Annotated in this window: 61 protein-coding genes, 3 tRNA genes and 1 pseudogene (1 of these 65 cut by a window edge); 7 read left to right on the top strand and 58 right to left on the bottom strand. The window is 68.3% G+C overall.

Annotation, left to right across the window (positions count from 1 at the left end; genetic code table 11):
• The 33 genes from CGL27_RS27900 to rpsJ form a co-directional block, all read right to left on the bottom strand.
• Positions 1-368: the 5' portion of an STAS domain-containing protein gene (locus CGL27_RS27900; RefSeq protein WP_119990734.1), read on the bottom strand. It extends 511 nt beyond the left edge of the window; only the first 368 of its 879 coding nucleotides appear in the window; it begins with the start codon at positions 366-368; the stop codon falls past the left edge of the window.
• 174 nt (positions 369-542) lie between these two features.
• A complete protein-coding gene (gene truA, locus CGL27_RS27895; RefSeq protein ID WP_119990732.1) occupies positions 543-1,409 on the bottom strand; it encodes a tRNA pseudouridine(38-40) synthase TruA in 867 nt (288 codons plus the stop codon).
• An 86-nt stretch (positions 1,410-1,495) separates the two neighbouring features.
• A complete protein-coding gene (gene rplQ, locus CGL27_RS27890; RefSeq protein WP_119990731.1) occupies positions 1,496-2,050 on the bottom strand; it encodes a 50S ribosomal protein L17 in 555 nt (184 codons plus the stop codon).
• A gap of 175 nt (positions 2,051-2,225) precedes the next feature.
• Entirely contained in the window at positions 2,226-3,248 is a 1,023-nt protein-coding gene (locus tag CGL27_RS27885; protein WP_009715858.1) for a DNA-directed RNA polymerase subunit alpha, read from the bottom strand.
• Between the two features lie 106 nt (positions 3,249-3,354).
• Positions 3,355-3,981, bottom strand: coding sequence for a 30S ribosomal protein S4 (rpsD, locus tag CGL27_RS27880; protein WP_059148963.1), 627 nt, complete (start codon positions 3,979-3,981; stop codon positions 3,355-3,357).
• A gap of 27 nt (positions 3,982-4,008) precedes the next feature.
• Complete coding sequence (gene rpsK / locus CGL27_RS27875; RefSeq protein ID WP_009715860.1) at positions 4,009-4,413, bottom strand: 30S ribosomal protein S11; 405 nt, start codon at positions 4,411-4,413, stop codon at positions 4,009-4,011.
• Between the two features lie 66 nt (positions 4,414-4,479).
• Positions 4,480-4,860 (bottom strand): 30S ribosomal protein S13, encoded by a 381-nt coding sequence (rpsM, locus tag CGL27_RS27870; protein WP_014054183.1) that lies wholly within the window; start codon positions 4,858-4,860, stop codon positions 4,480-4,482.
• A gap of 195 nt (positions 4,861-5,055) precedes the next feature.
• A complete protein-coding gene (gene rpmJ / locus CGL27_RS27865; protein WP_003956441.1) occupies positions 5,056-5,169 on the bottom strand; it encodes a 50S ribosomal protein L36 in 114 nt (37 codons plus the stop codon).
• 27 nt (positions 5,170-5,196) lie between these two features.
• Positions 5,197-5,418, bottom strand: coding sequence for a translation initiation factor IF-1 (infA, locus tag CGL27_RS27860; RefSeq protein ID WP_003956442.1), 222 nt, complete (start codon positions 5,416-5,418; stop codon positions 5,197-5,199).
• A gap of 150 nt (positions 5,419-5,568) precedes the next feature.
• Positions 5,569-6,405 (bottom strand): type I methionyl aminopeptidase, encoded by an 837-nt coding sequence (gene map / locus CGL27_RS27855; protein ID WP_119990729.1) that lies wholly within the window; start codon positions 6,403-6,405, stop codon positions 5,569-5,571.
• 209 nt (positions 6,406-6,614) lie between these two features.
• Complete coding sequence (locus CGL27_RS27850; RefSeq protein ID WP_078642920.1) at positions 6,615-7,271, bottom strand: adenylate kinase; 657 nt, start codon at positions 7,269-7,271, stop codon at positions 6,615-6,617.
• Positions 7,271-8,584, bottom strand: coding sequence for a preprotein translocase subunit SecY (gene secY / locus CGL27_RS27845; RefSeq protein WP_078642919.1), 1,314 nt, complete (start codon positions 8,582-8,584; stop codon positions 7,271-7,273). The genes CGL27_RS27850 and secY overlap by 1 nt, the downstream gene beginning before the upstream one ends.
• Before the next feature lie 204 nt (positions 8,585-8,788).
• Positions 8,789-9,244 carry a 50S ribosomal protein L15 gene (gene rplO, locus CGL27_RS27840; protein WP_055556103.1) on the bottom strand — a complete coding sequence of 152 codons (456 nt, stop codon included), beginning with the start codon at positions 9,242-9,244 and terminating at the stop codon, positions 8,789-8,791.
• Between the two features lies 1 nt (position 9,245).
• A complete protein-coding gene (gene rpmD, locus CGL27_RS27835) occupies positions 9,246-9,428 on the bottom strand; it encodes a 50S ribosomal protein L30 (protein WP_009715866.1) in 183 nt (60 codons plus the stop codon).
• A 2-nt stretch (positions 9,429-9,430) separates the two neighbouring features.
• The gene (rpsE, locus tag CGL27_RS27830) at positions 9,431-10,036 is read right to left on the bottom strand and encodes a 30S ribosomal protein S5 (protein WP_030835127.1); all 606 of its coding nucleotides are present in this window, start codon (positions 10,034-10,036) and stop codon (positions 9,431-9,433) included.
• A 43-nt stretch (positions 10,037-10,079) separates the two neighbouring features.
• Complete coding sequence (rplR, locus tag CGL27_RS27825; protein ID WP_078642918.1) at positions 10,080-10,463, bottom strand: 50S ribosomal protein L18; 384 nt, start codon at positions 10,461-10,463, stop codon at positions 10,080-10,082.
• Between the two features lie 3 nt (positions 10,464-10,466).
• Positions 10,467-11,006, bottom strand: a complete 540-nt coding sequence (gene rplF, locus CGL27_RS27820) for a 50S ribosomal protein L6 (protein WP_014054176.1) — start codon at positions 11,004-11,006, stop codon at positions 10,467-10,469.
• A 20-nt stretch (positions 11,007-11,026) separates the two neighbouring features.
• Positions 11,027-11,425, bottom strand: a complete 399-nt coding sequence (gene rpsH, locus CGL27_RS27815; RefSeq protein ID WP_078642917.1) for a 30S ribosomal protein S8 — start codon at positions 11,423-11,425, stop codon at positions 11,027-11,029.
• Between the two features lie 263 nt (positions 11,426-11,688).
• A complete protein-coding gene (locus tag CGL27_RS27805) occupies positions 11,689-11,874 on the bottom strand; it encodes a type Z 30S ribosomal protein S14 (RefSeq protein WP_003948630.1) in 186 nt (61 codons plus the stop codon).
• A 3-nt stretch (positions 11,875-11,877) separates the two neighbouring features.
• The gene (gene rplE / locus CGL27_RS27800) at positions 11,878-12,438 is read right to left on the bottom strand and encodes a 50S ribosomal protein L5 (RefSeq protein ID WP_014054174.1); all 561 of its coding nucleotides are present in this window, start codon (positions 12,436-12,438) and stop codon (positions 11,878-11,880) included.
• Positions 12,438-12,761 (bottom strand): 50S ribosomal protein L24, encoded by a 324-nt coding sequence (gene rplX, locus CGL27_RS27795; RefSeq protein WP_014054173.1) that lies wholly within the window; start codon positions 12,759-12,761, stop codon positions 12,438-12,440. Before rplX ends, rplE begins: the two co-directional genes overlap by 1 nt.
• Positions 12,762-12,764: 3 nt before the next feature.
• Positions 12,765-13,133: a 50S ribosomal protein L14 gene (gene rplN / locus CGL27_RS27790; protein WP_003998823.1), complete on the bottom strand. Its 369-nt coding sequence runs from the start codon at positions 13,131-13,133 to the stop codon at positions 12,765-12,767.
• Between the two features lie 131 nt (positions 13,134-13,264).
• Complete coding sequence (gene rpsQ / locus CGL27_RS27785) at positions 13,265-13,552, bottom strand: 30S ribosomal protein S17 (RefSeq protein ID WP_014054172.1); 288 nt, start codon at positions 13,550-13,552, stop codon at positions 13,265-13,267.
• Positions 13,552-13,776: a 50S ribosomal protein L29 gene (gene rpmC / locus CGL27_RS27780; protein ID WP_009715874.1), complete on the bottom strand. Its 225-nt coding sequence runs from the start codon at positions 13,774-13,776 to the stop codon at positions 13,552-13,554. Before rpmC ends, rpsQ begins: the two co-directional genes overlap by 1 nt.
• Complete coding sequence (gene rplP, locus CGL27_RS27775; RefSeq protein WP_014054170.1) at positions 13,776-14,195, bottom strand: 50S ribosomal protein L16; 420 nt, start codon at positions 14,193-14,195, stop codon at positions 13,776-13,778. Before rplP ends, rpmC begins: the two co-directional genes overlap by 1 nt.
• A 5-nt stretch (positions 14,196-14,200) precedes the next feature.
• Complete coding sequence (rpsC, locus tag CGL27_RS27770; protein ID WP_078642916.1) at positions 14,201-15,034, bottom strand: 30S ribosomal protein S3; 834 nt, start codon at positions 15,032-15,034, stop codon at positions 14,201-14,203.
• The gene (gene rplV / locus CGL27_RS27765) at positions 15,034-15,381 is read right to left on the bottom strand and encodes a 50S ribosomal protein L22 (RefSeq protein WP_014054168.1); all 348 of its coding nucleotides are present in this window, start codon (positions 15,379-15,381) and stop codon (positions 15,034-15,036) included. Before rplV ends, rpsC begins: the two co-directional genes overlap by 1 nt.
• 40 nt (positions 15,382-15,421) lie before the next feature.
• On the bottom strand, positions 15,422-15,703 hold the full coding sequence (rpsS, locus tag CGL27_RS27760) for a 30S ribosomal protein S19 (protein WP_014178772.1): 282 nt from the start codon (positions 15,701-15,703) through the stop codon (positions 15,422-15,424).
• 12 nt (positions 15,704-15,715) lie between these two features.
• A complete protein-coding gene (gene rplB / locus CGL27_RS27755; RefSeq protein WP_078642915.1) occupies positions 15,716-16,552 on the bottom strand; it encodes a 50S ribosomal protein L2 in 837 nt (278 codons plus the stop codon).
• Between the two features lie 47 nt (positions 16,553-16,599).
• Complete coding sequence (gene rplW / locus CGL27_RS27750; RefSeq protein ID WP_078642914.1) at positions 16,600-16,926, bottom strand: 50S ribosomal protein L23; 327 nt, start codon at positions 16,924-16,926, stop codon at positions 16,600-16,602.
• The gene (rplD, locus tag CGL27_RS27745; RefSeq protein WP_119990727.1) at positions 16,926-17,579 is read right to left on the bottom strand and encodes a 50S ribosomal protein L4; all 654 of its coding nucleotides are present in this window, start codon (positions 17,577-17,579) and stop codon (positions 16,926-16,928) included. The genes rplW and rplD overlap by 1 nt, the downstream gene beginning before the upstream one ends.
• 8 nt (positions 17,580-17,587) lie before the next feature.
• Positions 17,588-18,232: a 50S ribosomal protein L3 gene (gene rplC / locus CGL27_RS27740; RefSeq protein ID WP_078647580.1), complete on the bottom strand. Its 645-nt coding sequence runs from the start codon at positions 18,230-18,232 to the stop codon at positions 17,588-17,590.
• 13 nt (positions 18,233-18,245) lie between these two features.
• Positions 18,246-18,554, bottom strand: coding sequence for a 30S ribosomal protein S10 (rpsJ, locus tag CGL27_RS27735; RefSeq protein WP_003948644.1), 309 nt, complete (start codon positions 18,552-18,554; stop codon positions 18,246-18,248).
• Between the two features lie 594 nt (positions 18,555-19,148).
• Here rpsJ and CGL27_RS27730 point away from each other — a divergent pair.
• Positions 19,149-21,296: a PIG-L family deacetylase gene (locus CGL27_RS27730; protein ID WP_240450651.1), complete on the top strand. Its 2,148-nt coding sequence runs from the start codon at positions 19,149-19,151 to the stop codon at positions 21,294-21,296.
• A 777-nt stretch (positions 21,297-22,073) separates the two neighbouring features.
• Here the strand turns inward: CGL27_RS27730 and CGL27_RS27725 are convergent.
• The 16 genes from CGL27_RS27725 to CGL27_RS27645 form a co-directional block, all read right to left on the bottom strand.
• A complete protein-coding gene (locus tag CGL27_RS27725) occupies positions 22,074-23,240 on the bottom strand; it encodes an SRPBCC family protein (protein ID WP_119990723.1) in 1,167 nt (388 codons plus the stop codon).
• On the bottom strand, positions 23,233-23,778 hold the full coding sequence (locus CGL27_RS27720; protein ID WP_240450650.1) for a hypothetical protein: 546 nt from the start codon (positions 23,776-23,778) through the stop codon (positions 23,233-23,235). The genes CGL27_RS27725 and CGL27_RS27720 overlap by 8 nt, the downstream gene beginning before the upstream one ends.
• Positions 23,779-23,894: 116 nt before the next feature.
• The gene (gene tuf / locus CGL27_RS27715; RefSeq protein ID WP_078642909.1) at positions 23,895-25,088 is read right to left on the bottom strand and encodes an elongation factor Tu; all 1,194 of its coding nucleotides are present in this window, start codon (positions 25,086-25,088) and stop codon (positions 23,895-23,897) included.
• A gap of 226 nt (positions 25,089-25,314) precedes the next feature.
• Positions 25,315-27,435 (bottom strand): elongation factor G, encoded by a 2,121-nt coding sequence (gene fusA, locus CGL27_RS27710; protein ID WP_078642908.1) that lies wholly within the window; start codon positions 27,433-27,435, stop codon positions 25,315-25,317.
• Between the two features lie 38 nt (positions 27,436-27,473).
• A complete protein-coding gene (gene rpsG, locus CGL27_RS27705; RefSeq protein ID WP_078642907.1) occupies positions 27,474-27,944 on the bottom strand; it encodes a 30S ribosomal protein S7 in 471 nt (156 codons plus the stop codon).
• A gap of 2 nt (positions 27,945-27,946) precedes the next feature.
• On the bottom strand, positions 27,947-28,318 hold the full coding sequence (gene rpsL, locus CGL27_RS27700; protein WP_014054153.1) for a 30S ribosomal protein S12: 372 nt from the start codon (positions 28,316-28,318) through the stop codon (positions 27,947-27,949).
• Positions 28,319-28,695: 377 nt separating this feature from the next.
• The gene (locus CGL27_RS27695) at positions 28,696-32,610 is read right to left on the bottom strand and encodes a DNA-directed RNA polymerase subunit beta' (protein WP_078642906.1); all 3,915 of its coding nucleotides are present in this window, start codon (positions 32,608-32,610) and stop codon (positions 28,696-28,698) included.
• Positions 32,611-32,708: 98 nt separating this feature from the next.
• The gene (rpoB, locus tag CGL27_RS27690) at positions 32,709-36,191 is read right to left on the bottom strand and encodes a DNA-directed RNA polymerase subunit beta (RefSeq protein WP_078642905.1); all 3,483 of its coding nucleotides are present in this window, start codon (positions 36,189-36,191) and stop codon (positions 32,709-32,711) included.
• A gap of 588 nt (positions 36,192-36,779) precedes the next feature.
• Positions 36,780-37,169, bottom strand: coding sequence for a 50S ribosomal protein L7/L12 (rplL, locus tag CGL27_RS27680; protein ID WP_014054150.1), 390 nt, complete (start codon positions 37,167-37,169; stop codon positions 36,780-36,782).
• Between the two features lie 84 nt (positions 37,170-37,253).
• Positions 37,254-37,814, bottom strand: coding sequence for a 50S ribosomal protein L10 (gene rplJ / locus CGL27_RS27675; protein WP_014054149.1), 561 nt, complete (start codon positions 37,812-37,814; stop codon positions 37,254-37,256).
• 275 nt (positions 37,815-38,089) lie between these two features.
• The gene (locus tag CGL27_RS27670) at positions 38,090-38,920 is read right to left on the bottom strand and encodes a hypothetical protein (protein WP_119990719.1); all 831 of its coding nucleotides are present in this window, start codon (positions 38,918-38,920) and stop codon (positions 38,090-38,092) included.
• Between the two features lie 205 nt (positions 38,921-39,125).
• Positions 39,126-39,845 (bottom strand): 50S ribosomal protein L1, encoded by a 720-nt coding sequence (gene rplA / locus CGL27_RS27665; protein WP_014054147.1) that lies wholly within the window; start codon positions 39,843-39,845, stop codon positions 39,126-39,128.
• Between the two features lie 94 nt (positions 39,846-39,939).
• Positions 39,940-40,374, bottom strand: a complete 435-nt coding sequence (gene rplK, locus CGL27_RS27660; protein WP_044571693.1) for a 50S ribosomal protein L11 — start codon at positions 40,372-40,374, stop codon at positions 39,940-39,942.
• Positions 40,375-40,539: 165 nt separating this feature from the next.
• The gene (nusG, locus tag CGL27_RS27655; RefSeq protein ID WP_119990717.1) at positions 40,540-41,409 is read right to left on the bottom strand and encodes a transcription termination/antitermination protein NusG; all 870 of its coding nucleotides are present in this window, start codon (positions 41,407-41,409) and stop codon (positions 40,540-40,542) included.
• A gap of 83 nt (positions 41,410-41,492) precedes the next feature.
• Complete coding sequence (gene secE, locus CGL27_RS27650) at positions 41,493-41,786, bottom strand: preprotein translocase subunit SecE (protein ID WP_043235335.1); 294 nt, start codon at positions 41,784-41,786, stop codon at positions 41,493-41,495.
• A gap of 108 nt (positions 41,787-41,894) precedes the next feature.
• Positions 41,895-41,967: transfer RNA gene (locus tag CGL27_RS27645), tRNA-Trp, on the bottom strand.
• A gap of 181 nt (positions 41,968-42,148) precedes the next feature.
• On the opposite strand from CGL27_RS27645, the gene CGL27_RS27640 reads away from it, so the two are divergent.
• The gene (locus tag CGL27_RS27640; RefSeq protein ID WP_078642902.1) at positions 42,149-43,387 is read left to right on the top strand and encodes a pyridoxal phosphate-dependent aminotransferase; all 1,239 of its coding nucleotides are present in this window, start codon (positions 42,149-42,151) and stop codon (positions 43,385-43,387) included.
• Positions 43,388-43,528: 141 nt separating this feature from the next.
• Positions 43,529-44,542 (top strand): adenosine deaminase, encoded by a 1,014-nt coding sequence (locus tag CGL27_RS27635; RefSeq protein ID WP_119990715.1) that lies wholly within the window; start codon positions 43,529-43,531, stop codon positions 44,540-44,542.
• A 33-nt stretch (positions 44,543-44,575) separates the two neighbouring features.
• Here the strand turns inward: CGL27_RS27635 and CGL27_RS27630 are convergent, their stop codons facing one another.
• From CGL27_RS27630 to CGL27_RS27605, 6 genes are all read right to left on the bottom strand, one after another.
• A complete protein-coding gene (locus tag CGL27_RS27630; protein ID WP_119990713.1) occupies positions 44,576-45,631 on the bottom strand; it encodes a UDP-N-acetylmuramate dehydrogenase in 1,056 nt (351 codons plus the stop codon).
• 166 nt (positions 45,632-45,797) lie between these two features.
• Complete coding sequence (locus tag CGL27_RS27625) at positions 45,798-46,235, bottom strand: MaoC family dehydratase (RefSeq protein ID WP_119990711.1); 438 nt, start codon at positions 46,233-46,235, stop codon at positions 45,798-45,800.
• Positions 46,232-46,702 carry a MaoC family dehydratase N-terminal domain-containing protein gene (locus CGL27_RS27620; protein WP_078642898.1) on the bottom strand — a complete coding sequence of 157 codons (471 nt, stop codon included), beginning with the start codon at positions 46,700-46,702 and terminating at the stop codon, positions 46,232-46,234. Before CGL27_RS27620 ends, CGL27_RS27625 begins: the two co-directional genes overlap by 4 nt.
• An 84-nt stretch (positions 46,703-46,786) precedes the next feature.
• Entirely contained in the window at positions 46,787-46,951 is a 165-nt protein-coding gene (gene rpmG, locus CGL27_RS27615; protein WP_009715907.1) for a 50S ribosomal protein L33, read from the bottom strand.
• 86 nt (positions 46,952-47,037) lie between these two features.
• Positions 47,038-47,110: transfer RNA gene (locus tag CGL27_RS27610), tRNA-Met, on the bottom strand.
• A 60-nt stretch (positions 47,111-47,170) separates the two neighbouring features.
• Positions 47,171-47,243 (bottom strand) — tRNA-Thr (locus CGL27_RS27605).
• Positions 47,244-47,566: 323 nt separating this feature from the next.
• Between CGL27_RS27605 and CGL27_RS27600 the strand changes: the two genes are divergently transcribed.
• Together CGL27_RS27600 and CGL27_RS27595 are read left to right on the top strand one after the other, a co-directional pair.
• Complete coding sequence (locus tag CGL27_RS27600) at positions 47,567-48,853, top strand: hydrolase (RefSeq protein ID WP_119990709.1); 1,287 nt, start codon at positions 47,567-47,569, stop codon at positions 48,851-48,853.
• Between the two features lie 24 nt (positions 48,854-48,877).
• On the top strand, positions 48,878-49,546 hold the full coding sequence (locus tag CGL27_RS27595) for an NAD(P)H-binding protein (protein WP_119990707.1): 669 nt from the start codon (positions 48,878-48,880) through the stop codon (positions 49,544-49,546).
• Between the two features lie 59 nt (positions 49,547-49,605).
• On the opposite strand, the gene CGL27_RS27590 is transcribed toward CGL27_RS27595, so the two are convergent.
• The gene (locus CGL27_RS27590) at positions 49,606-50,109 is read right to left on the bottom strand and encodes a DUF3574 domain-containing protein (protein ID WP_119990705.1); all 504 of its coding nucleotides are present in this window, start codon (positions 50,107-50,109) and stop codon (positions 49,606-49,608) included.
• A gap of 243 nt (positions 50,110-50,352) precedes the next feature.
• A pseudogene (locus CGL27_RS27585) lies at positions 50,353-51,223 on the bottom strand (DUF1206 domain-containing protein).
• Positions 51,224-51,366: 143 nt separating this feature from the next.
• On the opposite strand from CGL27_RS27585, the gene CGL27_RS27580 reads away from it, so the two are divergent.
• Entirely contained in the window at positions 51,367-52,587 is a 1,221-nt protein-coding gene (locus CGL27_RS27580; protein WP_078642893.1) for an amidohydrolase family protein, read from the top strand.
• Between the two features lie 37 nt (positions 52,588-52,624).
• Here the strand turns inward: CGL27_RS27580 and CGL27_RS27575 are convergent, their stop codons facing one another.
• Complete coding sequence (locus CGL27_RS27575) at positions 52,625-53,053, bottom strand: MscL family protein (RefSeq protein ID WP_119990703.1); 429 nt, start codon at positions 53,051-53,053, stop codon at positions 52,625-52,627.
• A gap of 332 nt (positions 53,054-53,385) precedes the next feature.
• On the opposite strand from CGL27_RS27575, the gene CGL27_RS27570 reads away from it, so the two are divergent.
• The gene (locus CGL27_RS27570; protein ID WP_119990701.1) at positions 53,386-54,897 is read left to right on the top strand and encodes a glycoside hydrolase family 30 beta sandwich domain-containing protein; all 1,512 of its coding nucleotides are present in this window, start codon (positions 53,386-53,388) and stop codon (positions 54,895-54,897) included.
• Positions 54,898-54,920: the final 23 nt, after the last annotated feature.

Here is a 54,920-nt window from a genome sequence, read left to right as displayed (position 1 = left end):
AGCTCCTCGGCGTCCCGGGTGTCCCGCTGCACCGCCTTGAGCAGCGCCTCCTTGAGCGCGAGCACCGCGAGCGAGGTCGCCGTCGGCGTGGCCCCCGCCCGCGCCCGGCGCATCGACAGCCCCACCACGGCCTCGTGCAGCCCCGGGGTGGAGGTCACCACCCGGTCCACCGGCACCCCGCTCTGCAGGCCGGGAACCAGCGCCTCGATCAAGGCGTCGGCCTCCTCGCGCAGTTCGGCCTCGCCGATGTCGGTGTCAAGCAGGGCCTGCTCCATCTGCAGCTCGACCCAGCGATCGGCGATTTCCTCGTCGCGCTCCTGAAGAGCCCTGGTCAGGCGCTCTCGCACAGCGGCCTCGCTGGTACTCACGCGGATCCCTTCGCGGTCGACGACCGTTGTCGGTTGGCAAATTTTATCGATCTTCCGGGGGCCCCGGAAGTCGCATCATGCCGATCGCCCCGCCGCCTTGACTCACTCGCCCAGTCGTCGGCACACGAGCCGCGTAGCGAGTACCCAATGATCGGCCGCCCACACCCGCCGTTTTCAGCAGCAGCCGGAACCGATCGCCGTCGCGCCCGGCAGGGAGCGCTTGTTGCGGGACTCCCGGTTACGGGCGGCGAGTTGGTCATCGGCCGGATAGCCGACCTCTTCCAGGGTCAGGCCATGAGGACGGACGACATGCACGGCGGAGTCGCGCACCCCCGCGGCGAGCACCTTGGCCGGCCAGTCCGGGGGACGGTGGCCGTCGCCGACGAAGAGCAGGGCGCCCACCAGCGAGCGCACCATGTTGTGGCAGAAGGCGTCCGCCCGCACGGTCGCCGTGATGACCCCGTCCGCACCGCGCACCCAGTCCAGCCGCTGGAGGGTGCGGATGGTGGTGGCGCCGTCGCGCTTCTTGCAGTACGCGGCGAAGTCGTGCTCGCCCAGGAGCCGTTCGGAAGCCGCGTTCATGGCGGCCACGTCCAGCGGCCAGTCATGCCACAGCACATGACCGCGCAGCAGCGGATCGACCCCGCCGGGGTGGTCGGTGACCCGGTAGGCGTAGCGCCGCCAGATCGCGGAGAAGCGTGCGTTGAACCCGGACGGGGCCCGCTCGACCTTCCAGACCCGTACGTCATGGGGCAACCGGCCGGCGAGCCGCCGCAGCAGCCTGTCCCGGTGCTCGGCCCACAGCGCCTCCGGGAGATCCACATGCGCCACCTGGCCGCGGGCATGGACCCCCGCGTCGGTGCGGCCCGCGACGGTCAGCTCAAAGGTCTCCGAGGAGCGCGTCACCGTCCGCAGCGCGCTCTCCAGCTCGCCCTGCACGGTGCGCCGCTCGCGCTGCTTGGCCCAGCCCGAGAAGTCCTTGCCGTCGTAAGCAAGATCCAGCCGGACCCGTACGAAACCGGGCGCCGCCTCGTCACTCACCCAACTGTTCCTCTCCATGCGGAACGGGCCCGCTCCCAGATTCTGGGGGCGGGCCCGTCCGTGACAACGAAAGCCGTAGCGACGCCTCAGGCGTCCTTCGCGGCCTCATCAGCCGCGTCCGCGGCGGGCTCAGCGGCCGGAGCCTCAGTCGCCTCGGCCTCAGCGGCCGGGGCCTCGGTGGCCTCGTCCTTCTTGAGGTTCGCGGCGGCCGTGTCACCGGCAGCGTCCTTGGCGGTGCGCTTGGTGGCGGCCTCGGCCTCGCCGACGGCCTCCTGCTGCACGGTCAGCGCCTCGACCAGCTCGATGACCGCCATCGGGGCGTTGTCGCCACGACGGTTACCGATCTTGGTGATGCGGGTGTAGCCACCCGGCCGGTTCTCGTAGCGCGGCCCGATCTCGGTGAAGAGGGTGTGCACGACGCTCTTGTCGCGGATGGTCTGCAGCACCAGACGGCGGTTGTGAAGGTCGCCCTTCTTCGCCTTGGTGACCAGCTTCTCCGCGACCGGGCGCAGGCGGCGGGCCTTCGCCTCGGTGGTGGTGATCCGGCCGTGCTCGAACAGCGCGGTGGCGAGGTTCGCCAGCAGGAGCCGCTCGTGCGCAGCGCTGCCGCCCAGACGGGCGCCCTTGGTGGGCTTCGGCATTGGTGTATCTCCTAGGTGTCTGCACCGGCCGTATCAGGTACCGGTGTCAGTTGCCGGCGAGCGGCCGCCCGCCGGAAATTTTCGTCGCCCGCCGCACGGACTCGATCAAGCTCAGCAAGATCAAGCCCGTCCGGCGATTGAGGACAGCGCCTCAGCCCCAGCGGCGGGGCAGCGATCAGTACTGCTCGGTCTCGACGAAACCCGCATCGGCGTCGTCATCGGCGCCGAAGGCGTCAGCGGCGGCGGTCGGGTCGAATCCGGGCGGGCTGTCCTTGAGCGCCAGGCCCATACCGGCCAGCTTCGCCTTGACCTCGTCGATCGACTTGGCGCCGAAGTTCCGGATGTCGAGCAGGTCCGCCTCGGACCGCGCCACGAGCTCACCCACGGAGTGGATGCCCTCGCGCTTGAGGCAGTTGTACGAGCGGACGGTGAGCTCGAGCTCCTCGATCGGCAGCGCCAGATCGGCGGCGAGGGCGGCGTCCGTCGGGGACGGGCCCATGTCGATGCCCTCGGCGTCCACGTTCAGCTCGCGGGCCAGGCCGAACAGCTCGACCAGGGTCTTACCGGCCGACGCCATGGCGTCACGCGGCCGCATGGCCTGCTTGGTCTCGACGTCGACGATCAGCTTGTCGAAGTCGGTGCGCTGCTCGACACGGGTCGCCTCGACCTTGTAGGTGACCTTGAGCACCGGCGAGTAGATGGAGTCGACCGGGATCCGGCCGATCTCCTGGCCGACCTGCTTGTTCTGCACGGCGGAGACGTAACCGCGGCCACGCTCGACCGTGAGCTCCATCTCCAGCTTGCCCTTGCCGTTCAGCGTGGCCAGGACCAGGTCGGGGTTGTGCACCTCGACACCGGCCGGCGGGGCGATGTCGGCGGCGGTGACCAGACCCGGGCCCTGCTTGCGCAGGTACATCACGACCGGCTCGTCGTGCTCCGAGGAGACGACGAGCTGCTTGATGTTGAGGATCAGGTCGGTGACGTCCTCCTTGACGCCCGGCACGGTGGTGAACTCGTGCAGGACCCCGTCGATCCGGATGCTGGTGACGGCCGCACCGGGGATCGAGGAGAGGAGCGTACGACGCAGGGAGTTTCCGAGGGTGTAGCCGAAGCCCGGCTCCAGCGGCTCGATCACGAACCGGGAGCGGAACTCGTCGACGACCTCTTCGGTCAACGAGGGACGCTGAGCGATCAGCATGGGGTTTGCCTCCAGTCTCCGGCGCCCGCTATTTGACGCCGAACCCTTCAATGGTACGGGCGGTACGCGCCAAACGGCTCCGTACCGCCCGTATCGCCTTTGTCTACTACTTGGAGTAGAGCTCGACGATCAGCTGCTCCTGCACCTGGGTGTCGATCACCTGGCGCTCGGGCATGGAGTGCACGAGGATCCGCAGCTGCGACGGAATGGCCTCCAGCCACGCCGGCACCGTGCGCTCGCCCGCCTCGGCCTGAGCCACCTGGAAGGGGGTCAGGGTCCGGGACTTCGTGCGGACCTCGATGATGTCGTTCACGGTGACGCGGGCCGACGGGATGTCGGTCTTGCGGCCGTTCACATTGATGTGGCCGTGGCGGACCAGCTGACGGGCGTGGTCGCGGGACTTGGCGAAGCCGGCCCGGTAGACCACGTTGTCGAGGCGAGTCTCGAGGATGCGAAGCAAGTTCTCACCGGTCTTGCCGGACTTCTTGTTCGCCTCCGCGTAGTAGCCACGGAACTGCTTCTCAAGGACGCCGTAGATGCGGGTCGCCTTCTGCTTCTCACGGAGCTGCAGCAGGTACTCGCTGTCCTTGGTGCGCCCGCGACCGTGCTCACCCGGGGGGTAAGGACGGATCTCGATCGGGCACTTCGCGCTCTCGCACTTGCTCCCCTTGAGGAAGAGCTTCTGCTTCTCCCGACGGCATCGCTTGCAGTCGGCCCCGGTGTAACGCGCCATGTTTCTGTTGTCTCCTACTTCAGCCGGTCAGACGCGCCGACGCTTGGGCGGGCGGCATCCGTTGTGCGGAGTCGGAGTGACGTCCTGGATCGAACCCACCTCCAGGCCGGTGGCCTGGAGCGAGCGGATCGCGGTCTCACGGCCGGAGCCCGGACCCTTGACGAACACGTCGACCTTGCGCATGCCGTGCTCCTGCGCGCGGCGGGCGGCCGACTCGGCGGCCATCTGCGCGGCGAACGGAGTGGACTTGCGCGAGCCCTTGAAGCCGACGTGGCCGGCAGAGGCCCAAGAGATCACATTCCCGGTCGGGTCCGTGATCGAGACGATGGTGTTGTTGAACGTGCTCTTGATGTGAGCGTGCCCGTGGGCGACGTTCTTCTTCTCCTTGCGGCGCACCTTCTTGGCGCCGGCCGTCCTGCTCTTCGGAGGCATTCCTGAATTCTCCCGTGGAGGTGGTCGGTCCTACAGCTCGGACCGCTTGACAGCGTCCGGTGCGGACTACTTCTTGCCCGGCTTCTTCTTACCGGCGATGGCGCGACGCGGACCCTTGCGGGTGCGGGCGTTGGTGCTGGTGCGCTGGCCGTGGACCGGAAGGCCGCGGCGGTGGCGCAGACCCTGGTAGCAGCCGATCTCGACCTTGCGGCGGATGTCGGCCTGGATCTCGCGACGGAGGTCACCCTCGGTCTTGATGTTGTTGTCCACGTACTCGCGGATCTTGACCAGGTCTTCTTCACCCAGGTCACGAACGCGGGTGTCCGGGTTCACACCGGTGTTGGCGAGCGTCTGCTGGGCAAGGGTGCGACCGATGCCGAAGACGTAAGTGAGAGCGACCTCAACGCGCTTTTCGCGCGGGAGATCAACGCCTGCGAGGCGTGCCATGAATCTGGCTCCAGATGGTTGTCGGAGGTCTTCCGCAGCACCGCTCCCGGCCACCGCTCGCACGGCTGCCGGGTCCCCGGCCTCCGACCGGGGGTGTCGTCCCCGCGAGGCGGGAACGGGTGACTGCGTATGTACGCAAAGCTATGACGTCGCGCGAAGATGCTGCGAGTGGTGCAGGATTCCGGCCGGTGTGCGTCAGCCCTGGCGCTGCTTGTGGCGCAGGTTGTCGCAAATGACCATGACCCGGCCGTGGCGGCGGATCACCTTGCACTTGTCGCAGATCTTCTTGACGCTCGGCTTGACCTTCATGGTGTGAGGTTCTCCGGGTCGTGAGATCTACTTGTAGCGGTAGACGATCCGTCCGCGCGTGAGGTCGTACGGAGACAGCTCCACCACGACCCGGTCATCGGGCAGAATGCGGATGTAGTGCATGCGCATCTTGCCGCTGATGTGCGCGAGGACCTTGTGACCGTTCTGAAGCTCCACCTTGAACATCGCGTTCGGCAGAGACTCGATCACGGTGCCCTCGATTTCGATGGCGCCTTGCTTCTTGGCCATGTCCTGCTTTCGGGATCGGCTACCTTGATCGGCCCGCCGCATGCGGGAGGGCATGCGTGAGCCGACGTGTCAGTCTACGTCAGGGCATCCCGAAACACGAATCCGGGGCATGATGCCCCGGGATCGAGATCTTTATGCCCACGGAGATCGTCAGGCCAGGGGATCGGGCGCGGTCTCCACGCCCAGCTCGGCCAGCTTTGCCTTGCCGCCGTCCACGGCGGTCAGCACCAGTGGGCCCTCCTCGGTCAGCGCGACCGAGTGCTCCCAGTGGCTGGACCAGGTGCCGTCGTCCGTCTTGACGGTCCAGTCGTCGGACAGCACATGCGTCTTCGCGGTGCCCAGGCTCACCATGGGCTCGATCGCGATACAGAAGCCGGGGCCCAGCCGTGGGCCCTTGCCGCGCTTCCGGGAGACATAGTTCAGCAGATGCGGGTCCATGTGCATCTGGGAGCCGATGCCATGGCCGCCGTAGTCCTCGATGATCCCGTACTTGCCGGAGGCCGGGCGGGGCTGGCGGCGGATGTAGCCCTCGATCGCCTTGGAGATGTCGATCAGCCGGTGGCCCTTGCGGACCGCCGCGATCCCGGCCCACATCGACTCCTCGGTCACCCGGCTAAGCTCGTACAGCTCCGGGTCGTGACCGGTGCCCACGAAGGCGGTGAAGGCGGCGTCGCCATGCCAGCCGTCCACGATCGCGCCCGCGTCGATGGAGATGATGTCGCCGTCCTTGAGGACGGTCTCCTGGTCCGGGATGCCATGCACCACGATGTCGTTCACCGAGGTGCAGATCGTGGCGGGGAAGCCGCCGTAGCCCAGGAAGTTCGACTTGGCGCCGTGGTCGGCGATGACCTTGCGGGCGACGTCGTCCAGGTCCTTGGTGGTGGCGCCGGGGACGGCAGCCACCCGCGTCGCCTCATGGATGGCGGCGACGACCAGCCCCGCCTCACGCATCTTCGCGATCTGCTCGGGAGTCTTGATCTCCACCATGGGGGCCTTCCACGTTCAGTCGTCATTACCGCTATCGCCCAACAGTACGGCCGCGAGACCTCAAAGGCTCGCGGCCGTACAGGGCAGCAACCATCAATTGGGCAACCCCCGCGGCGAGCGACCACCTCCGCGAGAGCGGCGGCGGTTCAGCCGCAAAAAGGGGCCCGCGACACCCCCGGCGGGGTATCGCGGCCGATCAGCTCTGTTCTCTAGGCCGCCTTGGCCGCCAGGGCGTCCATCGCCCTTTGGGTGACCTCGGACACCTTGCCGAGCGCCGAGATCGTCACGACCAGGCCCTTGGCCTTGTAGTAGTCGATGATCGGCTCGGTCTCCCGGTGGTAGACCTCGAGTCGTTTGCGGACCGTCTCCTCGCTGTCGTCCTCGCGCTGGTACAGCTCGCCGCCGCAGACGTCGCATACGCCCGGGGTCTTCGGCGGCTTGTACTCCACGTGGAACGTGTGCGAGCTGTCCTGACGGCAGGTACGGCGGCCCGCGATGCGCTTGATCACCTCGGACTCGGGGACCTCCAGGTCCAGCACCGCGTCCAGCGAGACACCGCGCTCGCCCAGGTAGGTGTCCAGGGCCTCGGCCTGGATCTGGTTCCTCGGGAACCCGTCCAGCAGGAAGCCGGCCTGTGCGTCCGGCTGGTCCAGCCGGTCCTCCGCCATGCCGATGGTGACCTCGTCCGGTACCAGCTGCCCGGCCCGCATGTACTCCTGCGCCTGCTTGCCGAGGGGGGTGCCCTGGCTGATGTTCGCGCGGAACAGGTCGCCTGTGGAGATATGCGGGATCGACAGCTTCTCGGCAAGGTACGCGGCCTGCGTACCCTTGCCGGCTCCCGGAGGCCCGACGAGGACGATTCGCATCAGCGGAGGAACCCTTCGTAGTGTCGCTGCTGAAGCTGGCTCTCGATCTGCTTCACAGTCTCCAGGCCGACACCCACGATGATCAGGATGCTCGTGCCGCCGAACGGGAAGTTCTGATTGGCGTTGAGCGTCACCAGTGCCACCGTGGGCACCAGGGCGATCAAGCCCAGATAGAGCGCACCGGGCCACGTGATGCGATTCAGCACGTAGCTCAGGTACTCCGCGGTGGGACGACCAGCCCGGATACCCGGGATGAACCCACCATACTTCTTCATGTTGTCGGCAACTTCTTCGGGGTTGAAGCTGATGGCGACATAGAAGAATGCGAAGAAGACGATCAGCAGGAAGTACGTGGCGATGTAGACCGGGTGGTCGCCCTTGACGAAGTTCTGCGAGATCCAGGTCGCCCAGCCGGCCTTCGAATTGGAGAACTGGACGATCAGCGCCGGAATGTACAGCAGCGATGAGGCGAAGATCACGGGGATCACACCCGCCTGGTTCACCTTCATCGGGATGTAGGTGGACGTACCGCCGTACGAGCGACGGCCGATCATGCGCTTGGCGTATTGCACGGGGATCCGGCGCTGGGCCTGCTCGACGAAGACCACCAGGCCGACCATGGCCAGACCACAGAGGATCACCAGGCCGAACTCCAGCCAGCCACCCATGATCTTGCCCTGCTGCTTGATGCTCCACATCGCGCTCGGGAACCCGGCGGCGATCGAGACGAACATCAGGATCGACATGCCGTTGCCGATGCCGCGGTCGGTGACCAGCTCACCGAGCCACATGATCAGCGCCGTGCCGGCGGTCATCGTGATGACCATCACGGCGGTGGTGAAAATCGAGTCGTCCCGGACGATCTGGCCGCCGACGGGGCAGCTCTGGAAGAGCGAACCGCTGCGGGCGGTGGCCACCAGGCCGGTGCCCTGCAGGATCGCCAGCGCGATGGTCAGATAGCGGGTGTACTGCGTGATCTTCGACTGCCCGGCCTGGCCCTCCTTCTTGAGGGCTTCGAGGCGCGGGATCACCACGGTCAGAAGCTGCAGGATGATGCTTGCCGTGATGTACGGCATGATCCCGAGCGCGAAGATGGTGATCTGGAGCAGTGCGCCACCACTGAACATGTTGACCAGGCCGAACAGCCCCTGCTGGCCCTTGGCGAGGTCCATGCACGTCTGGACATTCTTGTAGTCGATGCCCGGGATCGGGATATGTTGCCCGAGCCTGAAGAGCACGATGATGGCCAGCGTGAACAGCAGCTTCTTGCGCAGGTCGGGCGTCTTGAACGCCCGGGCGAACGCGGTGAGCACGGTGCCTCCTGCGCCCCCCGCGTGCGTGCGCGAGAGGTGACGGTCTTGAGGATCGACGAATACTTATCAGCCAGGACCCGCGCGGAGGCGTACCGCGCGGAAGGTAACAACGCACGCCACCTTACCGGCGACCTGGCCCCGCTTGGAACGACCAACCGGGGATGCCCCGTATCTGGAGCATCCCCGGTCGGGTGTGCACCGTGCTCAGACGAGCTCGGTGACGGTGCCACCGGCAGCGGCGATCTTCTCCTTGGCGGAGCCGGAGACGGCGTCGACCGTCACCTGGAGCGCCACGGAGACCTCACCGGAGCCCAGCACCTTGACGAGCTGGTTCTTGCGCACCGCGCCCTTGGCGACCAGATCGGCCACCGTGACCTCGCCACCCTGCGGGTAGAGCGCGGCCAGCTTGTCCAGGTTCACGACCTGGTACTCGGTGCGGAAGGGGTTCTTGAAGCCCTTGAGCTTCGGGAGCCGCATGTGGAGGGGCATCTGCCCACCCTCGAAGCGCTCCGGAACCTGGTAGCGGGCCTTGGTGCCCTTGGTGCCACGACCAGCGGTCTTACCCTTGGACGCCTCACCACGACCGACACGGGTCTTGGCGGTCTTGGCGCCCGGGGCGGGCCGGAGGTTGTGGACCTTCAGCGGGTTGTTCTCCGCCATCTCAGTCGACCTCCTCGACCGTCACGAGGTGCCGCACGGTGGTCGCCATGCCGCGGAACTCGGGGCGGTCCTCCTTGACAACCACGTCGCCGAGCTTCTTCAGCCCGAGCGAACGCAGGGTGTCGCGGTGGTTCTGCTTGCTGCCGATGTAGGACTTCGTCTGCGTGATCTTCAGGCGGGCCATGCTCACACACCCACCCCGGCACGCGCCCGCAGCAGAGCGGCGGGAGCGACATCCTCCAGCGGCAGACCACGGCGGGCGGCGATCTCCTCGGGGCGCTGAAGGCCCTGCAGAGCGGCCACCGTGGCGTGCACGATGTTGATCGGGTTCGACGAACCGAGCGACTTGCTGAGCACGTCGTGGATGCCCGCGCACTCCAGCACGGCGCGCACCGGGCCACCGGCGATCACACCGGTACCGGGGGACGCCGGCTTCAGCAGCACAACACCCGCGGCCTCCTCACCCTGGATCGGGTGCGGAATGGTGCCGGCGATCCGGGGGACCTTGAAGAAGTGCTTCTTGGCCTCCTCCACGCCCTTGGCGATCGCGGCCGGCACCTCCTTGGCCTTGCCGTAACCGACACCGACGGTGCCGTCACCGTCGCCCACCACGACCAGCGCGGTGAAGCTGAAGCGACGACCACCCTTCACAACCTTGGCGACGCGGTTGATCGCGACAACACGCTCGACGTAAGCGGTCTTCTCGGCGGCAGCGCCACCGTCCCGCCGGTCCTTCCGGTCCCGCCGCTCGCCGCCACCGGCGCCGCCACCGCGGCGCTGGGGTCCAGCCATTGGATTTACCTCTCTCGTTTCCGCTTTGCGTTGGAACCGGGGCTCAGAACTTCAGCCCGGCCTCGCGGGCGGCGTCCGCCAGAGCGGCAATCCGCCCGGCGTACTTGTTGCCACCACGGTCGAACACGACGGCCTCGATGCCCGCGGCCTTCGCCCGCTCGGCCACCAGCGCGCCGACCTGCTGCGCCAGGGCGCTCTTGTCGCCCTCGGCCGCCCGGATGGCGCTGTCCAGCGTCGACGCCGAGGCCAGCGTGTGGCCCGCGATGTCGTCGATGACCTGCGCCACCATGTGACGGTTGGACCGCGTCACCACGAGGCGAGGACGGACCGGCGTGCCGGAGACCCGCTTGCGGACGCGGATGTGACGCCGCTTGACGGCGGCCGCCTTACGGGCGTTGCCCTTGGCGATCTTCACACCGTATGCCATGGCTTACTTACCAGCCTTTCCGACCTTGCGGCGGATGACTTCGCCCGCGTACTTCACGCCCTTGGCCTTGTACGGGTCGGGCTTGCGCAGCTTGCGGATGTTCGCGGCGACCTCGCCGACCTTCTGCTTGTCGATGCCCTCGACGCTCAGCTTGGTCGGGGACTCCACCTTGAAGGTGATGCCCTCGGGGGCCTCGACCAGGATCGGGTGGCTGTAGCCCAGGGCGAACTCCAGGTTGGAGCCCTTGGCCTGGACGCGGTAACCCACACCGCTGATCTCGAGCGCCTTGCTGTAGCCCTGGGTCACGCCGGTGATCATGTTCGCCACCAGCGTGCGGGACAGGCCGTGCAGGGCCTTGTTCTGACGCTCGTCGTTGGGGCGGATGACAACGAGCGTGTTGTCCTCACCCTTGGCGACATCGATCGGCGCGGCGACGGTGTGCGAGAGAGAACCCTTGGGGCCCTTCACGGCGACCGTGCGGCCATCGATGGTGACGTCCACACCAGCGGGAACCTGGATGGGCAGCTTGCCAATGCGCGACATGTGCTTCCTCCGTTCCCTGGTTACCAGACGTAGGCGAGGACTTCCCCACCCACGCCCTTCTTGCCGGCCTGCTTGTCGGTGAGGAGCCCGTGCGACGTGGAGATGATCGCCACGCCCAGGCCGCCGAGCACCTTCGGCAGGTTGGTGGACTTTGCGTAGACCCGCAGGCCCGGCTTCGAAATCCGCTTGATGCCGGCGATCGAGCGCTCGCGGTTCGGGCCGAACTTCAGCTCGAGGGTGAGGTTCTTGCCAACCTCGGCGTCCTCGACCTTCCAGCCGGTGATGTAGCCCTCCTGCTGGAGGATCTCCGCGATATGCGACTTGATCTTGCTGTGCGGCATCTCGACGGAGTCGTGGTACGCCGAGTTCGCGTTTCGCAGACGTGTCAACATGTCTGCGATCGGATCGGTCATGGTCATGATGGCCTTCGGCCTCTCTCGCCGGGGTTTCCTGTATGCGCCATCCCTCTCACCCTCTTGACGAGGGCACGGGTGCGGCGCGGGGACCTACGGCGTAGTAAGGATTCTGGGCGGCGAGCGCCCAACCGTTCCACTCTACGGGAGTGGACGGGCGGGGCTCGCCATCCATTTGCTTACCGAGAGTCCGGTACCAGCCCAAAATTCCATCTTTCGCCCGCCAGGGCGCCCGTTGAGGGCGGTGGCGGGAGACGACGGGTGGGCTGTTACCAGGAGCTCTTGGTCACGCCCGGCAGCTCGCCACGGTGAGCCATCTCACGAAGGCACACGCGGCACAGGCCGAACTTGCGGTAGACGGAGTGCGGACGTCCGCAACGCTGGCAGCGCGTGTACCCACGCACGCCGAACTTGGGCTTGCGGGCGGCCTTGGCAATGAGAGCCTTCTTCGCCACGGCTCACGCCTCCTTGAACGGGAAGCCGAGGTGACGCAGTAGGGCGCGGCCCTCGTCGTCGTTGGTCGCCGTGGTCACCACGGTGATGTCCATACCCCGGACGCGGTCGATCTTGTCCTGGTCGATCTCGTGGAACATGACCTGCTCCGTGAGACCGAAGGTGTAGTTGCCCCGGCCGTCGAACTGCTTCGGCGACAGACCGCGGAAGTCGCGGATGCGCGGCAGCGCGAGCGACACCAGACGGTCCAGGAACTCCCACATGCGGTCACCGCGGAGGGTGACGTGGGCGCCGATCGGCTGGCCCTCACGCAGCTTGAACTGCGCGATGGACTTACGGGCCTTGGTGACGGCGGGCTTCTGGCCGGTGATCGTGGAGAGGTCGCGGATGGCGCCCTCGATCAGCTTGGAGTCGCGGGCGGCGTCGCCCACACCCATGTTGACCACGACCTTGGTCAGACCCGGGATCTGCATGACGTTCTCGTAGGAGAACTGCTCCTGCAGCTTGCCCTGGATCTCTTCGCGGTAGCGCGCCTTGAGGCGCGGTGCAGTGGTGGTGGCAGTCATCAGATGTCCTCACCGGTCCGCTTGGCAACGCGGATCTTGTTGCCCTCGTCGTCGAAGCGGTATCCGACGCGGGTGACGACCTTGTTGCCGTCCTTCTCCACCACGAGCTGCACGTTGCTCACGTGGATCGGGGCTTCGGTCGTCACGATGCCGCCGGTCTTCGAACCACGAGCGGTCTGTCCGGCCTTGGTGTGCTTCTTGACCCGGTTGACACCCTCGACCAGGACACGGTCCTCGCGCGGGAAGGCCGCGATGACCTTGCCCTGCTTGCCCTTGTCCTTACCGGTGATGACCTGGACCAGGTCGCCCTTCTTGATCTTCATCGGTTACAGCACCTCCGGCGCGAGCGAGATGATCTTCATGAACTTCTTCTCGCGCAGCTCACGGCCCACCGGGCCGAAGATACGGGTGCCACGGGGGTCGCCATCGTTCTTGAGGATGACGGCCGCGTTCTCGTCGAAGCGGATGTACGAGCCGTCCGGGCGGCGGCGCTCCTTGACGGTGCGCACGATGACCGCCTTGACGACGTCACCCTTCTTCACGTTGCCACCGGGGATCGCGTCCTTGACGGTGGCGACGATGACGTCACCGATGCCCGCGTAGCGGCGACCGGAGCCACCGAGAACACGGATGCAAAGGATTTCCTTCGCGCCCGTGTTGTCGGCGACGCGCAGTCGCGACTCCTGCTGGATCACGTCTATCTCCTGATCGTCTGCCGGTTCCCGGCAGGGGCTGGATATATCCAGCCCCTGCCGAGCCTGGCGGAACTGTCCTGCGGACTATTGCCCGCAGGCTGTATTACTTGGAATCCCCTTACGGGAATTACCTACTTGGCCTTCTCGAGGATCTCGACGACGCGCCAGCGCTTGGTCGCGGACAGCGGCCGGGTCTCCATCAGGAGGACACGGTCGCCGACACCCGCGGCGTTCTGCTCGTCGTGCGCCTTGAGCTTGTTCGTACGGCGGATGACCTTGCCGTACAGCGCGTGCTTGACGCGGTCCTCGACGGCGACGACGACGGTCTTGTCCATCTTGTCGCTGACGACCAGACCCTCACGGGTCTTGCGGAAGCCGCGGTTCTGCGTTGCGTTCTCAGTCACATTCGTCTCGCTCATCAGGCGCTCTCCACCGTCTCGATGCCGAGCTCGCGCTCCCGCATCAGGGTGTAGATCCGGGCGATGTCCTTGCGGACGGCCTTCAGCCGGCCGTGGTTCTCAAGCTGTCCGGTCGCCGCCTGGAAGCGGAGGTTGAACAGCTCTTCCTTGGCCTCACGCAGCTTGCCAACGAGGTCCTCGTTGTTCAGCTCACGCAGCTCGGACGCCTTGGTACCGGCCGCCATCACGACTCACCTGCCTCGCGCCGCACGATCCGGCACTTCATCGGGAGCTTGTGAGCAGCGCGGGTGAGCGCCTCACGCGCAGTCTTCTCGTTCGGGAAGGACAGCTCGAACATCACCCGGCCGGGCTTGACGTTCGCGACCCACCACTCCGGCGAACCCTTACCGGAACCCATGCGGGTCTCGGCAGGCTTCTTCGTCAGCGGACGGTCCGGATAGATGTTGATCCAGACCTTGCCGCCACGCTTGATGTGGCGGGTCATCGCGATACGAGCGGCCTCGATCTGACGGTTGGTGACGTACGCCGGGGTGACGGCCTGGATGCCGTACTCGCCGAACGCCAGCTCCGTGCCGCCCTTGGCCATGCCGGACCGCTTGGGGTGGTGCTGCTTGCGGTGCTTGACCCTGCGAGGGATCAGCATGTCGGTCAGGCCTCCGTTCCAGTGCTCTCAGCAGCCGGAGCGGCGGTGGCCTCGGCCTTGGGGGCCTCGGCGGGGGCGCTCTGCTGCTGCTGCGGCTTACGGCCACGGCCACCACGCTCGCCACCACGGCGCTGCGGGCGGTCGCTGCCGCCGCCACCACGCGACGGGCGGTTGCCGGCGCGGGCGGCGGCGTTCTCGGCACGGACCTCGGCGATGTTCTTGACGTCGCCCTTGTAGATCCACACCTTGACGCCGATGCGGCCGAAGGTGGTCTTGGCTTCGAAGAAGCCGTAGTCGACGTTCGCGCGGAGCGTGTGCAGGGGCACGCGGCCCTCGCGGTAGAACTCCGAGCGGGACATCTCGGCGCCGCCGAGACGGCCACCACACTGGATCTTGATGCCCTTGGCACCGGCCTTCATCGAGCTCTGCATCGACTTGCGCATCGCACGACGGAAGGAGACGCGGGAGGAGAGCTGCTCGGCGACGGCCTGGGCCACCAGCTGAGCGTCGACCTCGGGGTTCTTCACCTCGAGGATGTTGAGCTGCACCTGCTTGCCGGTCAGCTTCTCCAGCTCGCCGCGGATACGGTCGGCCTCCGCGCCGCGGCGGCCGATGACGATGCCCGGCCGGGCGGTGTGGATGTCGACGCGGACGCGGTCACGGGTGCGCTCGATCTCCACCTTGGAGATGCCCGCGCGCTCCATGCCCTTCGTCATCATCCGGCGGATGGCGACGTCTTCCTTGACGTAGTCCTTGTACAGCTTGTCGGCGTACCAGCGCGACTTGAAGTCGGTGGTGATGCCGAGCCGGAACCCGTGCGGGTTAACCTTCTGGCCCATTACCGGGTTCCTTCCTTGCTGCTGACGACCACGGTGATGTGGCTGGTCCGCTTGCGGATCCGGTAGGCGCGGCCCTGGGCACGCGGACGGAACCGCTTCAGGGTCGGGCCCTCGTCGACGTACGCCTCGGAGATGACGAGGCTGTCGGCGTCGGTGTGGTCGTAGTTGTGCGCGGCGTTGGCGATGGCGCTGTCCAGCACCTTGCCGACCGGCACGCTCGCGGCCTGCGGGGCGAAACGCAGGACCGCCTGAGCCTCCGTGGCACTCATGCCACGGATGAGGTCCACCACGCGGCGGGCCTTCATGGGCGTGACGCGGATGTACCGCGCCTGGGCCCTGGCTTCCATGGTTGTCCCTTCGGTGTCTGTCATGAGTCTGTTCCGCCGATCAGCGACGACGCGACTTACGGTCGTCCTTCTCGTGGCCGCGGAAGGTGCGGGTCGGCGCGAATTCGCCGAGCTTGTGGCCGACCATCGACTCGGTGACGAACACCGGGACGTGCTTGCGGCCGTCGTGCACCGCGATCGTGTGGCCGAGCATGGCCGGGACGATCATCGAGCGGCGGGACCAGGTCTTGATGACGTTCTTGGTGCCGGCTTCGTTCTGGACATCCACCTTCTTGATCAGGTGGTCGTCGACGAAGGGCCCCTTCTTGAGACTGCGCGGCATCTAAACCCGCTCCTAGCGCTTCTTGTTCGTCTTGCGGCGGCGGACGATGTACTTGTTGCTGGCCTTCTTCGGCGAGCGCGTACGGCCCTCCTTCTGACCCCACGGCGAGACCGGGTGGCGACCACCGGAGGTCTTGCCCTCACCACCACCGTGCGGGTGGTCGACGGGGTTCATGACCACACCACGAACGGTCGGGCGGACGCCCTTCCAGCGCATGCGGCCGGCCTTGCCCCAGTTGATGTTCGACTGCTCGGCGTTGCCGACCTCGCCGACAGTGGCGCGGCAGCGGACGTCGACCAGGCGGATCTCACCGGACGGCATGCGGAGGTGGGCCATGGAGCCCTCCTTCGCCAGCAGCTGCACGGAGGCACCCGCGGAGCGGGCGAACTTCGCGCCGCCGCCGGGCCGCAGCTCGATGGCGTGGAGCGTGGTACCAACCGGGATGTTGCGCAGCGAGAGGTTGTTACCGGGCTTGATGTCGGCGCCGGGGCCGTTCTCGATCCGGTCGCCCTGCGTCAGGCCGCGCGGCGCGAGGATGTAGCGCTTCTCGCCGTCGGCGTAGTGCAGCAGCGCGATGCGCGCGGTGCGGTTGGGGTCGTATTCGATGTGCGCGACCTTCGCCGGGACGCCGTCCTTGTCGTGACGGCGGAAGTCGATCACGCGGTACGCACGCTTGTGACCGCCACCCTGGTGGCGGACCGTGATGCGGCCGGCGTTGTTACGACCACCCTTGCTGTGCAGCGGGCGGACCAGCGACTTCTCCGGCGTGTCCCGCGTGATCTCGACGAAGTCGGCGACGCTGGAGCCACGACGGCCCGGGGTCGTCGGCTTGTACTTGCGGATACCCATTTCTCAGTCCTCGGAAGATTCCGGACTTCTGGACGTTCCGATCTCCGTTAGGAGACCGGGCCGCCGAAGATGTCGATACGGTCGCCCTCGGCGAGGGTCACGATGGCGCGCTTGGTGTCCTTGCGCTTGCCGAAACCGGTCTTGGTGCGCTTGCGCTTACCCTGCCGGTTGATCGTGTTGACCCCGGTGACCTTGACCGAGAAGACCGCCTCGACGGCCTGCTTGATCTGGGTCTTGTTGGCGCCGGGCGCGACGATGAACGTGTACTTGTTCTCGTCGAGCAGCGCGTAGCTCTTCTCCGAGACCACCGGCTTGACGAGAATGTCGCGGGGGTCGGTGAAGGTCTTGCTGGTGACAGCGGTCGCCTCACTCATCAGGCGGCGCTCCCTTCGGTCTTCTCAGCGGCCTTGGGACCAGCCACGAAGGACTCGAAGGCGGCCTTGGTGAAGACCACGTCGTCGGAGACGAGCACGTCGTACGTGTTCAGCTGGCCCGGCTCCAGGATGTGCACCTGGGGCAGGTTGCGGGCGGACAGCCACGCGGCCTCGTCGCTCCGCTCGGCGACCAGGAGCAGGTTCTTGCGCTCGCTGATCTTGCCCAGCAGGGTCTTCGCGGCCTTGGTGGAGATGTCGCCGTCGACCACGCCGGTCACGACGTGGATCCGCTCGTGGCGCGCCCGGTCGGAGAGGGCACCGCGCAGCGCGGCGGCCTTCATCTTCTTCGGGGTGCGCTGGCTGTAGTCGCGCGGCACGGGACCGTGCACGACGCCACCGCCGGCGAACTGCGGCGCGCGGGTCGAGCCCTGGCGCGCGCGGCCGGTGCCCTTCTGGCGGTAGGGCTTCTTGCCACCGCCCCGGACCTCACCGCGGGTCTTGGTCTTGTGCGTGCCCTGGCGGGCAGCGGCCAGCTGGGCGACGACGACCTGGTGGATCAGCGGAATGCTGACCTGCGCGTCGAAGATCTCCGTGGGGAGCTCGACGGTCCCGGCCTTGTCGCCTGCCGGCGAAAGGATGTCAATGGTGCTCATCGGTTACCTCAGGCCCCCTTGGCCGCGGTACGGACCAGGACGAGGCCGCCGTTCGGACCAGGAACCGCTCCCTTGATCAGGAGCAGACCCTTCTCCGCGTCAACGGCGTGGACGGTCAGGTTCTGGGTGGTGACCCGCTCATTGCCCATGCGGCCGGCCATGCGCAGGCCCTTGAACACGCGGCCCGGGGTGGCGCAGCCACCGATGGAGCCAGGCGAGCGGTGCTTGCGCTGGGTGCCGTGGCCGGCGCCGAGGCCGGCGAAGCCGTGGCGCTTCATGACACCGGCGGTGCCCTTGCCCTTGCTGGTGCCGGTCACATCGACCTTGACACCGGACTCGAACGCCTCGGCGGTGACCTCCTGGCCGAGCGTGTACTCGCTGGCGTCAGCGGTACGCAGCTCCACCAGGTGGCGGCGCGGGGTGACGTCGGCCTTGGCGAAGTGGCCCTTGAGGGGCTTGTTCACCTTGCGCGGGTCGATCTCGCCGAAGGCGATCTGGACGGCGCTGTAGCCGTCCGCGTCATCGGTGCGGACCTGGGTCACGACGCACGGCCCGGCCTTGACGACAGTGACCGGGACGACACGGTTGTTCTCGTCCCACACCTGCGTCATGCCGAGCTTCTCGCCCAGGACGCCCTTGATCTGCTTAGCCATCTCGCGCGTCACCTCAGAGCTTGATCTCGATGTCGACGCCCGCCGGCAGGTCGAGACGCATCAGCGAGTCGACGGTCTTCGGCGTGGGGTCGAGGATGTCGATGAGGCGCTTGTGCGTACGCATCTCGAAGTGCTCGCGCGAGTCCTTGTACTTGTGCGGCGACTTGATGACGCAGTACACGTTCTTCTCTGTGGGCAGCGGCACCGGGCCCGCGACCGACGCACCAGTGCGGGTCACCGTCTCGACGATCTTCTTCGCCGAGGAGTCGATGACCTCGTGGTCGTAGGCCTTGAGCCGGATGCGGATCTTCTGTCCCGCCATGGCTACTTCGTAGTCCTGTCTCTCGTAACGCTCTGGGACCCGGTGGCGTTCGCGTCCCTCTCCACCCCACTTCCGACCCACGCGGTCGGGCGTGTCGCAGTCCTTCTCATAAATCTCCATGCGGAGATCCCTGGTGAAGGGGGTTGCTGGGGGAGAAAGTCACCCACCGGGTGCCTGGCTGGGGCCCCGCTGACGCTTCCCGGAAGATTCCCGTACTTCCGCCCCTGATCAGGGGCGACGAGTACCGTGGGACTCGCTTCCAGTCCTCCCGGCGAGAGGCGCGCAGCATCGGCACTCAACCGAGCAACCTGGTCAGTGTGCCATAGCGGGCACCGCCGACGCCAATCAGGGAGCGGGGAAGCATACCCCCTACGAGTGAGCCCGCAAACCCGCGGCCAGCTGCCCCGCGGACCCCTCGCCCGCCAACGGCACCGAAGGCGCGAGACCAAACCCGCGCCGCGCCACCGGCAGGACGATGTGTCCGGACTGTGACCGATACCTCCCGGCCATCGGACAACCTGTCAAGATCATCGCCCGTCCTTTCACTCGGAGCAGCCGGAGACTACGCGCTGCCGAAGTGACAGGGTCACCAAATTGAACAGTCGATGGACAGTGCGGGGAACGGGCACCACCCGCAGGCAGACGCTGGCCGCGCTGGCGGCACTCACCGCGGCCGGAGCGGCCGGGGTCGCCGGTTGCGGGGGTGGAGGCTCGCGCGGCACGGCATCCGTGCCCGCCGGGCCCGCGCGGGCCGGTGCCCCCGGGGCGGCGGAGCCCTTCACCTCGACGGTGGGCGACAAGCAGGCACTGCTGCTGCAGGTCATGGCGCACCCCGACGACGATCTGTACTTCATGAACCCGGATACCGAGCATGTGCTGCGCTCCGGCGTCCCGGTGGTGAGCGTGTACGTCACGGCCGGTGAGGCCCTGGGGATCAACCACCAGGCGGGGACGCCGATCCCGCCCGCCGACAAGGCCGCCTACTCCGCCTCCCGCCATCAGGGGCTGCGGCAGGCGTACGCGCGGATGATCGGGCTGAACCAGTTCGCGCCCTGGCAGCGGTCGGTGCTGCGGCTGCCCGGCGGGGTCACCGCGGAGACCAACACCCTCGCGAACGGCGCCCGCAGGGTCCGGCTGATCTTCCTCAACATCGCGATGCTGTCGGAGGGCGGCGTACGGATCCCCGCGCTGTGGAGCACCCCGGGCACCGTGATGAGCACCCTCCTGGCCGCCGGTTCCCCGGTGCCGCACCCGAGTTCGTACGGCCATCAGACGCTGGTCGACGTGCTCGCCGAGATCATGGACCGCTATCGGCCCACGCTGATCCACACGCTGGACCCGGACCCCGACTTCCAGGTGCACGACGTGCTGCACCCCAAGGACAACGATCAGCCGGGGTGCTCGGACCACCGCGACCACACCCCGGTCGCGCTGTTCACCTGGAAGGCGATCGCCCAGTGGGTGGCCGCGTCCGCCCAGCGGGACAAGCACACCCCGCGCTTCACCACCACCGCGTTCCGCGGCTACTACAACCAGCGCTGGCCGCACAATCTGCCGCCCGCGGTGCTCGCCCGGAAGGCGCGGGTGATCAAGTCCTACGGCGGCGCCCCGGACTGGGACTGCGGCAACGCGGCCGGCTGCGGCGACTACAGCCAGGGCGGTGTGCGCCCGCTGCGGAACCGCAAGGGCTGGATCCGCTCCACCCACTACCGCTACCCCACCGCCCTGCCCGCCCCCACCACCGACGCCCGGGGCCGGCTCGTGGCGTACGGCGTGCTCGGCGCCCAGGCCGTGCGGTGGCGCGAGACAGCACCCGGCAGCGGCCGGTTCGGGGCGCCGCTGGGGCTCGGCGGCGGACCGCTCGCCCCGGCGCTCGCCGCGGTGCGGGACAGCGCGGGGCGGCAGGTGCTGTTCGCCCTGCGGTTCGCGGCGCTGGGGGGCCAAGGCGCGGCCGACCTGCGCGAGATCGTGGTACTGGAACAGCGCCGCCCGGACGGCCCGTTCCGCGCCTGGACCGGGCTCGGCACCCCCGAGACCAGCACCGAACACGGCCGCCGGGTCGGCTGCCCGGCGGCGGTCGCCACCCCCGACGGCCGGGTCCACCTCTTCGTACGCACCGCGGACAAGGGCCTGGCCACCCGCGTACGGGACGGGAGCGGCCACTGGAGTCCCTGGCAGCGGCTCGGCGGCCCCGAGATCCAGGACGGGCTGACCGCGCTGCTGGACGCGGAGGGGCGGGTCCATGTCCTCGCCCCCGGTCGCGACACCGTCCACCACTGGGCCCAGGAGTGGGCCGGTGGCCCGGTCGCCCTGCGCCCGCCGACCGGTCTGCCGCGCCCCGGCGGGGATCCACTGGGCGCCGCGGTGGCCCCCGACGGCTCGCTCGCGCTGGTCTACCGCACCCCCGCGGCCACCGTGCCCGCCGTCCACGGCAACGACACCTCGCTCACGGTGCGGCACTTCGAGGGCTACGGGGCGATCGCCGCGCACACCGTGGCCGAACCGTCCGGCCGCCGCGAGGCGAAGACGCTGCTGCTGGTCGGCCGCGACCTGGGCGGGGAGGTCCAGGTCCAGTACGGCACCGGCCCGGACGCCAGGCCCCTGCGCTCCCCCGGCCACCTGATCCCGGTCGGCGCCCCGGCGCTGCTGGCGGACGACGGCCACCAGGGCGTCTGCGTGGTGGGCCTGGCCCCGGACGCCACCCCATGGATCTGGCGCCCACGCCCCACATCACGGGCCTGACGGCCCGGCCCACCACCGGGTGCGCCGGGACCGGGGACACCGTCCCCGGCCCACGCCCGGCCCACGCCCCGTGGCGCCCTCGTGGCGGCGCGCCTGGTGCGGCGCCTCGTGGCAGCGTGCCTGGTGCCGCTCGCCCCTGGCGGCATGCCTGGCGCCGCTCGCCCCTGACCACATGCCTGGTGCCGCGCGCTCCTGGCCGCATGCCTAGTGCCGCGCGCCCCTGGCGACGTCCCTGGCGCCGCGCCTCCTGGCCATCTCCCCGTACGGCACCTCCCAGGCCGCCCGCCTGGCATCGCACACCCATAGCCGTCCCCTCCTGCGGCACTCCCCTGGGCGGCATCCCCGGTGCACGTCCCCCGTCCGCATCCCCGGTGACTCATTCCCCGGGCGGCGCCCCTGGGCAGCGCCCCTGGGCAGCGCCCCTGGGCAGCGCCCCTGGGCAGCGCCCCTGGGCAGCGCCCCTGGGCAGCGCCCCTGGGCAGCGCCCCTGGGCAGCGCCCCTGGGCAGCGCCCCTGGGCAGCGCCCCTGGGCAGCGCCCCTGGGCAGCGCTAGGCGGCTGCCCAGGCCCGCGTGCCCGGTGCAGCAATCCTCGGTCCGTGTCCCAGTGCGGCGCCCATGAACGGCCACCCCGATCCGCGTCCCCGGTGCGGCCTTCCCGCTCCGTGTGCGGCAGACCTTCCCGCCGTACGGCATGACGGGGCCCCACCCGCCGTCTCCGGTCCGGGTGGGGCCCCGTCATGTCCGGCTCTCGGCCGGGGGCGCGTTGGTGTGCGCGCTCAGCGCCGGGCCGCGGCGGCGCGCCGCCGGGGGCGGGCGGCCTCGGGTTCCTCGGCCTCTTCGGGCTCTTCAGGCTGTTCGGACTCCTCGTACGCCTCGGCGTCCTCCGGCTCCTCCTCGTCCTCCTCGAAACCGGATTCCGGCTCGGACTCGGCGTCTTCGGGCTCCTCTTCGTACTCCTCCTCCGGCGCCTCGTCCGCATCCGCGTCCACGGACGCGTCGTCCTCGTACTCGTACGCGTCCTCCGCCTCGTCCGCGCGCTCTTCCCCGGCGTCGCCTTCGACTTCGCCCTCGTCGCCGGACTCGGACCGCGGCTCATCGGCTTCTCCCCCGGCCTCGTCCTCGTCCTCGGCCTCGGCCTTGTCGCGCTCTTCCTCCTCCACGGCCGTCTCGTGATCGAGCACGACCTCGCCGTCCCGGATCTCGCCGCGCCAGCCGTCCGTGGCCTCGCCGCGCATCATGATGAACTTGCGGTAGAGCTTCAGGTCGAGGCGCGCCCGTCGGCCCTGGGCCCGCCAGATGTTGCCGGTCTTCTCGAAGAGGCCCTTGGGGAAGTACTCCAGGACCAGCAGCACGCGGGTGAGGTTGTCGCCGAGCGGATGAAAGGTGACGACGCCCTTGACGGTGCCCTTCGCACCCTCGGTGGTCCAGGTGATCCGCTCATCGGGCACCTGCTCGGTGACGTTCGCCCGCCAGCTACGGGTGGACTTGGCCACCTTCACCTTCCAGTTGCTGCTGGTGTCGTCGGCCTTCTCGACGCTGACGACTCCCTTGGCGAAGGTGCTGAACTCCTGGAACTGGGTCCACTGGTCGTACGCCTCCCGGACCGGCACCCCGACGTCGATGTCCTCGACGACCGTCACGCTCTTCGACTTGCCGCCTCCGCTCCTGCCCCGGCCCTTGCCGATGCCGAAGGCGCCCTTGACCTTCTCCTTCAGCGACTCCTTGAGTGAATCCTTCAGCTGGGACGAGCCGGCCTTCATCAGCGCCTGCCCAGGCGACTTGCCCTCGGCGAAGGACTGCGCGCCCTTGGCAAGGCCGGTGCCGAGGCCGGAGATCGCATGCGTCGCCCGCGCCTGGACGTAGTGGCGCAGCTCGTCCTTGAGACGGTCGGTGGCCGGGTTCCTGACGATGTCGTCCTTGAGCTTGCCCAGCGTGTCAGCCATTGCGGCCCCCCGCGGTCCTGGCGGTCTTCTTGGCCCGGTCGGCACCCGCGGCGGCGGTCTTCTTCACCGGGCGGGCCGGGTCCTTGGCCGCCGCCTTGCGGGGAAGCTTCGGCGGCCTCGGTTTCCGCTTCGGCTCGGATTCCGCGTCAGCATCCTCCGTCTGGGCGGGCTCCTCGTCCTCGGCGCGGTCGTCCCGGGCGTCCTCGTCCCGGGCGTCCTCGCCCTCGCCCCGCTCCTCCTCGCTCTCACCGCGCAGCAACGCGGTGCGCTCATGCAGCGAATCGGCGAGGCCGCCCACCCGGTCGGACACGGCCTTGGTCGCGGCCTGCCGGGTGGCGTCGACGAGTTCCTGCCGCACCTGTCCGTTGAGGCCGCTCAGCAGCGGCATCCCGGCGAGGGACTTCTTCAGCTGCTGCGGATCCAGGGTGATCTTCTTACCGGCCAGCAACATGCCCAGCCCGAAGGCGAGTTTCGCCTTCTTGGTGCGCCCGAGGAGGTAGCCTCCCACGATCGCGACCGTGATCTTGCCATTTGTCATCATCTGTTCGCTCCCGAAGTCGAACGCGGCTTCGATGTGGACGGCCGGGTACCCACATACGAAAGAGCCCCACCCGCCAGTGGCGAATGGGGCTCTTTGCTCCGGGGAGCGTCAGGTCACTTGTTGATCTTGGTGACCTGGCCGGCGCCGACGGTCCGGCCACCCTCACGGATGGCGAACTTCAGGCCCTCCTCCATGGCGACCGGCTGGATCAGCGAGACGGACATCTCGGTGTTGTCGCCCGGCATGACCATCTCGGTGCCCTCGGGGAGGGTCACAACGCCCGTCACGTCCGTGGTACGGAAGTAGAACTGCGGACGGTAGTTGTTGAAGAACGGCGTGTGGCGGCCACCCTCGTCCTTGGACAGGATGTACGCCTGGGCCTCGAACTCGGTGTGCGGAGTGACCGAACCCGGCTTGATGATGACCTGGCCGCGCTCGACGTCCTCGCGCTTGATGCCGCGGAGCAGCAGACCGACGTTCTCACCGGCCTGGCCCTCATCGAGCAGCTTGCGGAACATCTCGATACCGGTGACGGTGGTCGAGGTCTTCTCCTGCTTGATGCCGATGATGTCGACGTTCTCGTTGACCTTCAGCACACCGCGCTCGATACGGCCGGTGACGACCGTACCGCGACCGGTGATGGTGAAGACGTCCTCGATCGGCATCAGGAACGGCTTGTCGACGTCGCGCTCGGGCTGCGGGATCGACTCGTCGACGGCCTTCATCAGGTCGAGGACGGACTTGCCCCACTCGGCGTCACCCTCGAGCGCCTTGAGCGCCGAGACCTTGACGACCGGAACGTCGTCGCCCGGGAACTCGTACTCGGAGAGCAGCTCGCGGACCTCGAGCTCGACGAGCTCCAGGATCTCCTCGTCGTCCACCATGTCGGCCTTGTTCAGGGCGACAACGATGTACGGCACGCCGACCTGGCGGGCCAGGAGCACGTGCTCCTTGGTCTGCGGCATCGGGCCGTCGGTGGCGGCGACCACGAGGATGGCGCCGTCCATCTGCGCGGCACCGGTGATCATGTTCTTGATGTAGTCCGCGTGACCGGGGCAGTCAACGTGCGCGTAGTGACGCGACTCGGTCTGGTACTCGACATGCGCGATGGAGATGGTGATACCGCGCTGGCGCTCCTCAGGAGCCTTGTCGATCTGGTCGAAGGCCGAGGCCTCGTTCAGGTCCGGGTACGCGTCGTGCAGCACCTTGGTGATCGCAGCGGTAAGCGTGGTCTTACCGTGGTCGATGTGACCGATGGTGCCGATGTTGACGTGCGGCTTAGTCCGCTCGAACTTCGCCTTCGCCACTGGGGTCCTCCTGTGGAGTGGTTCTGTAACGCATCCACGCTTTGCGGATGGGTTCAGGTTTTCTTACCGAACCGGCCAGGACCCCGAGGGGGATGCCCTTCGCCGTATTCGTCTGGGGGCCGGCGCCAGGGGTCCCGCCGTGGAACGCGGTGGACGCGCTCCACGACGAATGCCCCGATGCCTTGTGCTTCCAGCCTAAAGGGTGAGGAAAGCGGATGAACCCGCCTTACTCGCCCTTGGCCTTCGCGATGATCTCCTCGGCGACGTTCCGCGGAACCTCGGCGTAGGAGTCGAACTGCATGGAGTAGCTGGCGCGGCCGGACGTCTTGCTGCGCAGGTCGCCCACGTAGCCGAACATCTCCGACAGCGGAACCAGGCCGGTGACCAGCTTGGCGCCGCTCCGGTCCTCCATGGACTGGATCTGCCCGCGACGGGAGTTGATGTCGCCGATCACGTCACCCATGTAGTCCTCGGGCGTGGTGACCTCGACCTTCATCATCGGCTCGAGCAGGGCCGGGCTGGCCTTGCGGGCAGCCTCCTTGAAGGCCATCGAACCGGCGATCTTGAACGCCATCTCGGACGAGTCGACCTCGTGGTAGCCACCGTCGAGCAGGGTGACCTTCACACCGGTCAGCGGGTAGCCCGCGAGCACGCCGAACTCCATGGCCTCCTGGCAGCCCGCGTCCACGGACGGGATGTACTCCCGCGGGATGCGGCCACCGGTGACCTTGTTCTCGAACTCGTAGCCGTCGCCCTCGAGCGGCGCCAGCGCGATCTGCACCTTCGCGAACTGGCCGGAACCACCAGTCTGCTTCTTGTGCGTGTAGTCGTACCGCTCGACCGCCTTGCGCAGCGTCTCGCGGTAGGCCACCTGCGGCTTACCGACGTTGGCCTCGACCTTGAACTCGCGGCGCATACGGTCGACCAGCACGTCCAGGTGCAGCTCGCCCATGCCGGAGATGATCGTCTGGCCGGTCTCCTCGTCGGTCTTGACGCGGAAGGACGGGTCCTCCTCGGCAAGCCGCTGGATCGCGACGGCGAGCTTCTCCTGGTCGCCCTTGGACTTCGGCTCGATGGCCACCTCGATGACCGGGGCCGGGAAGTCCATGGACTCCAGGATCACCGGGTTCGACGAATCGGAGAGGGTCTCACCGGTGGTGGTCTGCTTCAGACCCATGACGGCGACGATGTCGCCGGCACCCACCGACTCGATCTCCTCACGCTTGTTCGCGTGCATCCGGTAGATCTTGCCGATGCGCTCCTTCTTGCCCTTGACGGAGTTCAGCACCTGAGTGCCGGCCGTCATGCGGCCCGAGTAGACCCGGATGAAGGTGAGCTTGCCGAGGTGCGGGTCACTCGCGATCTTGAACGCCAGCGCGGACAGCGGCTCGTCCTCGGAGGGACGGCGCTTGATGACCTCGTCGGGGTCCTTGACCGAGTGGCCCTCGATCGCCTCGATGTCGATCGGCGACGGCAGGTAGCGGACCACGGCGTCGAGCAGGGGCTGCACGCCCTTGTTCTTGAACGCGGTGCCACAGAACACCGGAGTGACGGTGGTGCCGTCACCCTTGCCAGAGGCGATGGTGATGCGGCGGATCGCCGCGTAAAGCTGCTCCACGGTGGGCTCCTGGCCCTCCAGGTACAGCTCCATCATCTCTTCGTCGTTCTCGGCGACGGTCTCGAGCAGCTTGCCGCGCCACTCGTCGGCGGCCTCGGTGTGGGTGTCCGGGATGTCGACGGTGTCGTACATCTCGCCCTTGGTCGCCTCGGCGGACCAGACCAGCGCCTTCATGGTGACGAGGTCGACGACGCCCTTGAAGTCGGCCTCGGTGCCGATCGGCAGCTGCATGACGATCGGCACCGCGCCCAGGCGGTCCGTGATCATGTCGACGCAGCGGTGGAACTCGGCACCGGTGCGGTCGAGCTTGTTGACGAAGCAGATACGCGGAACGCCGTAGCGGTCCGCCTGACGCCACACCGTCTCGGACTGCGGCTCCACACCGGCGACGCCATCGAACACGGTCACCGCACCGTCGAGCACGCGCAGCGAACGCTCCACCTCGACGGTGAAGTCGACGTGGCCCGGGGTGTCGATGATGTTGATGGTGTGATCGACGTCCTCAAGCGGCCAGTGACAGGTCGTCGCGGCCGACGTGATCGTGATGCCGCGCTCCTGCTCCTGCTCCATCCAGTCCATGGTGGCAGCGCCGTCGTGAACTTCACCGATCTTGTAGCTCACGCCGGTGTAGAACAGGATCCGCTCGGTGGTGGTCGTCTTGCCCGCGTCGATGTGGGCCATGATCCCGATGTTGCGGACCTTGGCCAGGTCAAGTGAAGTGGTGGCCATATGGCTCAGTCTTCTCTCGGTTCTCGATGGGGTAGCGACTACCAGCGGTAGTGCGCGAAGGCCTTGTTGGACTCGGCCATCTTGTGGGTGTCCTCACGCCGCTTGACGGAGGCGCCCAGACCATTGCTGGCGTCCAGAAGCTCGTTCATGAGCCGCTCGGTCATGGTCTTCTCACGACGGGCGCGCGAGTAGCCCACGAGCCAGCGCAGGGCGAGGGTGGAGGAGCGGCCGGGACGGACCTCGACCGGCACCTGGTAGGTGGCGCCACCGACACGACGGGAGCGGACCTCGAGGGTCGGCTTCACGTTCTCCAGGGCGCGCTTGAGCGTGATGACCGGGTCGTTGCCGGACTTGTCGCGCAGGCCCTCCATGGCGCCGTAGACAATGCGCTCGGCGGTGGAGCGCTTGCCGTTCAGCAGCACCTTGTTGATGAGGGACGTCACCAGAGGAGAGTTGTAAACCGGGTCGATGATGACCGGGCGCTTCGGGGCGGGACCCTTACGAGGCATTCTTACTTCTCCTTCTTGGCGCCGTAGCGGCTGCGAGCCTGCTTGCGGTTCTTGACGCCCTGCGTGTCGAGGGAGCCGCGGATGATCTTGTAACGAACACCCGGCAGGTCCTTCACACGACCGCCGCGCACGAGCACGATGGAGTGCTCCTGCAGGTTGTGCCCCTCACCCGGGACGTAGGCGGTGACCTCGATCCCACTGCTCAGCCGGACACGCGCGACCTTGCGGAGCGCCGAGTTCGGCTTCTTCGGCGTCGTGGTGAACACGCGAGTGCATGTCCCACGGCGCTGCGGCGACCCCGCGAGGGCGGGGGTCTTGTTCTTCTCGACCTTGTCCTGCCGGCCCTTGCGGACCAGCTGCTGGATCGTAGGCACCGTTTCTCCGGTTTCTGTGTGCCGATCTCGATAAAGCTAACCTGAGGCTTCTCCGACCCACGCGGTCGGGTGTGTCGCGCACCGCAGCCCTCTGCGAATGTTCGGAGAGTGCGGATTGTTGGTGTCGACACCTCGGCCCCTCGCATGCTGAGGCACCTCCCCGCCGAAGGCTGGGGGCGCACACGCAAGGACCCGGGCACACCCCAGGCACAAGGTCTGAGCGTACCTACCTCATCGACTTCGGTCAAAACAAATGCAGAGCGCCCCGACACGCCGGAAATGGGCTACTCGACTTTCGCCCCCGGCCGAGCCGTCCGGAAACGCCGTAGGGCGGCCACCCCACCATGGGGGTGACCGCCCTGCGAGCGGATCGGGACCTACTGGTTGTACGGACCGTAGTCGTAGTCCTCCAGCGGAACCGCCTGGCCGGAGCCCGTGCCGAAGGGCGAGTAGTCGATGTCGTCGTAACCGACGGCCGAGTACATCGCGGCCTTCGCCTCCTCGGTCGGCTCGACCCGGATGTTGCGGTAGCGGGACAGGCCCGTACCGGCCGGGATGAGCTTACCGATGATCACGTTCTCCTTGAGGCCGATCAGGGAGTCCGACTTGGCGTTGATCGCCGCGTCGGTGAGCACCCGGGTCGTCTCCTGGAAGGACGCCGCCGACAGCCAGGACTCGGTCGCCAGCGAGGCCTTGGTGATACCCATCAGCTGCGGACGGCCGGAGGCCGGGTGGCCGCCTTCCTGGACCACACGACGGTTCTCCGACTCGAAGCGCGAGCGCTCCACGAGCTCGCCCGGCAGCAGCTCGGCGTCGCCGGACTCGATGATCGTCACCCGGCGCAGCATCTGCCGGATGATGATCTCGATGTGCTTGTCGTGGATCGACACACCCTGCGAGTTGTAGACCTTCTGGACCTCGCCCACCAGGTGCACCTGGACGGCGCGCTGGCCGAGGATGCGCAGCACGTCGTGCGGGTTGACGGCACCCACGGTCAGTGGCTGGCCGACGTCGACGCGGTCGCCCTCGCCCACCAGGAGACGGGCTCGCTTGGAGACGCCGAAGGCGGTCTCGTCGGAGCCGTCGTCCGGGGTGACGACGAGCTTCTTGGTCTTCTCGGTCTCCTCGATCCGGACGCGGCCGGCCGCCTCCGAGATCGGGGCCACACCCTTGGGCGTACGGGCCTCGAAGAGCTCGACGACACGCGGCAGACCCTGGGTGATGTCGTCACCGGCCACACCACCGGTGTGGAAGGTACGCATCGTCAGCTGGGTGCCGGGCTCACCGATGGACTGGGCGGCGATGATGCCGACCGCCTCGCCGATGTCCACCAGCTTGCCGGTCGCCAGCGAGCGGCCGTAGCACATGGCGCAGGTGCCGACGGCGGACTCGCAGGTGAGCACCGAACGGGTCTTGACCGTCTCCACGCCGTGGCGGACCAGCTCGTCGATGAGCACATCGCCCAGGTCGGTGCCGGCCGGGCCCAGGACCTTGCCGTCGACGACGATGTCCTCGGCGAGGCAGCGCGCGTACACGCTGGTCTCGGCGTCCTCCGCCTTGCGCAGCACGCCGTCCGCACCCTTGGACGCGATCACGAGCTTGAGGCCGCGGTCGGTACCGCAGTCCTCCTCGCGGATGATCACGTCCTGGGAGACGTCCACCAGACGTCGGGTCAGGTAACCCGAGTCGGCGGTACGCAGGGCGGTGTCGGCGAGACCCTTACGGGCACCGTGGGTGGAGATGAAGTACTCCAGCACGGAGAGACCCTCACGGAACGACGCCTTGATGGGCCGCGGGATGGTCTCGTTCTTCGCGTTGGACACCAGACCACGCATACCGGCGATCTGACGCATCTGCATCATGTTTCCGCGCGCGCCCGAGTCGACCATCATGAAGATCGGGTTGGTCTTCGGGAAGTTCGCGTTCATCGCCTCGGCGACCTCGTTGGTCGCCTTGGTCCAGATCGCGATCAGTTCCTGAGTGCGCTCGTCCTTGGTGATCAGACCACGCTCGTACTGCTTCTGGACCTTCTCGTCCTGCGCCTCGTAGCCCGTGATGATGGCCTTCTTGGCCTCGGGCACGACGATGTCGGAGATGGCGACGGTGACACCGGAGCGGGTGGCCCAGTGGAAACCGGCCGCCTTCAGGTTGTCCAGCGTCGCCGCGACGATGACCTTGGGGTAGCGCTCGGCGAGGTCGTTGACGATCTCGGAGAGCTGCTTCTTGCCCACCGAGTAGTCGACGAACGGGTAGTCCTCGGGCAGCAGCTCGTTGAAGAGCGCGCGGCCCAGCGTGGTGCGCAGCCGGAAGCTGTCACCAGGCTGCCAGGCCCCTCCCCCGACGCCGTCGTCCCCTGCCTCCGGAACCGGCGGGGTCCAGCCGCGCGGCGGGACGGTGCCGATCGGGAAGCGGATGTCGATCTTCGCCTGGAGCGAGAGCTCCCGGGCGTCGAACGCCATGGTCGCCTCGGCGGCCGAGCCGAAGAACCGGCCCTCGCCCTTGACCTCGCGCTCCTCCTCGTCGGTGGTGAGGAAGAACAGGCCCAGCACCATGTCCTGGGTCGGCATGGTCACCGGCCGGCCGTCGGCCGGCTTCAGGATGTTGTTCGAGGACAGCATCAGGATGCGGGCCTCGGCCTGCGCCTCCGCGGACAGCGGCAGGTGCACGGCCATCTGGTCACCGTCGAAGTCCGCGTTGAACGCGGTGCAGACGAGCGGGTGGATCTGAATGGCCTTGCCCTCGACCAGCTGCGGCTCGAAGGCCTGGATGCCGAGGCGGTGCAGGGTCGGCGCACGGTTCAGCAGCACCGGGTGCTCGGCGATGACCTCTTCGAGCACGTCGTACACGACCGTGCGGCCGCGCTCGACCATGCGCTTGGCCGACTTGATGTTCTGCGCGTGGTTCAGGTCCACCAGGCGCTTCATCACGAACGGCTTGAAGAGCTCCAGCGCCATGGCCTTGGGCAGACCGCACTGGTGCAGCTTGAGCTGCGGGCCGACGACGATGACCGAACGGGCCGAGTAGTCGACACGCTTACCGAGCAGGTTCTGACGGAACCGGCCCTGCTTACCCTTCAGCATGTCGCTGAGGGACTTCAGCGGACGGTTACCGGGCCCGGTCACCGGGCGGCCGCGGCGGCCGTTGTCGAACAGCGCGTCGACGGCCTCCTGCAGCATCCGCTTCTCGTTGTTCACGATGATCTCGGGGGCACCGAGGTCAAGGAGACGCTTGAGGCGGTTGTTCCGGTTGATCACACGGCGGTACAGGTCGTTCAGGTCGGAGGTCGCGAAGCGGCCACCGTCCAGCTGCACCATCGGACGCAGGTCCGGCGGGATCACCGGGACGCAGTCCAGCACCATGCCGTTGGGGCTGTTGCGGGTCTGCAGGAAGGCGGAGACGACCTTGAGGCGCTTGAGCGCACGGGTCTTCTTCTGGCCCTTGCCGGTCCGGATGATCTCGCGGAGCTTCTCGGCCTCCTCGTCGAGGTCGAAGGACTCCAGGCGCTTCTGCAGCGCCGCGGCGCCCATGCCGCCCATGAAGTACGTGCCGAAGCGGTCACGCAGCTCGCGGTAGAGCAGCTCGTCGCCCTCAAGGTCCTGGACCTTGAGGTTCTTGAAGCGGTTCCACACCTCGTCGAGACGGTCGATCTCGCGCTGGGCGCGGTCACGAAGCTGCTTCATCTCGCGCTCGGCGCCCTCGCGCACCTTACGGCGCACATCGGCCTTGGCACCCTCGGCCTCGAGCTCGGCGAGGTCCGCCTCGAGCTTCTTGGCGCGGGCCTCCAGGTCGGCGTCGCGGCGCTGCTCGATCTGCTGACGCTCGACGGAGACATGGGCCTCCAGCGAGGGCAGGTCGCGCGTGCGGCGCTCCTCGTCCACCCACGTGATCATGTAGGCGGCGAAGTAGATGACCTTCTCGAGGTCCTTCGGGGCGAGGTCGAGCAGGTAGCCCAGACGGCTGGGCACGCCCTTGAAGTACCAGATGTGGGTGACGGGAGCGGCCAGCTCAATGTGGCCCATCCGCTCACGGCGCACCTTGGCGCGGGTGACCTCGACGCCACACCGCTCACAGATGATGCCCTTGAACCGGACGCGCTTGTACTTGCCGCAGTAGCACTCCCAGTCCCGGGTCGGACCGAAGATCTTCTCGCAGAAGAGTCCGTCCTTTTCGGGCTTGAGGGTGCGGTAGTTGATGGTCTCCGGCTTCTTGACCTCACCGTGGGACCACTGACGGATGTCGTCAGCGGTGGCGAGGCCGATCCGCAGCTCGTCGAAGAAGTTGACGTCGAGCACTTGTCGTCAATCCCTCTTTCAGGGTCGTGTCTTCGGGTCTGACTGGGGGTCCGGGGAGAGGCCGGGGCTGAGCGTACGTACCGCCCCGGCCAGACCCGTCAGACCTCTTCGACGCTGCTCGGCTCGCGCCGGGACAGGTCGATACCGAGCTCCTCCGCAGCGCGGAAGACGTCCTCATCGGTGTCGCGCATCTCGATGGACATGCCGTCGGACGACAACACCTCCACGTTGAGGCACAGGGACTGCATCTCCTTGATGAGCACCTTGAAGGACTCGGGGATGCCGGGCTCGGGAATGTTCTCGCCCTTGACGATGGCCTCGTAGACCTTCACGCGGCCGGTCACGTCGTCGGACTTGATGGTCAGCAGCTCCTGGAGGGCGTACGCGGCGCCGTAAGCCTCCAGCGCCCACACCTCCATCTCGCCGAAGCGCTGGCCACCGAACTGAGCCTTACCACCCAGCGGCTGCTGGGTGATCATCGAGTACGGACCGGTGGACCGGGCGTGCAGCTTGTCGTCCACCAGGTGGTGCAGCTTGAGGATGTACATGTAGCCGACCGAGATCGGCTCCGGGAACGGCTCACCGGAGCGGCCGTCGAAGAGCCGGGCCTTGCCGGACGACTGGACCAGGCGGTCGCCGTCGCGGTTCGGGATCGTCGAGTCGAAGAGACCGGCGATCTCGTCCTCGCGGGCGCCGTCGAAGACCGGGGTCGCGACGTTGGTGCCGGGCTGGACCTCGTCGGCGCCGATGGCCTGGAGCCGCTGCATCCAGTCCTCGGAGCCTTCGACCTTCCAGCCGCGGGAGGCCAGCCAGCCGAGGTGGATCTCCAGGACCTGTCCCGGGTTCATTCGGGACGGGACACCCAGCGGGTTGAGGATGATGTCGACCGGGGTGCCGTCCTCCAGGAACGGCATGTCCTCGACCGGCAGGATCTTGGAGATGACGCCCTTGTTGCCGTGACGGCCGGCGAGCTTGTCACCGTCGGTGATCTTGCGCTTCTGCGCCACGTAGACACGGACCAGCTGGTTCACGCCCGGCGGCAGCTCGTCGCCCTCTTCGCGGTCGAAGACGCGGACGCCGATGACCTTGCCGATCTCACCGTGCGGCACCTTCAGCGAGGTGTCACGGACCTCACGGGCCTTCTCACCGAAGATCGCGCGCAGCAGCCGCTCCTCCGGGGTCAGCTCGGTCTCACCCTTCGGGGTGACCTTGCCGACCAGGATGTCGCCGGCGACGACCTCGGCACCGATCCGGATGATGCCGCGCTCGTCGAGGTCGGCGAGGACCTCCTCGGAGACGTTCGGGATATCCCGGGTGATCTCCTCGGGGCCGAGCTTGGTGTCCCGGGCGTCGACCTCGTGCTCCTCGATGTGGATCGAGGAGAGGACGTCGTCCTGCACCAGACGCTGGCTGAGGATGATCGCGTCCTCGTAGTTGTGGCCCTCCCACGGCATGAACGCCACCAGGAGGTTCTTGCCGAGCGCCATCTCGCCGTCCTCGGTGGACGGGCCGTCGGCCAGCACCTGGCCGGCGATCACCCGCGCACCCTCGTCCACGACGACCTTCTGGTTGAAGGAGGTGCCCTGGTTGGAGCGGGAGAACTTGGCCACCCGGTAGGTGGTGTAGGTGCCGTCGTCGTTGGCCACCGTCACGTAGTCGGCGGAGACCTCCTGGACGACACCGTCCTTCTCGGCCTTGATGACGTCGCCGGCGTCGACCGCGCAGCGGTACTCCATGCCGGTGCCGACCAGCGGGGACTCCGCCTTGATCAGCGGCACGGCCTGGCGCATCATGTTCGAGCCCATGAGCGCGCGGTTGGCGTCGTCGTGCTCGAGGAAGGGGATCATCGCGGTCGCGACCGACACCATCTGGCGCGGCGAGACGTCCATGTAGTCGACGTCGTCGCCGGGGATGTAGTCGACCTCGCCGCCACGGCGGCGGACCAGGACGCGGTTCTCGGCGAAGCGCAGGTCGTCCGCCAGCGGGGCGTTGGCCTGCGCGATGACGAAGCGGTCCTCTTCATCGGCGGTCAGGTAGTCGACGTCGTCGGTGACGACACCGTCGACGACCTTGCGGTACGGGGTCTCGATGAAACCGAACGCGTTGACCCGGCCGTACGAGGCGAGCGAGCCGATCAGACCGATGTTCGGGCCTTCGGGCGTCTCGATCGGACACATGCGGCCGTAGTGCGACGGGTGCACGTCACGGACCTCGAAGCCCGCCCGCTCACGGGAGAGACCACCGGGGCCGAGCGCGTTCAGACGGCGCTTGTGGGTCAGACCCGACAGCGGGTTCGTCTGGTCCATGAACTGCGACAGCTGGCTGGTGCCGAAGAACTCCTTGATGGAGGCGACGACCGGCCGGATGTTGATCAGGGTCTGCGGCGTGATCGCCTCGACGTCCTGAGTCGTCATGCGCTCACGCACGACGCGCTCCATACGGGCCAGACCCGTGCGGACCTGGTTCTGGATCAGCTCGCCGACGTTACGGATACGGCGGTTGCCGAAGTGGTCGATGTCGTCGGTCTCGACGACCACGGACTGGCCGTTGTCCCCGACGGTCTCGGTCTCACCGGCGTGCAGCTTCACCAGGTACTTGATCGAGGCGATGACGTCCTCGACCGTCAGGACGCCCGCGTCCAGCGGAGCGGCCGAACCCAGCTTCTTGTTGACCTTGTAGCGGCCGACCTTCGCGAGGTCGTAGCGCTTCGGGTTGAAGTAGAGGTTCTCGAGCAGCGTCTGCGCGGCCTCACGCGTGGGGGGCTCGCCCGGACGCAGCTTGCGGTAGATGTCGAGCAGCGCGTCGTCCTGGCCCTGGGTGTGGTCCTTCTCCAGGGTGGCGCGCATCGACTCGTACTCGCCGAACTCCTCCAGGATTTGCTCGGTCGTCCAGCCGAGAGCCTTCAGGAGAACGGTGACGGACTGCTTGCGCTTGCGGTCGATGCGCACGCCGACCATGTCGCGCTTGTCGATCTCCATCTCCAGCCAGGCACCCCGGGAGGGGATGACCTTGACGGAGAAGATGTCCTTGTCGGACGTCTTGTCGATGGAGGAGTCGAAGTAGACACCCGGCGAGCGGACCAGCTGCGAGACGACGACACGCTCGGTGCCGTTGATGCAGAAGGTGCCCTTGTCGGTCATGAGCGGGAAGTCGCCCATGAAGACCGTCTGGGACTTGATCTCGCCGGTCTCGTTGTTGGTGAACTCGGCCGTGACGAAGAGCGGAGCTGCGTAGGTGAAGTCACGCTCCTTGCACTCGTCGATCGAGTTCTTCGGCGGCTCGAAACGGTGATCACGGAAAGTCAGGGACATCGACCCGGAGAAGTCCTCGATCGGGGAGATCTCCTCGAAGATCTCTTCCAGACCGGACTTGGTGGGGACGTCCTGACCGCTGTCCAGCGCAGCCTCGACGCGAGCCTTCCAGGCGGCATTGCCGAGCAGCCAATCGAAGCTCTCGGTCTGCAGCGCGAGGAGGTTCGGAACCTCGAGAGGCTCCCTGATCTTCGCAAAGGAGATGCGCAGCGGGGCAGTGCTGGCGCCATTGTTCGTATTGGCAGTCGAGGCGTTGCGCGAGGCGGCCAAGAGGGGGTCCTTCCGAGGGCTCGGACTCACTACGCGCGTACCGGTCCTACCGAGAGCCCATGGATGAAATCCCTGGTCAGGGTGTTTCCATCAGTAGTGCTCGAAGGTAGGTATGCCCCTGGTGACGGGCAGGGAGCAGCTAACAGGCAGCGCAAAGGGTCAGTGTAGCCACTTGGCACACTGATGTCCAGCGCCGAGTTCCTGAGACCGGCAGTGCCAATCTCTCCCTCCGGTGAGGGGCACGCCCCTCGTTGTCTTCATCCGCCCTGTCGGCAGCCCGCGCGCTCGATGCGCATACCGATACTGCCCGCTTCGCCGACGATCCATGCCTCGGACTTTTGGATCGATGTGGCGTCGCGTCCTGAGAATTGCGCGCTGCGTGCCGTTCGTCAAGGCCCCCCACTCCGGCGAGATCGTCACAGGGCGTGGCGACAGGCAACGAAGATCACCCTACCTCCACAACCCCGTAAGACAATGTAGCCGTGACGGGAACGCCGAAGGGCGACCACCCGAACGGGTGATCGCCCTTGGCTGGAACCGGGCCGCGCCGCCGGACGTCCTACCGGCGTGTGGCGGCGGGCCGAGAGGTCACTTGACCTCGACGGAGGCGCCGGCGCCCTTGAGGGACTCGGCGGCCTTCTCGGCGGCGTCCTTGGCGACCTTCTCGAGAACGGGCTTCGGGGCGCCGTCCACGAGGTCCTTGGCCTCCTTCAGACCCAGGGAGGTCAGCTCACGCACGACCTTGATGACCTGGATCTTCTTGTCGCCGGCACCGGTGAGGATGACGTCGAACTCGTCCTGCTCCTCCTCGGCCGGGGCAGCGGCACCCGGGGCGCCCGGGGCGGCGGCCACGACGGCGGCCGGGGCGGCGGCGGTGACGTCGAACTTCTCCTCGAAGGCCTTCACGAACTCGGAGAGCTCGATGAGGGTCATCTCCTCGAACTGCGCGAGCAGGTCGTCCTGGCTGAGCTTCGCCATGATGGCGGTCCTTCCACTAATTCGGCAGGTGGTGCCGGATGTATATGTCGGCGGGCTTCCCGGCCCGCTGCGACCGGAGCCTGATTACTCGGACTCGGCCTCGGCGGGAGCCGGGGATTCGGCACCGCCCTGCTCGGCCTGCTTCTGCCGGAGAGCCTCGGCGGTCCGGATGAACTTGGACAGCGGGGCCTGGAAGAGCGCGGCAGCCTGGGACTGCTTGGCCTTCATCGCACCCGCCAGCTTGGCGAGCAGCACCTCACGGGACTCGAGGTCCGCGAGCTTCTTGATCTCGTCGGCGGACAGCGCCTTGCCATCAAGGACACCGCCCTTGATGACGAGAGCGGGGTTCTCCTTGGCGAAGTCACGGAGACCCTTCGCCGCCTCGACCGGGTCACCGGTCACGAAGGCGACGGCCGACGAACCCGCGAACAGGTCGTCGAGCTGGTTGATCCCGGCCTCGTTGGCCGCGATCTTGGTCAGCGTGTTCTTCACCACACGGTACTGAACGTTCTCACCGAGCGAACGGCGCAGCTCCTTGAGCTGCGCAACGGTGAGACCGGTGTACGCGGTCACGAGAGCCGCGTGGGAGGTGCGGAACTTCTCCCGCATCTCGTCGACGGCTGCGACCTTGTCAGGACTCGCCATGAGCCTCGGCCTCCTTCCGGGTGATGAGGACCGCTACGGCCTGAAGGAAGGAGACTGGACAATGCGAAAACGCCCCGGCGCAGGCGCTCGGGGCGTAACTCGACCGGCACAGGCTCACGGCCCGTTCGGGAGTTCAACCACATACACCTACGCAGGTCGCCCGCAGCTAGCGGATCCTTCAGCCACCGCACCCCTTACGGGGGCGCAGCGACAACCAGCGGTCTTTGGCTTCTGTAGGAGATTACGCGAACGGGCCGCGGCCAGGCAAATCGGCTCTACTGCTGGAGCATGTCCTGGAAGTCAACGGTGTCCGAGGACGTCGGCTCCTCGACCGTCACGGCGGTGCCGTAGTCCGAGTAGTAGACGGTGGAGTCGTAGGAGCCGTTGTTGCTCTGGGCCTGCTCACGCTTCTTGACCAGCAGGTTCTGGTCGTCGACCCACAGGTCGATGGTCTCGGTGTCCATGCCGGAGGTCTCCAGCTGCTTCTGCAGAGCGTCCAGGTCCGACTGGCTCAGCTCCTTGGACTGCATCTTGGCGATCTCGGAGACCTTGACCGTGCCCGTGTAGTGCGTGGCCTTGACGCCCTTCACGTTCTCCGAGCCCACGCTCTTGACCTTGCCGGTGGCGAGCAGCAGCTCCACGGAGCGCGACGGGTTGTTGTTCTGCATCTGGTCCTTCAGGAACGCGCCCGAGGGACCGGCCTTCTGGGCCAGCACGCCGTAGTCGTACTTCACCCAGTGCTTGCCACTGCCGGCCTGCGCGGCGAACTCGTCGCCCATGTTCAGGAACATCGCGTCCGGGGTGTAGCGCGCGTCCATCGCCTTGCCCTCGATCGGCGAGGAGGCGATGGCGCCACCACTCTGGGTGATGGACATGTTGGCCCGGATGCCGTTGGCCCAGTCCATGGAGCCGGACATCTGCGAGTTCTGCTCGCCCATCTTGGTGGTGCCCTCGACCTTGGCCGAGTTCTTCTGGTCCGTCCGCTGCGAGGCCAGCTTGAGCGCCGCCAGCGGGCTCATCGCGGACTGGCCGGACTTGTCGCCCGTCTTCTCGCCGGCCTTGTCATCGTCGGACTTCTCGCTCCCGCACGCGGTGAGGCCGACCATGAGAACGACGCTTCCAGCGGCTATAGCCCAACGCGCACCGACATGAGTACCGCGCACGGCTCCCCCTTATTTTTTATTTCTCTTTTACGTCTGCAGTGACTTTAGCGGAGGGGGCCGACAACGAAAGACGCCGGGCCCCCGCACCTTCGACGTGGTGCGGGGGCCCGGCGGTTGCACACCGTGGTGCGCCGGTTCAGGGGCGGCCTCAGACGGCCTCTTCCTCGACCAGCAGGTTGCGGGTGCGGTTGGCGTCCAGCGGGATGCCGGGGCCCATCGTGGTGGTCAGGGTCGCCTTCTTGATGTAGCGGCCCTTCGCGGCGGACGGCTTGAGACGGTTGATCTCCTCCAGCGCCGCGGCGTAGTTCTCCACCAGCTTGGTCTCGTCGAACGAGAGCTTGCCGATGATGAAGTGCAGGTTGGAGTGCTTGTCGACGCGGAACTCGATCTTGCCGCCCTTGATCTCCGTGACGGCCTTGGCCACGTCCGGGGTGACGGTTCCGGTCTTCGGGTTCGGCATCAGACCACGCGGACCGAGCACCCGGCCGAGGCGGCCGACCTTGCCCATGAGGTCCGGGGTGGCGACGACGGCGTCGAAGTCCAGACGCCCCTTGGACACCTCGTCGATGAGCTCGTCGGAGCCGACGATGTCGGCGCCGGCGGCCTCCGCGGCCGCAGCACGGTCACCGGTCGCGAAGACCAGGACCCGGGCGGTCTTACCGGTGCCGTGCGGCAGGTTCACGGTGCCGCGGACCATCTGGTCGGCCTTGCGCGGGTCGACGCCCAGGCGCATGGCGACCTCGACGGTCGCGTCGAACTTGGTCGCGGAGGTGTCCTTCGCGAGACGGACGGCCTCGAGCGGGGCGTAGTTGCGCTCCCGGTCGATCTTGGCCTCCGCAGCGCGGAGAGTCTTGCTGCGCTTGCTCACTGTTGCTCCTGATGTTGTGGAGTTCGTGGTCCGGGCCAGCGCTTGGCCCTGCCACACATGGCTGCGGGGGCTTTGAGCCCTCGCCGTGGAGGTGTCAGCCCTCGACCGTGATGCCCATGGAACGGGCGGTGCCGGCGATGATCTTCTCGGCGGCGTCCAGGTCGTTGGCGTTCAGGTCGGGCATCTTGGTGGTGGCGATCTCACGCACCTGGTCGCGGCTGATCTTGGCGACCTTGGTCTTGTGCGGCTCGCCGGAGCCCTTCTCCACGCCCGCGGCCTTGAGGATCAGCTTGGCGGCCGGCGGGGTCTTGGTCACGAAGGTGAAGGAGCGGTCCTCGTAGACCGTGATCTCCACCGGCACGACCATGCCACGCTGCGACTCGGTCGCGGCGTTGTAGGCCTTGCAGAACTCCATGATGTTGACGCCGTGCTGGCCCAGCGCGGGGCCGACCGGCGGGGCCGGGTTCGCGGCGCCGGCCTGGATCTGGAGCTTGATCAGCCCCGTGACCTTCTTCTTCTTGGGAGGCATGCTCTCTCCGGGTCCTAGTGAGAGGTGGTTCGCCTCCGAACCGGATCATCCGGATGGAGGCATACCGCACAACGATAACGGGTATAGGTGTGCGCCTTAAAACCGAGCAGGTCAGACCGGCCGCGAAAGCCCGTCTGACCTGTTCGGAAGTTCTGGTGAGGAGACTCAGTTCTTCTGGATCTGGTCGAAGCTCAGCTCGACCGGGGTCTCCCGGCCGAAGATCTCCACCAGGCCCTTGACCTTCTTCGAGTCGGCGTTGATCTCGTTGATCGTCGCCTGCAGGGTCGCGAACGGGCCGTCGGTGACCGTGACCGAGTCGCCGACCTCGAAGTCCAGCACCTGGACCTCGACCTTGCGGCTCGGCGCCGGCATGCCGCTCTCCTCGGCGGCGGCCTTGGCGGCCTTCTCCTCGGCCTCGGGAGCGAGCATCTTGACGATCTCGTCCAGGGTCAGCGGGTACGGGTCGTAGGCGTTGCCCACGAAGCCGGTGACACCCGGAGTGTTGCGGACGACACCCCACGACTCGTTCGTCAGGTCCATGCGGACGAGCACATAGCCGGGCAGCTTGTTCTGCCGGACGTTCTTGCGCTCGCCGTTCTTGATCTGGACGATCTCTTCCTCGGGGACCTCGGCCTGATAGATGAAGTCCTCGACGTTCAGCGAGACGGCACGCTGCTCCAGGTTGGCCTTCACGCGCTTCTCGTAGCCCGCGTAGGTGTGGATCACGTACCACTCACCGGGCAGTCCGCGCAGCTCCTCGCGGAGCGCCTCGACCGGGTCGACCTCGGCCGCGCCCTCAGCTTCCGCCTCGGCCGCGTCCTCTGCCTCGTCCAGCCCGTCCGGCTCGGCCTCGAGGGCCGCATCGGCCTCGAGGGCGTCCTCGCCCTCGATATGCAACGCTTCCTCCTCGGCGGGCACGCCCGCTGAGGCGTCGGCTGCTTCAGCCTGGTCGGAGTCCGCCGCCTCAACGATGTCGAGCTCGTCCTCACGGGACTCGACGGGCTCGGCGGCGCCGTTCAGGTTCGGGTCAGACACTGTGGCTGCTTCTTCCTGGCTTCAAGGGGGTGGAACGTGCGAAAGAGGCGACGCCGGGACGGCGGCCGCCTTTCGCGTGGGTCTCAGCCAAAGACGTACTTGATGGCGTTATTGAACCCATAGTCAATCACGGTCACGATGCCGATCATGATGAGGACGAAAACGATCACCACACTGGTGTACGTCGACAGCTGACCGCGGGTGGGCCAGACGACCTTCCGCAGCTCAGCGATGATCTGGCGGTAGAAGAGCGCGAGGCGGCCGAAGGGCCCCTTCTTCGCGCGCTTGCCACCACGGCGACCCCGCTTGGTCGCCACCTCGTCCTCATCGGGACGACCGCTCTCAGGCGTCGCGGTGGAGCCAAGGGCTTCCGTCACTCGTCCTCACCTGAATCCGGGTCGTGGCCGTGCCGCGTCCGGCCCGGCCGCACAGCGGTGCTTGTCCTTGCGTACGCATGCACGCACCCTGATCACAAGTGCGTGTAGCAGGGCCGGAGGGACTTGAACCCCCAACCGCTGGTTTTGGAGACCAGTGCTCTACCAATTGAGCTACGACCCTTCGCGGCACCACCAACCTACCGCATACATCCGGCTGCACGGAGTGTGCGGTCGGATGCGGCTGTTGATCGGCCAACGACGGTTGAGTGTACGTGCTTGACGGCCGGGCGTCGAACGAGAAGCGCGCGAAGTCTCCGCAAACCCGTGTGCCACCCATTTCGCCCGTCTGCGACGATGCATCTATGACCGCTGCTACTCCCCCCGTACAGTCCCCGACCGACCGGCGGGTATCGGCCCGGATCGGCTCGATCTCCGAGTCCGCGACCCTCGCCGTCGACGCCAAGGCCAAGGCCCTCAAGGCCGCCGGCCGTCCGGTGATCGGCTTCGGCGCCGGTGAGCCCGACTTCCCCACGCCCGACTACGTCGTCGACGCCGCGGCGGCGGCCTGCCGCGACCCCAAGTACCACCGCTACACGCCGGCCGGCGGGCTCCCCGAGCTCAAGGCCGCGATCGCCGCGAAGACGCTGCGCGACAGCGGGTACGAGGTCGAGACGGCCCAGGTCCTGGTGACCAACGGCGGCAAGCAGGCGATCTACGAGGCGTTCGCCGCGATCCTGGACCCGGGCGACGAGGTCATCGTCCCCGCGCCCTACTGGACCACCTACCCGGAGTCGATCCGGCTGGCCGGCGGTGTCCCGGTGGAGGTCGTCGCCGACGAGACGACCGGCTACCGCGTCTCCGTCGAGCAGCTGGAGGCGGCCCGCACCGAGCACACCAAGGTGCTGCTCTTCGTCTCCCCCTCGAACCCCACCGGCGCGGTCTACAGCCGTGAGCAGATCGAGGAGGTCGGCCGCTGGGCCGCCGAGCACGGGCTGTGGGTGCTGACCGACGAGATCTACGAGCACCTGGTCTACGGCGACGCGGAGTTCCACTCGCTGCCGGTCGTGGTGCCCGAGCTGCGCGACAAGTGCATCGTGGTCAACGGTGTCGCGAAGACGTACGCGATGACCGGCTGGCGGGTGGGCTGGGTCATCGGCCCCAAGGACGTCATCAAGGCCGCGACCAACCTGCAGTCGCACGCCACCTCGAATGTGAGCAATGTCGCTCAGGTCGCCGCGCTGACCGCCGTCTCCGGCGATCTCGACGCCGTGGCCACGATGCGCGAGGCGTTCGACCGCCGCCGCCGCACCATCGTGCGGATGCTGAACGAGATCGACGGCGTCGAGTGCCCGGAGCCGGAGGGCGCCTTCTACGTCTACCCCTCGGTCAAGGGGCTGCTCGGCAAGGAGATCCGCGGCAAGCGGCCGCGGACCAGCGTCGAGCTGGCGGAGCTGATCCTGGAGGAGGCCGAGGTCGCGGTGGTGCCGGGTGAGGCCTTCGGCACCCCGGGCTATCTGCGGCTGTCGTACGCGCTGGGCGACGAGGACCTCGTCGAGGGCGTCTCCCGGCTGCAGAAGCTGCTGGGCGAGGCGAGCGCGTAAGGCGCTCGGATCTCACGCACGTAGGGACACGTAGGGAACGGGCCGGAATCCGCGGGGCGGATCCGGCCCTTCCTCATGTGTGCACCTCCCCGTTCGGGGAAAGCGGTACCGGCAGGTCCGGTCGTACGGCAGTATCTGCAGATGGCACGCGATGTACACCTGCTCCCCAAAGCGCATCTGCATCTTCACTTCACCGGCTCCATGCGCCCCGCGACCCTCCTGGAACTCGCCGACAAGTACGGCGTCCACCTGCCCGAGGCACTGAGCGGCGGTGAGCCGCCGAAGTTGCGGGCCACCGACGAGCGCGGCTGGTTCCGCTTCCAGCGGCTGTACGACATCGCACGGTCCTGCCTGCGGGACGCCGACGACATCCGGCGGCTGGTGCGCGAGGCGGCCCAGGAGGACGTGCGGGACGGGGCCCAGTGGCTGGAGATCCAGGTCGACCCCACCTCGTACGCCCCGCGTCTGGGCGGGCTGATCCCGGCGATGGAGGTCATCCTGGACGCGGTCGAGAGCGCCTCCACGGACACCGGGCTGGGGATCAGGGTGCTGGTCGCCGCCAACCGCATGAAGCATCCGCTGGAGGCGCGCACCCTCGCCCGGCTCGCGGTGCGCTACGCGGACCGCGGCGTGGTCGGCTTCGGCCTCTCCAACGACGAGCGGCGCGGATTCGCCCGTGACTTCGACCGGGCCTTCGCCATCGCCCGGGAGGGCGGGCTGCTGGCCGCGCCGCACGGCGGCGAGCTGTCGGGCGCCGGCAGCGTGCGGGACTGCCTGGACGACCTCGGCGCGGCCCGGGTCGGCCACGGGGTGCGCGCGGCGGAGGACCCACGGCTGCTGGCCAAGCTCGCCGAGCGCCAGGTGACCTGCGAGGTGTGTCCCTCGTCGAACGTGGCGCTCGGGGTCTACGAGAAGCCGGAGGACATCCCGCTGCGGACGCTCTACGACGCGGGGGTGCCGATGGCGCTCGGGGCGGACGACCCGCTGCTCTTCGGCTCACGGCTGGCGGCGCAGTACGAGCTGGTGCGCGAGCACCACGGCTTCACGGACGCCGAACTGGCCGAGCTGGCACGTCAGTCGGTGCGCGGGTCGGCCGCGCCGGAGGAGGTCCGGCAGCGGATGCTGACGGGGATCGACGACTGGCTGGCGGGCTGAGCACAGCGTCACGTGACGCTGTGCTGGTGAGTCTCAGAGGCTCACGCCGACCGTCACCGGCTCGTTGACGAGGGTCACCCCGAACGCCCCCTCGACCCCGGCCACCACCTCGCGGGCCAGCGCCAGCAGATCCTCGGTCGTGGCCTCGCCCCGGTTGGTGAGGGCGAGCGTGTGCTTGGTGGAGATCCGGGCCGGGCCGGTGCCGTAGCCCTTGGTGAAGCCCGCCTTGTCGATCAGCCAGGCCGCCGAGGTCTTGATCAGACCGTCGCCCGCCGGGAAGGCGGGCGGCGCGGTGTCCGGGCCCAGGCGGTCGGCGACGCGGGCCTGGAAGGCGGCGTAGGCGTCCTCGGTGAGCACCGGGTTGGTGAAGAACGACCCGGCGGACCAGGTGTCGTGGTCCTCGGGGTCGAGCACCATGCCCTTGCCCGCGCGCAGTCCCAGGACGGTCTGGCGGGCGACGGCGGCCGGCACCCGGTCCCCCACCTCGACGCCGAGTACCCGCGCTGTCTCGGCGTACCGGACGGGTGCGGAGAGGCCGCCCGCGTCCTCCAGCTCGAAGCGGACCCGGAGCACCACATGGCGGTCGGGGTCGGCCTTGAAGCGGCTGTGGCGGTAGGAGAAGGCGCAGTCGGCGTTCGGGATCGTGACGACCTCGTCGGCGCGGCGGTCGTAGGCGATCACCTCGGTGATCGTGGCGGAGACCTCCTGGCCGTAGGCGCCGACGTTCTGTATCGGCGTGGCCCCCGCGGAGCCGGGGATTCCGGCGAGGCATTCGATGCCCGCGAGCCCGGCCCGGACCGTACGGGCCACGGCGTCCGACCAGTTCTCGCCCGCGGCGAGCTCCAGGCGGGTGCCGTCGAGCGTGAAGCCGCTGGTCGCGATCTGCAGGGCGGTGCCGTCGAAGCCCTTGTCGGCGATGACCAGATTGCTGCCGCCACCGATCACCAGCAGCGGGGTCCCGGCCGCGTCGGCCGCCCGGACCGCGGCGATGACCTCGTCGTCGGTCGTGGCCGTGAGCAGCCGGTTGGCCGGTCCGCCGAGGCGGAAGGTGGTGAGGGGCGCGAGAGGGGCGTCGTGGAGTTCCTGCACGCGCTCAAGAGTACGGGGGCGCCCCCTGGGGGCTCTGGGGTGGCCGCCCCCGGTGTGGGGAGTCCGGGGGCCGACGGGGCGTGCGGCCCGTAAGGGGCTCAGGCGGGCTTCACACGCTGTGGCGTGCTCTCATCCGCCGGGGAGCCGCTCGGGCGCGGTCGAGGGCTCAGACGAGCCGTACCACGGCGCGGGCCCGGCCCAGCACCTTCTGGCCGGCGCTGGTCGCCGTGATGTCGAGGCGCACCGTACGGGCCTCGTCGTCCAGTTTGGCGGTGACCTTGGCGCCGATCTCGATGAGCGCGCCCTTGTCGTCGTTGGGGACCACGACCGGCCTGGTGAAGCGGACGCCGTACTCGACCAGGGCGCCGGGGTCGCCGGCCCACTCGGTCACCACGCGGGCCGCCTGGGCCATGGTGTAGGCGCCGTGCGCGATGACGTCGGGGAGGCCGACCTCCTTGGCGAACTTCTCGTTCCAGTGGATCGGATTGAAGTCGCCCGACGCGCCCGCGTACCGCACGAGGTCGGCGCGGTTCACCCGGAACTCGCGCATCGGCACCTCGGTGCCGACCTCCACGGTGTCGTACGAGATCTTGGCCGTCGTCATCTGCTCTCCTCCACCTCTGCGTCGGCGGCGCGGGCCACCAGCGTCGTGAACGACGTCGCTACATGATCACCCGCCTTGTCGTGGACCTCACCGCGGACGGACAGGATGTCGTTGCCGGCCAGCGACTTGATCGAGTCGATGATCGAGGTGACCGACAGGTGGTCCCCCGCGCGGACCGGGCGGGTGTACTCGAACCGCTGATCACCGTGGACCACCCGGCTGTAGTCCAACCCCAGTTGCGGGTCCTCGACAACCTGCTTCCCGGCCGCCTTGAAGGTGATCGTGAAAATGAACGTCGGCGGGGCGATCACGTCGGGGTAGCCGAGGGCCCTGGCCGCCTCGGGGTCGGTGTAGACCGGATTGGTGTCACCCAGGGACTCGGCGAATTCCCGGATCTTCTCCCGGCCGACCTCGTAGGCCGCGGTGGGCGGGTAGGTCCGCCCTACGAAGGACTGGTCGAGCGCCATCGGCGCACACCTCCTGCGATTGAATTACCAACGAAACGAGGCCGCCCCCCGCGAGTGGGGGCGGCCTCGAATGAGAGCTTATTGCTATCGCGTCTCTCGGTGCGCGGTGTGCGCGTTGCAACGCGGGCAATGCTTCTTGATCTCAAGCCGATCCGGGTCGTTGCGCCGGTTCTTCTTGGTGATGTAGTTCCGCTCCTTGCACTCCACGCAGGCCAGCGTGATCTTCGGGCGGACGTCGGTGGCAGCCACGTGAGTGCTCCTTGACGAACGGATAAAGGATTAACGCAGAAAGAGTAGCCGATCGAAGGACCGACCCCGCAATCGGCTACTGTCAGTAGCGGTGACCGGACTTGAACCGGTGACACAGCGATTATGAGCCGCTTGCTCTACCGACTGAGCTACACCGCTGTGATGCGAGTGACTCCCCGTTCGACACAGCGTAGTCGAACGGGAAACCTCACACATCAGAGCCCCAATACGGAATCGAACCGTAGACCTTCTCCTTACCATGGAGACGCTCTGCCGACTGAGCTATTGGGGCGAGCGATGAAGACATTACACGGTCGGCCGCCGAAGGTGAAATCCGTATCGACCCCTCGTCACCCTGGGCTCAGGCACCACACCGGTACGACTATTCGGCTCCTCCGCGAAGCCGCCCCCACCGCGTCCTAGGCTTCGGATCGCACCCGCGTGATCTTGGCTGCGCACGCATCCGACGCGTGCCCGGCGCGTTGCTCGTCGCCTTACCCCTCGTGTGCTCGGCGCGTACCCGTGGCGCCCTGGCGTCACCGCCACCGCCCTCGTCACGCAACCGTCGCGCGCCCCTGTGCGCCCCGCGTACGCCCTGCGAATCCCAGGAGTGCGATGCCCGAGAGCCAGCAGCAGCCGCAGCAGCCTCAGCAGCCGCCCAGGAACGGCGGCGCGGGCCCCGAGCCCACCGCTCTGGTGCTCGGCGGCGTCCGGCTCGCCGACGGGCGCACCGTGGACGTCCGGCTCAGCGGCGGGCGGATCGAGGCCGTGGGCACGGCGGGCAGCCTCGTCCCCGGCACCCGGCTGGACCTCGGCGGCTATCTGCTGCTGCCCGCCCCCGCCGAACCCCACGCCCACTGCGACACCGCCCTTACGGCCGACATGGCGGGCCCGGTCCCGTACGTCCCCGGGGACATCCAGCGCCGCACCGTCGAGGCCGCGCTGCTGCAGCTCGGCCACGGGGCGACCGCGCTGCGCACCCATGTCCGCATCGGCGGAGTGCACGGGCTGCGCTCCCTGGAGGCGGTCCTGGAGGCCGGCCGGACCCTGCGCGGGCTCACGGAGCTGAGCGCGGTGGCGGTGCCCCGGGTGCTGACCGGGGCCGCCGGGGCGGACGGCCTCGCGCTGCTGCGGGACGCGGTGGAGATGGGCGCGGCGGTCATCGGCGGCTGCCCCGACCTCGACCCGGACCCGACCGGCCACGCCGAGGCCGTCCTCGATCTCGCCGCCCGCCATGGCTGCGCCGTCGATCTGCATACGGACGGTGACGACCCGGCCCGCCTCGCCCGGCTCGCGGCGATGGCCGGGGGCTTGCGGCCGGGCGTCACCATCGGCCCCTGCGGCGGGCTGTCCCGGCTGCCCCTGGAGAGCGCGGGGAGGATCGCCGAGCGGCTGGCGGCGGCCGGGGTGACCGTCGTCTGCCTCCCCCAGGGCGACTGCGCCGGGCTGGAGCAGCAGGGCATGCGGGGAGCGCGCGCCTGGGCCTGCGCGCCGGTGCGGCTGCTGCGCGCCGCGGGCGTCCGGGTGGCCGCGGGCAGCGGGGCGCTGCGGGACGCGGTCAACCCGGTGGGCCGGGGCGATCCCCTGGAGGCCGCCTTTCTGCTGGCGTCCCGGGGCGAGCTGCGGCCGCAGGAGGCGTACGAGGCGGTGTGCGGGCGGGCGCGGGCCGCGATGGGGCTCGCCGAGGTGCGGGTGGAGGCCGGGTTCCCCGCCGAGCTGCTCGCGGTGCGCGGGGACGGGATCGCGGGGATCCTCTCGCTCGCGTACAGCAGGGTCGTGGTGCACCGGGGCCGGGTGGTGGCCCGTACCAGCGCGGTGCGGGAGTACTGCGACTCGGCGGCCGCGGTGGCGCTGGACCTGCCCCGGCAGGCGCGGTCGCAGAGCGGCGGCGAGCAACAGTAGGCCGCACGGCGTACGGTCGGGATCATGCGCATTGTCATCGCTGGTGGACATGGACAGATCGCGCTGCGGCTGGAGCGGTTGCTCACCGCGCGCGGAGACGAAGTGGCGGGCATCATCCGCAAGCCGGAACAGGCGGGCGACCTGCTGACGTCGGGTACCGAACCCGTCGTCTGCGACCTCGAGACGGCCTCGCTGGAGGACGTGGTCAAGCATCTGGAGGACGCGGACGCGGCCGTCTTCGCGGCCGGGGCGGGCCCGGGCAGCGGTGCGGCCCGTAAGGAGACCGTCGACCACCGGTCCGCGGTGCTCTTCGCGGACGCGGCCGAACGGGCGGGGGCCCGGCGGTTCCTGATCGTCTCCTCGATGGGCGCGTCCCACGAGCCGCCGCCGGACACCGACCCGGTCTTCGCCGCCTATCTGCGCGCCAAGGCCGCGGCGGACGACGACATCCGCGCCCGGGACGGCCTCGACTGGACCGTGCTGCGCCCGGGACGGCTGACGAACGACCCGGGCACGGGCCGGGTGAAACTGGCCGAACACACGGGCCGGGCCGAGGTCACCCGCGACGATGTGGCGGCGGTCCTGGCCGCCCTCCTGGACGAGCCCCGTACGGCGGGCCGCACGCTGGAGCTGATCAACGGCGACACGCCGGTGGCGGACGCGGTGGCGGCGGTCGCCGCCGAGCGGGGCTGAGGCGCGGGGGTAGCCGGGGTGGTCGGGGCGGCCGGGGTGGTCGGCTCCGGCCCGATGGCTCAGAAGTCCACCCGGGCCGGTGCGTCGGCCCGGGCCACGGACTCCTGGGCGTACTGCCGCTCGTACGCCGTCCGGATCCGTTCGATCCGCGGGTCCTGCGTCGGGGCCTCGGACGTCGGGTAGAGCAGGATCACCTCGTACGAGCGCTCCCGCTCGATCGTCCCGTTCTGGTCCCGCCACTGCCCCCGGCCGTCGTGGATCGTCAGGCCGGCGGGGAAACGCGGGGTGATCTGCCGGTCCGCGAAGGCCAGAAACTGCTTCTCGGTGACGGGCGGCCCGCCGTCGGGGCGCTCGGTGCCGAAGAAGAGCCGGGTCTCGACGTACGGCTTACCCCGGTCCACGGCGCCGGAGGCCGCTGCGTCGGAGGCCGTCGCGGCGGGCGGGTCGTCCAGCGCGGCGTACGCGGCGACGGGGGTGGCGGCGGCGAGGGCGAAGGCCGCCCCGATGGCGGCGATACGGGCGCGGGGCCTCATGGTCGGCACGCGGGGCTTGATGGTCGGCATCGTCCGATGGTTCCGGCGCCCGGAACCCCGGGGAAGACCGCCTTACGGGGCACATCCGTACGAGACGCGCGAGGCGCGGGGGCGGGGGCGGGGCCCGGTGCCAGGGGACACAGGGACACCGAGGGACAGCAGACGGCCGGCCCCGATAATCCGAGACCCCCGGCACAGGAATCGCGCTCAGACCCGGCGCCACGAGCACGGGGACAGAGCCGGGCCCGAGCCCCCCAGGCATGAGCAGCGCGCTCAGACCCGCCGCCACCGGGCCATCGCGAACGAGAACACCCCGAAGAGCGCCAGTCCCAGCGCCACCGCCATCAGCAGCCAGGGCCCCGCCGCCGTCCCGGCGAAGGTCCGCAGGGTGTCGTCGATGCCCTTCGCCTTGCCCGGGTCGTAGCGCACGGCGGCCGAGAGCGCGAAGCCGCCCGCCACCGCGAACACGGCCCCGCGGGCCACCCCGCCGCAGACCCCCAGCGCCTCCACGGCCCGCCGCGTCCGCCGGGACATCGAGCCCACCTTGAGGTGCTTGCGGAAGCCGCGCCGCAGCGCCCGTACGGCGATCCACACCCCGGCCGCGGCCACCGCGGTCCCGCCGGCGGCGACCAGCCACCGGCCGTACGGCAGGTCGAGCGCGCGGGCCGTCACGTCCTGGGACTGGCGGTCGCTGGAGCCGCTGCCCTGCTCGCCGGTGGCGAAGGAGAGCACGGAGTACGCGACGACGCCGTAGAAGACCGCACGGGCCGCCCCCGCCAGCCGCTTGCGTACCGCGCCTCCGTCCGGCCCCGCGGCCCCGAAGACCGCCTCGGACAGCCGCCACAGCGCCATGCAGACCAGCCCGATGCCGACCGCCCAGACCAGCGCCGCGCCGAACGGCTGCTGGGCGAGGACCTTGGAGGGCCCCGCCCCGGTCGGCCTGCTCGCCACGGTCACCCAAGGCGATGCGCAGCGCCAGGGCGCCGATGAGCAGATAGAGCACCCCCCGGGTGGCCAGGCCCCAGCGGGCCGCCGCCTCGATGGCCCGGCTGCCCGCCTCGCGTGGGGTACGTGTGCGTCTTGCCGAACCCAGTCCGCGTGCGATCGACGATGCGTTCACCGTTTCCTCCCGGTTGTCGCACATCGTGTGCCCTGGACGTAGGTGCGGAAACGGGACTTTCTCTTGTTGGTTGAAGCGATCCGCCCTACTCTGCCGCCAGAATCTGACGAACCGTCAGATCAGACGGAGCGACAGGATCACCACGAATAGACCGGGGAGATGGCGAGATGACCGACGAGACGAACGGCACGACCGAGCTGCCTCGGGTCATCAGCGTCGATGACCATGTGATCGAGCCCGCGCACCTCTTCGAGACCTGGCTCCCGGCCAAGTACCGGGACCGCGGCCCCAAGCCGCTGACGGCCGGGATCGGCGAACTGGCCTATGTCGGCGGCAAGTACAAGTTCACCACCGACCCGGACGGCCAGCTGACCGACTGGTGGACTTACGAGGGCGACCTCTTCCCCTACAAGCGGATCATCGCCGCCGTCGGCTTCTCCCGCGACGAGATGACCCTCGACGGCATCACCCGCGAGCAGATGCGCCGCGGCTGCTGGGACCCCAAGGACCGGCTCGCCGACATGGACCTCAACCATGTCGAGGCGTCGCTGTGCTTCCCGACCTTCCCCCGCTTCTGCGGCCAGACCTTCGCCGAAGCGAACGACAAGGAGGTCGGGCTGGCGTGCGTCCGGGCGTACAACGACTGGATGGTCGAGGAGTGGTGCGGCGACAGCGGCGGCCGCCTCATCCCGCTCTGTCTGATCCCCCTGTGGGACGTCGACCTCGCCGTGCGGGAGATCCGCCGTAACGCGGCCCGCGGCGTCCGCGCGGTGACCTTCAGCGAGATCCCCACCTACCTCGGACTCCCCAGCATCCACAGCGGCTACTGGGACCCCTTCTTCGCCGAGTGCGAGGCCACGGGGACGGTCGTGTGCATGCACATCGGCTCCTCCTCCCAGATGCCCGCCGCCTCCCCCGACGCCCCGCCCGCCGTCCAGGCCGCCCTGAGCTTCAACAACGCCATGGCCTCGATGATGGACTTCCTCTTCAGCGGCGTCCTGGTCTCCTTCCCGCGCCTCAAGCTGGCCTACGCCGAGGGCCAGATGGGCTGGATCCCCTACGCCCTGGAGCGCGCCGACGACGTCTGGGAGGAGCACCGCGCCTGGGGCGGCGTCCGCGACCTCATCCCCGAGCCGCCGTCCACGTACTACTACCGGCAGATCTACTGCTGCTTCTTCCGCGACAAGCACGGGGTCGCGTCGCTCGACACGATCGGCGTGGACAACGCCACCTTCGAGACCGACTACCCCCACGTCGACTCCACCTGGCCGCACACCCGCCGCATCGCCGCCGAGCATGTCGCCGGGCTCTCCCCCGAGACCACGTACAAGATCCTCCGCGGCAACGCGATCCGCATGCTGGAGCTGGACCTCGACGGGGCGCGGTAGGCGGGGCGGGCGGCCAGGCGGCTGATCGGCCCGGCGACTACTCCATGCGTGGCTGATCCGAGCCGCAGTATCGGCACTTGCGCGCCGCCTCGGGGATGTCCTCGGCGAGGCATTCCGGGCAGGTCTTGACCGGACCCGGCTCGCCGAAGACCTCCGCGCCCCGGCGGGCCTGGGTGTACTTGTACGGCATGACGATCACGAAGTAGATGACGGCCATGAAGATGATGAAGTAGATCAGGGCGGAGATGAACGACCCGATGTTGATGTAGGTCGCGTTGTTCCCCTCGTTTCCGAGCTGCCAGCCAAGCCCGACCGCCTTGCCGCCCTGGAGCCGGGCGACGACCGGGTTGATCACGGAGTCGGTGAACGCCTTGATCAGCGTCGAGAACGCCAGCGCCGTGACCAGGCCGACGGCGACAACAATGACATCACCGCGCATGAGGAAGTTCTTGAAGCCCCTGCCCACGATCCGCCCCCTCTGTCCTGATACGGGGGAATCACCACCCTAGGAGCGGCCCCACGGAGCCCAGGGCGCGCCACGACGGACGGCCGCCCGTACGGCGGCAGGGGCACACTTAATCCACGCCATGAGGTAAGTCGTCCGCGAGGCTTGACGCCCGGCGGCGCACCTCGGATCATCACAGTCACCGAGCACCGTGAACACACCGGTGCTTCGCCGCTCAGCCGCTCCGCCGCTCCGTTGCCGTGAACACACCGGTCGCCGGAGTTTTCCCTTCCTTCTCTCCGGCCGTGACCGCACCGGCCCGAGCCTGTCCGTACAGGAAAGGCATCGGTTTCATGAGATCCGTCAGATCCAGATCCCCTCGTACCATGCGCACCGCCCTGGTGAGCACCCTGGCCGCGGTCGCCGTGGCCGCCGGCCCATGGCTGACCTCCCCGGCCGGCGCCACGACCGCCGATACCGGCTCGGTCAGGGCCGGCGAGACCGTCAACGTCTATCTGACCACCACCTCCGGATCCGACGGCCGCACCGTCGTGAAGGGCCTGGAGCAGCAGGCGCCCATCCGGTTCGGGTCGGGCGGGGGTGGCAGTGTCACCGTCGACGAATCCAGGACGTACCAGGAATTCTCGGGCGCCGGGGCCTCGTTCACGGACACCGCCGCATGGCTGTTCAACAGCAGCGGCGCGCTCAGCCAGAGCACCCGCGACGAGGTGATGCGCAAGCTCTTCTCGCCCACGGACGGCATCGGGGTGAGCTTCCTGCGCAACCCGCTCGGCGGCTCCGACCTGGCCCGCTTCGGTTACACCTTCGACGATGTGCCGGCCGGGCAGACCGACCCCGGCCTCGCCAGGTTCTCCATCAACCACGACCTGGCCGACGTCCTGCCGCTGACGAAGCAGGCCAGGCAGCTCAACCCGGCACTGAAGGTCATGGCCTCGCCCTGGACCGCCCCGGCCTGGATGAAGGACAACGACCAGCTCAACCAGGGCTGGCTGGAGGCGCAGTACTACGGCACGTACGCGAACTACTTCGTGAAGTACATCCAGGAGTACCAGAGCCGGGGTGTGCCGATCGACTACGTGACCGTGCAGAACGAGCCCACCTGCTGCGGCGGCTACCCGTCGATGCAGTGGAACGGCTCCGGGCTCAACTACTTCACCAAGAGCGAACTGCTGCCCAAGCTGGCGACCGCGGGCCTGAAGACCAAGGTGCTCGCCCTCGACTGGAACTGGGACCAGTGGGCGGGTTACGGCGCGCCCGTCGTGGACGACGCCGCCATCCGCAACCACCCGAACTTCGGCGGCATCGCCTGGCACGGCTACGGCGGCAACGTCGGCCAGCAGACGACCGTCCACAACCAGTACCCGAATGTGGACGCCTTCGACACCGAGCACTCCGGCGGCACCTGGGTCGCCAATCAGCAGCAGGAGGACATGCACAACCTGATCGACTACACCCGCAACTGGGGCAAGAGCTGGATCAAGTGGAGCCTCGCCGTCGACCAGAACAAGGGCCCGCACAACGGCGGCTGCGACACCTGCACCGGCCTGGTCACCGTGCACAACGGCGACGGCCAGAGCGGGCGGGTCGACTACACCGTCGAGTACTACACGATGGGCCACCTCACGAAGTTCGTGAAGCCCGGAGCCCGCCGCATCGACTCCAGCGCCAGCTCCACGGTGCCGAACGTGGCCTGGAAGAACCCGGACGGCTCCAAGGCGCTGATCGCCTACAACGACACCGGCAGCCAGCAGACCCTGAAGGTCGACTGGGGCGGCCAGTCCTTCAGCTACCAGCTCCCCGCCCGGGCCTCCGCCACCTTCACCTGGACCGGCACCCAGTCCTAGGCCCGGCGCGAGACCGCGCCCCC

The sequence above is a fragment of the Streptomyces sp. 11-1-2 genome (genome assembly GCF_003595545.1).
Classification (GTDB): Bacteria; Actinomycetota; Actinomycetes; order Streptomycetales; family Streptomycetaceae; genus Streptomyces; species Streptomyces hygroscopicus_B.
This window is presented reverse-complemented; position numbering and strand designations above follow the sequence as displayed.

Bases quoted from the DNA above. Each gene is read 5' to 3' on its own strand.
- fusA (WP_078642908.1), bottom strand. From the start codon at position 27,435: ATGGCCACCACTTCACTTGACCTGGCCAAGGTCCGCAACATCGGGATC.
- rpmJ (WP_003956441.1), bottom strand. From the start codon at position 5,169: ATGAAGGTCAAGCCGAGCGTCAAGAAGATCTGCGACAAGTGCAAGGTG.
- rplP (WP_014054170.1), bottom strand. From the start codon at position 14,195: ATGCTGATCCCTCGCAGGGTCAAGCACCGCAAGCAGCACCACCCCAAG.
- rplR (WP_078642918.1), bottom strand. From the start codon at position 10,463: ATGGCATACGGTGTGAAGATCGCCAAGGGCAACGCCCGTAAGGCGGCC.
- rpsS (WP_014178772.1), bottom strand. From the start codon at position 15,703: ATGCCGCGCAGTCTCAAGAAGGGGCCCTTCGTCGACGACCACCTGATC.
- rplV (WP_014054168.1), bottom strand. From the start codon at position 15,381: ATGGAAGCCAGGGCCCAGGCGCGGTACATCCGCGTCACGCCCATGAAG.
- CGL27_RS27640 (WP_078642902.1), top strand. From the start codon at position 42,149: ATGACCGCTGCTACTCCCCCCGTACAGTCCCCGACCGACCGGCGGGTA.
- CGL27_RS27570 (WP_119990701.1), top strand. From the start codon at position 53,386: ATGAGATCCGTCAGATCCAGATCCCCTCGTACCATGCGCACCGCCCTG.
- map (WP_119990729.1), bottom strand. From the start codon at position 6,405: ATGGTGGAGATCAAGACTCCCGAGCAGATCGCGAAGATGCGTGAGGCG.
- rplX (WP_014054173.1), bottom strand. From the start codon at position 12,761: ATGAAGATCAAGAAGGGCGACCTGGTCCAGGTCATCACCGGTAAGGAC.
- rpsQ (WP_014054172.1), bottom strand. From the start codon at position 13,552: ATGAGCGAGACGAATGTGACTGAGAACGCAACGCAGAACCGCGGCTTC.
- CGL27_RS27625 (WP_119990711.1), bottom strand. From the start codon at position 46,235: ATGACGACGGCCAAGATCTCGTACGACACCGTGGAGGTCGGCACCGAG.
- rpsK (WP_009715860.1), bottom strand. From the start codon at position 4,413: ATGCCTCCGAAGAGCAGGACGGCCGGCGCCAAGAAGGTGCGCCGCAAG.
- CGL27_RS27720 (WP_240450650.1), bottom strand. From the start codon at position 23,778: ATGACAAATGGCAAGATCACGGTCGCGATCGTGGGAGGCTACCTCCTC.
- CGL27_RS27595 (WP_119990707.1), top strand. From the start codon at position 48,878: ATGCGCATTGTCATCGCTGGTGGACATGGACAGATCGCGCTGCGGCTG.
- rpsC (WP_078642916.1), bottom strand. From the start codon at position 15,034: ATGGGCCAGAAGGTTAACCCGCACGGGTTCCGGCTCGGCATCACCACC.
- rplF (WP_014054176.1), bottom strand. From the start codon at position 11,006: ATGTCGCGCATTGGCAAGCTGCCCATCCAGGTTCCCGCTGGTGTGGAC.
- CGL27_RS27600 (WP_119990709.1), top strand. From the start codon at position 47,567: ATGCCCGAGAGCCAGCAGCAGCCGCAGCAGCCTCAGCAGCCGCCCAGG.
- infA (WP_003956442.1), bottom strand. From the start codon at position 5,418: ATGGCCAAGAAGCAAGGCGCCATCGAAATCGAGGGCACCGTGATCGAG.
- CGL27_RS27590 (WP_119990705.1), bottom strand. From the start codon at position 50,109: ATGCCGACCATCAAGCCCCGCGTGCCGACCATGAGGCCCCGCGCCCGT.
- CGL27_RS27580 (WP_078642893.1), top strand. From the start codon at position 51,367: ATGACCGACGAGACGAACGGCACGACCGAGCTGCCTCGGGTCATCAGC.
- rpsJ (WP_003948644.1), bottom strand. From the start codon at position 18,554: ATGGCGGGACAGAAGATCCGCATCCGGCTCAAGGCCTACGACCACGAG.
- CGL27_RS27725 (WP_119990723.1), bottom strand. From the start codon at position 23,240: ATGGCTGACACGCTGGGCAAGCTCAAGGACGACATCGTCAGGAACCCG.
- rplE (WP_014054174.1), bottom strand. From the start codon at position 12,438: ATGACTGCCACCACCACTGCACCGCGCCTCAAGGCGCGCTACCGCGAA.
- rpsD (WP_059148963.1), bottom strand. From the start codon at position 3,981: ATGGCGCGTTACACCGGGGCCGACTGCAAGCGATGCCGTCGGGAGAAG.
- CGL27_RS27885 (WP_009715858.1), bottom strand. From the start codon at position 3,248: ATGCTGATCGCTCAGCGTCCCTCGTTGACCGAAGAGGTCGTCGACGAG.
- CGL27_RS27670 (WP_119990719.1), bottom strand. From the start codon at position 38,920: ATGGTCGGCCTCACCGCGTGCGGGAGCGAGAAGTCCGACGATGACAAG.
- rpsM (WP_014054183.1), bottom strand. From the start codon at position 4,860: ATGGCACGCCTCGCAGGCGTTGATCTCCCGCGCGAAAAGCGCGTTGAG.
- rplC (WP_078647580.1), bottom strand. From the start codon at position 18,232: ATGGCTAAGCAGATCAAGGGCGTCCTGGGCGAGAAGCTCGGCATGACG.
- rplJ (WP_014054149.1), bottom strand. From the start codon at position 37,814: ATGGCGAGTCCTGACAAGGTCGCAGCCGTCGACGAGATGCGGGAGAAG.
- rplO (WP_055556103.1), bottom strand. From the start codon at position 9,244: ATGGCGGAGAACAACCCGCTGAAGGTCCACAACCTCCGGCCCGCCCCG.
- rplK (WP_044571693.1), bottom strand. From the start codon at position 40,374: ATGCCTCCCAAGAAGAAGAAGGTCACGGGGCTGATCAAGCTCCAGATC.
- rplL (WP_014054150.1), bottom strand. From the start codon at position 37,169: ATGGCGAAGCTCAGCCAGGACGACCTGCTCGCGCAGTTCGAGGAGATG.
- rplD (WP_119990727.1), bottom strand. From the start codon at position 17,579: ATGAGCACCATTGACATCCTTTCGCCGGCAGGCGACAAGGCCGGGACC.
- rplW (WP_078642914.1), bottom strand. From the start codon at position 16,926: ATGAGTGAGGCGACCGCTGTCACCAGCAAGACCTTCACCGACCCCCGC.
- CGL27_RS27850 (WP_078642920.1), bottom strand. From the start codon at position 7,271: ATGCGAATCGTCCTCGTCGGGCCTCCGGGAGCCGGCAAGGGTACGCAG.
- CGL27_RS27620 (WP_078642898.1), bottom strand. From the start codon at position 46,702: ATGGCGCTCGACCAGTCCTTCGTAGGGCGGACCTACCCGCCCACCGCG.
- rpsE (WP_030835127.1), bottom strand. From the start codon at position 10,036: ATGGCTGGACCCCAGCGCCGCGGTGGCGGCGCCGGTGGCGGCGAGCGG.
- rplB (WP_078642915.1), bottom strand. From the start codon at position 16,552: ATGGGTATCCGCAAGTACAAGCCGACGACCCCGGGCCGTCGTGGCTCC.
- rpmC (WP_009715874.1), bottom strand. From the start codon at position 13,776: ATGGCGGCCGGTACCAAGGCGTCCGAGCTGCGTGAGCTGAACAACGAG.
- rpsH (WP_078642917.1), bottom strand. From the start codon at position 11,425: ATGACCATGACCGATCCGATCGCAGACATGTTGACACGTCTGCGAAAC.
- rpmD (WP_009715866.1), bottom strand. From the start codon at position 9,428: ATGGCCCGCCTGAAGATCACGCAGACGAAGTCCTACATCGGCAGCAAG.
- rplQ (WP_119990731.1), bottom strand. From the start codon at position 2,050: ATGCCGAAGCCCACCAAGGGCGCCCGTCTGGGCGGCAGCGCTGCGCAC.
- CGL27_RS27635 (WP_119990715.1), top strand. From the start codon at position 43,529: ATGGCACGCGATGTACACCTGCTCCCCAAAGCGCATCTGCATCTTCAC.
- rpsG (WP_078642907.1), bottom strand. From the start codon at position 27,944: ATGCCTCGTAAGGGTCCCGCCCCGAAGCGCCCGGTCATCATCGACCCG.